Genomic DNA, 56,841 nt, shown 5'->3' with positions numbered 1-56,841 from the left:
GTGATGAACAAATTCATGTTGACTTATTCGTCCAAATTTTCAAGGAAGTACTGAAACAATATCCGGAGTACGATACAGAAGAGCTTGCTACATTTGTTAAAGATACATTTATTCAGGCAGCTGAACTTGAAATTGAATGGGGTCAATTCATCATTGGAAACAAAATGGATGGAATTAATATAAATGATGTTGAAGATTATATTAAGTTTTATGCGAATGTTCGCTCTAACCAATTAGGGTTTGAACGTCCGTTTGAAGGATATCGTACAAATCCGCTTAAATGGATAAAAGCATATGAAGAAGTTGATCTTGGAAAATCCGACTTCTTTGAGCAAAAGTCAAGACAATATACAAAGGTTAACCATGCAGATAATGGATTTGATGACCTCTAAACAGATCATATCTGCTTAAACAAACGTTTAATTAAGAGGGAAAGTGACTTAATTTACTGGTCTTCCTTCTTCAAATCCTGATCTCTCATTTTCCTTACCTGTTCAATATCTTTAAACATTCCTGCTACATTTTTTACTCTAAACCTGTTTAACATTAATTTGCTAGTGGTAAATGGTATATAACAAGTACGAAATGGCAGAGGATGATAAAAATGAGGTTTTCACCACTTTCAGACAAGACCTTATTACAAAGCTTTCATGAAGCAAAAAAAATAGAGGTTAACGCTGACTTTATTAAAATGCTTGAAGCAGAGATTAAGGAAAGAGGTCTTCATAAATCACATATGATAAAACAAAAACTAAAAAAAATTAATTGAAATATGTAAGGGGTTAACAGTCTTCGTTAACTTTTTAATTACCTAAAATGGACAGTCAACATGACTGTCCATTTGTTCAATCTTCATCTTGAGTTAAATCCTGGTTTGAAAACACATTAAAAGATTGGTTCAGTACTAATGCTGAATGATTCACTTCTTTAGGATGTTGTACCACTTCAGCCTGAGCAAAAACTTCATGATCATAAAATTCTTGATCCTTTTCTTTCATTTCCTTCACCACCCTATTATCAATAGTTTCATTAACATTCTTCCACTAAGTGTTGTCTTTATCCCATCTTAACGGCAGTAAAAAACTCTTAACGAAAGATTTGAGAGAAACACAGAAGGGTAAGTGGGAGAAACTGCCCGTAAAGATCCGACGAACGATTGACGTCCAAGTCAGGCGAAGCCACATGATGTGGCGTTTTGAGCGTGATAAGTCTCGCTAACCATCAATGGGGATGAAGAAAACCCCAATTGATGGAAGTCTCACTTTATGTAATTTTTAGTTTGATCTTGGTTGTTTGAATTTCTTAACTAAGTAATAAACCGTGGCAAGCATGAGCGCCGTACAGACTATTGGAATAAAATAAGGTTTTGCCGCTTCCTTGATATACATCCAATTGCTTCCTAGTTCAATACCTAAATACAAGAAAAAGATTGTCCATGGGATCATTGCTGCGATCGTATACAGAGTGAATTTCCAAAGTGACATCTTTGAAATTCCTGCTGGTATGCTAATCGCATGCCTTACTACCGGTATAAATCTTGCACCAAAAATAACACCGGAACCGTATTTTTCAAACCATAATTCGGATAGTTCGATATGATGTTTTTTAATGAACAAGTATTTTCCGTACTTTTCAAGAAATGGTCTTCCTCCTAAACTTCCGATCCAGTACAAAATAAGTTGTGCGATGGTTCCTCCAATAACACCCGCAAACAGTGCGCCCAAAAACCCAATTTTCCCAAGCACAATCATATAACCGCCATATCCTAATACAATTTCACTCGGAATCACCTCAAGCATTAATCCAATCGCTATTCCTGCATACCCGAGATTTGTTAACCAATCCAATACATCTAAAATGACGTTTTCCATCCCTTCACACCCTTTATTAAGAACTTGTACTTCCTGTCCATTAGTAATAGGTATGAAATGACAAATAAAAATATATGTGACAGCACTAAAAAAACCTGTGGAGTTACCACAAGTTTTTAGTGAATATCTTTTTTCTTAAACCTGCCGCCTCTTACTTCTGCTATGTTTGCTACTGCTAAAAAGGCTGATTCATCTAAGTCTTCAACAATTGATTTTAACTTCGCTTCTTCAAGACGTGTAATCACACAGAATATAACTTTTTTATCATCACCCGTATAGGCACCTTCACCATTAAGATATGTGACGCCGCGACCTAACCTGGCAATTATGGCATCTCCAATTTCCTGATATTGATCACTTATGATCCAAGCCGACTTCGATTCATCAAGTCCCTCAATCACAACATCTATTGTCTTGAATGCAACGAAATAGGCGATTAAAGAGTACATAGCTCTATTCCAGCCAAACACAAAACCTGCACTTCCTAAAATAAAAATATTAAAAAACATAATAATTTCACCAACAGAAAATGGAAGCTTTTTATTTGCCAGAATAGCTAAAATCTCTGTACCATCAAGTGACCCGCCATATCGAATGACAATTCCAACACCAACTCCTAATATAATCCCTCCAAATACTGTTGCAAGAAGAACATCCTCTGTAAATGCCGGTACAGGATGTAAGAGTGCTGTTGTAATGGATAATATTGCAATTCCAAATAAAGTCGAAAGAGCAAAGGTTTTTCCTATTTGTTTATAACCTATAAAGAAAAACGGAATATTTAATATAAAGATAAATAATCCCAGTTTCATTCCAAGTAAGTGAGAGAGAATAATTGAGATGCCAACAATACCACCATCAATAACTTGATTAGGTACTAGAAAGATCTCAAGTCCAACTCCCATTAATACGGCACCAATAAATATAAAGAGTGCACGTTTCAATATTTTGGTCTTAGATAAACCTTGGTGTTTCTTTATTTGTTTTTGTACTTCCATTGGTATTTCTGTCATACGATTCCCCCAATTTAGCTAAATAGCTTGTCTTTTATCTATATAACATAATATGCTTGTCTCTATTTTTTTATTATACAGCAGTAGTTCTGAAAATTGTAATAATTAGCTGTTTGTGAATTAGCACTTCGTTCTGATCTGTTGGTCCATTTCCACATAGTTTGATATATAACTTCAGTACTTTCCTACCAATGTGTTAGTTTTAAAACAGGACAAAGAAAGATATGTTAAAATAAGGATTAGTGATTATTTTTGCAAAGCTTCGCTTGCACAAAAATTCCTTTGTAGTGAGGTGAGAACATGACATGCACGGTTCATGAATTTGCCGATTCACTCCTGAAAGGGAACCAAGATGCTGCCTGGAACATCGTGATGAACGAAGTCGGCCATGATATAAATCGAAAAGATGTACTTGAAAACCTAATAACAAAAGCAATGCAATATATTGGCGAATTATGGGAAAATGATGAAATTACTGTTGCAGATGAACATCTTGCAACATCTACATGCGAATATATTCTCGTTCGATTTGATTTTTATATGAAAAATATCCATCGTTTCCACCAGATCCAACCAAGAAAAGTCATGTTGTTATGCCTTGAAAAGGAGCAGCATGATCTTGGTATCAAAATGGTCGCCCAGTTATTCGAAGAGCATGGATGGAATACTAGATTACTAGGACCAAATTTACCTTTAGAAGAAGCTGTCCGTTTTGCTGAAAAATGGGAACCAGATGTTATTGGACTCTCATTTTCAATTTGGTATCATGCGGAACTTTTAACTACTTATAGTAAAGCATTAGAAGAACTCCCCCATAAACCAGCTGTTATTGTCGGGGGCCGTCTTTTAGGAAACTATGATTTTTCTCCCTATGTTTCTAGTCGAACAACATTATTTACATCATTGTCTGATCTTCAAGAATGGATAAAGCAATACTCTATTTAAGGAGGTATTCAACATGTCAGCAATAAAGCATATTCCACTTCCATATTTTACGATTAATCAAGACTTTCACATTATTGATGCCTCTGATATTGCACTTGAAACATTCAATAAATCTGACAGTTTTTTAGATATAGTTGATCGTGAAAGTAAAAATAAGGCCAGACAAAAGCTTACATCAGCTGCTTTTGTTACCACAGAGCTTGTTATGAACACGAAGAATTCTCCATATGGCCTTTACCAAATACAAATCAATTGGCAAAACAAGCATGGACATATTGTGTGTATTGAACAGGATGAACGGATTCAAGAATTAATTGATGCTGTTGAGCTACATAGGAAACGGTTGTCAGATACCAATCTTGAATTATTACAAAAAAAGGAACAGCTTGAACAGTCTATTGAAAGAATCCTGGAATTATCTGTTCCAATGATTGACCTTGCTGAAGGGATGGTTCTTGTCCCACTTATCGGTGAGTTAAACATTGAGCTGGTTAATAAAAATCACAATCGTATTCTAGAAACCATTTGCACACAGCGAATCGAGCGGATTCTTATTGATTTTCATGGGATTGGTGACATTACAAATGAAGGAATTCGAGCTCTCCGTAACTTAGTTTTAGAACTTAAAGTGATGGGGGCAAAATCGTATATTATTGGCGTTTCTCCTCATCATGCGAAGGTGTTAAACAGCCTTCCTATCAATCCTAATACATATTATCTGAAAGATTTACACACTGCTATTAAAAGCTTTATTGTCTAATTTATATACCAACAAAAAAGACCTCAGATTTAATCTTGGGGTCTTTTTCTTAAAAAGATCATTAATTTGATCTTTTTTCATTTTGCTTTTTTTCAGCCAAGTCATTTCCAAAGTCTTTATCCGTATTTATCGCATCACTGGCTTTCTTCATTTTCTTCTGCTGATTTTTATGACTATCTCTTTCCGCCATATGTTAAACCCTCTTTCTCTGAACTGTTTTTCTCACCTTCTATTGTCTGCAGTGAAATGAAATTCATACAAAGAAATTAACTACAACCTTAACAATTTGTATAATTTTAGACTCCTTAGCAAATAAATGTAAATGTTCATTTATTTTCTATTAGGAGGCAAACCATTGAAAAAAGACCATAATGAAGAATTTGGAGAATTAAATGAAGGTAAAATAAAAAATAATGAATCTGGTGAAACGTTAACAACTCGACAAGGCCACCCTGTCTTTGATAATCAAAATATCCGAACAATCGGTGATCGTGGTCCAGCAACACTTGAAAATTATCATTTTATTGAAAAGATCTCCCACTTTGACCGGGAAGAAGTACCAGAGCGTGTCGTACATGCACGCGGATCTGGAGCATTCGGGTATTTTGAAACCTATGGAAAAGCAGGAGATGAACCGGTTGAAAAGTATACACGTGCAAAAGTTTTCTCCGGAGCAGGTAAAAAAACTCCATTAATGGTCCGTTTCTCTACAGTGGCAGGAGCAAAGGATTCACCTGAAACAGCACGCGATCCACGTGGCTTTGCTGTGAAAATGTATACGGAGGATGGAAACTGGGATCTTGTTGGGAACAATTTAAAAATCTTCTTTATTCGTGATGCGATGAAATTCCCTGATATGATTCACGCGTTCAAAGCTGATCCGGCTTCAAACGTTCCAAATCCTGAGCGGATGTTTGATTTTGTATCCAGGACTCCTGAAGCAACTCATATGATTACATTCTTGTTTTCTCCATGGGGTATTCCTGCTACATACCGTCATATGCAAGGTTCTGGTGTCAATACATATAAATGGGTTAATGCAGATGGCAAAACCGTGCTGGTCAAATATCACTGGGAGCCAAAGCAGGGAATCCGAAATTTAACTCAAGAAGAAGCTGATTCCATTCAAGCTAAAAACGTTGGTCATGCAACACAGGATTTATATGAAGCCATTGAGCGTGGTGATTATCCGGAATGGGAGCTTTTTGTTCAAATTATGGAGGATGATTACCATCCCGAGCTCGACTTTGATCCTCTTGATGATACAAAGCTATGGCCTGAAGATAAGTTCCCATGGTTGCCCGTCGGACGCATGGTACTTGATCGTAATCCAAAGGATTTTCATGCGGAGATTGAGCAAGCTGCTTTCGGTACAGGTGTCCTTGTCGATGGAATGGACTTTTCAGATGATAAGATGTTACAAGGTCGTACCTTTTCTTACTCTGATACGCAACGCTATCGTGTTGGAGCAAATTATCTGAAATTACCTGTGAATGCTCCAAAAACAACTGTTCACACAAATCAACAGCGAGGACAAATGGATGTACGTGACCCTGAAGAATCAGGCCCTAATCCTCATATTAATTATGAGCCATCAATGCTCGGCGGATTTAAGGAAGCAAGCACAGAAGGCCGTGCACCACATCGTCCAACGTATAATGCAGCGGCGATGACTGCACCAATTGACCGCCCTAACAACTACGGTCAAGCTGGTCATACCTACCGCAGCCTTGAAGAGTGGGAACGTGATGAATTAATTAAAAACTTATCAGATGCCCTAGCCATTTGTGATAAAAAAATTCAGGATGCAATGATCGAACACTTTACACAAGCGGATGAAGATTATGGTCGTCGTGTGAAGGAAGGCATCGAAATGAAAATGAGCAAAATGAAAGAAATGAAAGATGTAGAGCTTGATAAAGTGCCCGGCCGTGAATCAGGTCAATCTCGATATGGCCAAGGTACATTAGCTGCAAATGAAGCAACTGAAGATGCGGTCAAAAAAGGTCACGAGGCAGATCCTTATTAAAACTAGAGGACAGTTCCATATATGGAACTGTCCTCTTTTCTTTATTTTTGGTCTGCCGGATAAATTAGCCCAACTTGTTTACGAGCTGTTTCTAAAATTCTAGCAGTAATGATTGAATTTTGATGAGAGTTTAACTCAGATTGTTGAATATTTTCTGAGACTAATGAAATAAATTCCTTAGCTTCATAATACATACTCTCTGACACTTGTTCTCTTGTGATATCTTCAACTGTTCCGTCTTTGTACTGTATTTTCACACTTTCCGGAGTATTAATTTTATCAATGATAATGCTGCCGTTCTCTCCTTGTATCTCAGAAGGAACATAAGAATTCGTTATTTTTGAATACATGATAACAGCATCCATTTCGTCATACGAAAGAAGCAAACTTCCCTCGCCATCTACACCGGATTCAAGCATATAGCTTGATGCTTTTACTTCATTTGGCTCTCCGAATAATGCTACAGCAGGATACACACAATAGATACCAATATCCATTAATGATCCATTTGAGAACTCTGGTTTAAAAGCATTTAACACAGTACCTTCCTTGTATTTATCATAGCGGGAAGAATATTGGCAGTAGCTTGCAAAATATCGTCTAACCTTCCCGATCTTATGTAAATTTTCTTTTATAGCAAGGAAATTAGGTAATTGTGTGTTTTTTAATGCCTCCATTAAAACAACATTATTTTCATTAGCAGCTGCAATCATTTTGCTAACTTCATCTGCATTTGAAGCGATAGGTTTTTCACAGATTACGTGCTTTCCGTTTTGCATACAAAGAACAGCTTGTGATGCATGCAATGAATTCGGGCTTGCAATATAGACAGCATCGAATTCGGGACTTTTTACAAATTCGTTTAAGTCAGTATATGTATGTTCAGCACCATATTTATCAGCAAACTCTAAAGCTTTGTCACTTGTTCTCGAATAAACAGCTGTAAGGGAAAACTCTTCTACCTTACTAGCGGCTTGAATAAAGCTTTCTGTTATCCAATTTGTTCCGATAATACCGAATCGAACCATATTAATTACCTCCAAATGTAAGACCTTCTACGTGCAAGTATATCTTTTTTTTACAAAAAGAAAAAGCTTTTGTCATTTTTAGTCGTTTTTCAAACGTTTTTCTAATGGATTTGTGAAAAATATGTCATAATAGATAATTGAGTAAAGGGTTGAATTACATAGATACGCTTTTATAAAGGAGTAATGATAATGAAAAAACTTATTGCAATAGACCTCGACGGAACTTTGTTATCTTCCAACATTGATATTTCTCCTGAAAATATCAAAGCTATTCAAGCAGCTCAAGATGCTGGTCACATCGTGATGATTTGTTCCGGTCGTGCTCCGGAGGATATTAAAACTGTTATCAGCAAGACACCTCTTCAATGTCCGGTTGCAGGCAGTAACGGAACAATGGTTATTGCCGATGGTAAGCTTTTAAGCCAAATTTCCATCGGGAAGGATTTAGTTGAGAGTGTTACAGCCATTCTTAATAAAAAACAATACCCATTTAAAATTTATTCAAATAAAGGAATTTTTGTTGCCTCTACATGGTCTGAACGGATGCTTTCTTTCTTAGAGAAGAATAAAGATGTGCTGAATCATCTCACTGAAAAAGAGTACAAGCTAATGACAGAGCAGCCAAAAGAAACCGACAGTATTAAAATATTTGAAGATGTTAAGGAAGTACTTAGCATCGAAGACATTACCGTTCAAAAATTCTTTATTCCTACGATCTCTGGTAAAGATGATTTAATTGCTTCTCTACAAGATCTTGAGGGCATATCCATCACAACTTCCGGTCCATATAATATCGAAATCATGGACACGAACGGTCATAAAGGAAACGGCATTCGTGTGATGGCAGAATACTTTAATATTCCAATCGAAGACACTGTGGCGATCGGAGATAACTTTAATGATGTCCCAATGCTTGAAGCAGCCGGACTATCCGTTGCAATGGGCAATGGTGACCCTACGATTAAAAAAATGGCAGATGTTGTAACACTTACAAACAATGAACACGGTGTTGCACATGCTATTGAGAAATATGTTTTAGCGGAGAAATAATAGAAAGGAGCTAACAACAAATTTGTTGTTAGCTCCTTTTCTATTTCATTTAATTCGGCTCAACATGAACATGGACATCATAAACTCCGTAATCATTTCTCATTACTTTTTCCACTTGAGTAGCTATATCATGGGCCTCCGTGATATCGAGCCTGGAATTTACTAAGATCACAACATCAACCACTTCATTGTTGCCGTAACTTCTTCCTTTGATCTGCTTTATGCCTTTGACACCATCAACTTTTCTTATTTGTTCGTCATAAATCAGTAATTTCTTTTCATCAAATCCATCTGATAATTCGTGTGAAGCCTGCATAAAGATATCAAATGCTGTTTTACAGATTAATAATCCTACAATAATAGCTGTTACTGTATCAATCCACGGCATGTTAAGCTGGGATCCAAAGATTCCTATGGCAGTCCCTATACTTACCCATGCATCAGAAATATTATCCTTTGCAGCCGCCATAACAGCCTTACTATTAATTTTCTCGGCTAATTTTTTATTATATAAATAGACAAAATACATGACGAATGCCGAAAAAATACCTACATATGCTGCCATTACATCTGGAGATTCATCTCTTCCTTGAACCAATCCTATACATGCATCAATTAAAACCTGAAGTCCGACAGTTGCCATAATAAAGGATGCGACCATTGAGGCGATTGTTTCACTTTTCCAGTGGCCATATCGATGATTTTCATCAGGAGGTCTTTGTGAAAGCTTGAGTCCTATTAGCACTGCAATAGACGCAATGATATCTGTTGTATTATTTAAACCATCTGCTCTTAACGCAGCTGAATTACTCATATATCCAATAATCAATTTTAAGATAGAAAGACAAATATAGGCGACTATACTAATTATTGCTCCGCGTTCTCCTAATTTAAGATCACTATATTTTTGCTCTTCCACTCCACATGTCCTCCTACTCTCATTTGCCTTGACTATAATATCAAACTGAAAACGGGTGGGTCTAGAGCAATCTTTTTGTATGGATTTTACTTAATAAGCAGTGTACAACTAAGTTGAATTCGGGCAATTTATCGGCGGCTATGAAACTAATTTATCCTCAACACAAAGAAAACGCCAAAATCCCTTTATTCAAAGGGGTTTTGGCGTATCGTTAGTGTTTTGAATATTTATACATGTAACGTTTTAGATTTCCGGAGTTGGGGTAGGTTCGGCATATCCCTCTTTATACATGTTATCGATTTTAGTTCGTATTTCTTTTATCGTTTTGCCTTCCTGGTAGTCCACAATCGATTGTGCCGCGATTTCTAAACACACACCACACTTTGTTCCATGGTCGTCCCAAACAATAGCTCCGTTTTCTTTATTTTCATTAACAAAACAATCATAATTGCTTGTATGGTTTGCTGTTTCACCGCACCCACAATAACAAGGCATATTTTCCAACAACTCTTTATGTCCTGCAGCAGCTTGATAGATTGTTTGCATATCTTCTGTTTTCTCTTTTAAGAAAGTAGGCAATACCTCTATACCCGCTGTTTCCTCTCGTATATCATTCACCACTTCATGTCCCTCATGTTGATCATGAGAAGCATCATGTCCACCTGTACTGGAGCATCCTGATAACATACCACCCAGCAAGGCGAACACCAGAATGTTTCTTTTGCGCATGTTTTATCCCCCTTAATATATGGTACCTAGTTTATTTTAACACAGGAACTAAAGCGCAAGCGCCTTGATCAGCCTCGGGCAAATAAGACGCAAAGGAATAGAAGACGTACTTTGTCTTCAATTCCTTTGTGGCTAGACCCTAGAGGGGCTAGACGCTGGCAGTTTAAAAGCGCGACGTCCTGTCGCAAAAACTGCACTTGCACATCCTGTGCTTCGGAGCTGGATGTAGGGCACTTATCCACAGTTCAAAGAATTTTATAGTTTCCTAACGACAAAAAAGGACAGATTTTAAAAACTGTCCTTTACCTCTTTAATCATTTGTACAAGTAGTATCTTGACCAAAATGGCCTGATCTTGTTATCTTTGTTTGCAAGTACTTTTCGTTATACTCAGATCGATCTCCCCACAGCGGTTTTCGCTCTGAAACATATAGTCCTGATTCTTTCAATGCCTCTAGCTTTTTTGGATTATTTGTTATAAGAGTAACTGGTTTTGAACGCAATGCTTTTAGTACATTTATGGCATCCTCATAATTTCTTGAGTCATCAACAAACCCAAGGTTTTCGTTTGCTTCTACGGTATCATAACCATTCTCCTGTAGGATATAAGCCATTGCTTTACTAAACAAACCAATTCCTCTGCCTTCATGATTTGCCAGATAAAATAAAGCACCTGTACCATGATCAACAATCATTTTCATCGATTGCTTCAATTGAAATCCGCAATCACATCGCTTACTGCCAAAAATATCACCTGTATGACAAATAGAATGCATTCTAATAAGTGCTTCTTCTTCACCTTCAAAGTTCCCGTACACTAAAACACTTGATTGCTGAAGCTCTGCTAAATTGATGCTAGATAACTTTTCAATAATTTTCAAATAGTTTTCTGTGACTTCATCACAATTCAACCAGCAATACCAGTGAAAAACAGTTGTCTCTTCAAACAAGTTAACAGGAAGGCGAATTGGCCCTACTAAATAAATAGCACCCTTTTGCATTCTAATAAGTTGAATCTTATCCTGAAGCAAAGCTATTACATCTGATTTCAATTTCGTTTGTGTCAAATGCGTCTTCCTCCTTTATGTCCTATTTTATTTTGTGTTAAGAGGAGACTTTTTAATACGGTCAATTAATGGTGAGACGGATTTTATTCCCAGAAGGATCTGCTGTGATTAACACCTTATCATTTCTTGTTACATCAAAGCCTAATTGCTGTAATTTTTGAGTGACATGGTCCCTTTCATTCTCACTTGGATACACGATTGTATAATCCATTAGACCAACACTGTTCCCAGAAGGCTGTGGTGCACCGATGCCATTCCAAACATTTAATCCGATATGATGATGATATTTTCCTGTTGAAATAAATAATGCTTGATTACCATAGTTGCAAACCACTTCAAACCCGAGTCCTTCGCAGTAGAATTCCTTAGTTTTTTCAAGCTCTGACACATGTAGATGTATATGCCCCATCACTGTACCTTCAGGAAGCATACTCCATTCTTCCCCGCCACTCGCCAATAACCCCTCTACATCAATCGGGTCTGTTGACATTTCTACTTCACCATTATTCCAGTTCCACTGTGATGGAGAGCGGTCAACATATATTTCAATACCATTTCCATCAGGATCTGCTAAATAAAGTGCTTCACTAACAAGATGATCAGATCCTCCTTGTAATGGATACTTAACTTTCAGTAAATGTTTTAATACACTTCCTAAATCAGAGCGCGATGGAAGTAATAATGCGAAGTGATATAAACCTGTTGTTCGCGGTTGTTTTGGAATCACATCATCCGGTTGTTCAATTTCTAATAGTGCTGTTTTTCCGTCTGCTGTTAAAATGGCCCTTTTCTCTGATTGCTCAAGAATTTGGAATCCTATTATTTCCTGGTAAAATGCCAAAGATCGATCCAGATCTAACACTTTTAAGCTAAGCTTAGATACAAAAGTAGTTGGATATTTATGAAACGACATGATATTTCCTTCCTTTCAAAAAAGGACTACCCCGAACGTCAGGAAGTAATATCAATATATCCTGTATGCGGGATAGTCCCTTTCACTTTAATTCCCTTTTACTTAATTATGGCTTTTTTTCACCATTTCCGCTACTGAAACTGTGCGTTTCGCCTGATGCTTAACAGCAGCTTGAACATCCTCAACCATGTTGCCATCCTGATCAACGGTTACACTTGTTCCGTAAGGATTTCCACCTGCAGCAAATGTTACAGGGTCTGTATAGCCAGGAGCTGCTACAATTGCACCCCAATGATACATCGTTGTGTATAAAGATAAAATAGTTGCTTCTTGTCCACCGTGCGGATTTTGTGCAGAAGCCATCGCACTTACTGCTTTATTTACAAGCTTTCCGTTAAACCATAAACCGCCGGTTGTATCCAGGAATGCTTTCATTTGTGATGGCATGTTACCAAAACGAGTTGGAACACTAAAGATAATTGCATCTGCCCACTCAAGATCCTCCAATGTTACCTCAGGAACATTCTTTGTTTCTTCATGATGCTTTTTCCAAGCTGGATTAGATTCAATGGCTGATTGTGGCGCTGTTTCCGGTACTTTTAACACTTTAACTTCAGCACCAGCTTCTTTTGCTCCTTCTTCTGCCCACTGAGCTAATTGATAGTTCGTACCTGAAGAACTGTAATAAATAACGGCTAGTTTCACATTTGACATACTTTCCATCTCCTTTTTGGAATCATTTTTAAATAGCTTTGATAAAAAACCCATACTCACCCCACCTGTTCTCTCTTGTTGTTTACCTATAAAAGTCGGGTCATACTAAATTATACCCAGACCTTATAGTATTAAATCTTATATTTTTAATTCATTTATTATTAATTCGAGATTTATTGTATCAAGGTATTTCTCTGTTGTCAAGGAACGGGGGGACAGGTCCCTCGTCCCAAACGGGACAGTGGACCTGTCCCCCCGTTCCATTCTTGTGGTACATTAATAGAAGAAAGTCATTTGGAGTGATAGTGTTTATGACTATTTTAATATTTATACTTGCGGGCTTAGCTGAAATCGGTGGCGGGTATCTTATATGGTTATGGTTACGAGAAGGAAAGCCCTTCTATTTCGGTTTGAGTGGAGCAATAGCATTAGCCTTATACGGTGTAATTGCCACGTTTCAATCCTTCCCTTCTTTCGGAAGAGTGTACGCTGCTTATGGTGGCGTATTTATTATCCTATCTGTGCTATGGGGATGGGGAGTTGATAAACAAACACCAGATAAATACGATTGGATCGGTGCAGGTATTTGTCTTATAGGTGTCGCTGTTATGCTTCTGCCATCAAGACAATAGGGACGGAAGGACAGGTTCTCAGTCCCTTTGGGACGAGGAACCTGTCCCCCTGTTCCACCCTGTCCAAACAATGAAAGGAGACTTGTATGTCCAAGACTCAAAACATATATTTGTATTTATTTTTCTTTCTTATAAAATGGGCGGTTTTAGCAGGATTGGTCGGTTTGCTTGCAGGTTCCGCTTCTGCCTTTTTCTTGGTGAGTTTGGAGTGGGCTGCTAAAACCCGTGAGACTTATTCCTGGTTTCTTTTTCTCCTTCCGTTTGGTGGAATGCTTGTCAGCTTTTTGTATTGGAAATATGGGTTGAATTCTGCGAAAGGTAATAACCTCCTAATTGAGCAGGCACATGGCGCAAAGGAAAGCATTCCGTTTCGAATGGCTCCTTTAGTGTTATTCGGTACCATCGTCACTCACCTGTTTGGAGGTTCTGCCGGGCGTGAGGGTACGGCAGTGCAAATGGGTGGAGCTTTCTCTGAACTGATAGGAAAACTATTTAAATTAGATGAGGTTGATCGGAAAATAATCATTATATGTGGGATTAGCAGCGGATTTGGTTCTGTTTTTGGTACACCTTTAGCCGGTACTGTATTTGGCTTAGAAGTGCTGGCACTAGGTTTAATTAGACATGAAGCAATTTTCCCGGCTTTTATTGCTGCATTTGTAGGTGATATTGTCACGACCACTGTTTGGGGAGTTGGACATCATCATTATGAAATTGGCACAATCCCATCATTGTCTGCTATTTTATTGCTTAAAATTCTTTTTGCTGCTATTTTATTTGGTCTAACAAGCACACTTTTTTCTGAACTCACTCACTGGTTGAAGAAACAGTATACAAAGCTATTTCCCAATCCGATGTTAAAAAGCTTTGTTGGGGGACTTGTCATTATCGGGCTTGTGTATATTGTGGGCACGAGGAAATATCTAGGCTTAGGGATCCCACTTATTGATGATGCGTTTGAAGGAGAGGTCTCCCCTCTTACCTTTATCACAAAACTGCTTTTTACATCACTAACTTTAGGAGCTGGTTATCAAGGTGGTGAGGTTACACCATTATTTGCTATCGGCTCAACACTTGGTAGTTCATTAGGTGACATCTTGCAAGTATCCATTCCGTTCCTGGCCGCTTTAGGTTTTATCGGAGTTTTCTGCGGAGCAACAAATACACCAATCGCATGCTTTATCATGGGAATTGAACTTTTCGGATCAGAAGCCAGCTTGTATTTATTTCTAGTTTGTATTATTAGCTATTTATTCTCTGGCCACACAGGTATCTATACCTCCCAGCAAATTGGTGTGTCAAAAAGTAAACTGATACCGATTAATAATAATGATACACTTCAAACGTTCAAATTAATTAAAAAAGGGAAAAGAAATAAGACATAAAAAAACTCCACTGTTCCTCATAAACTGAGGGTGTGGAGTTTTTTAATTTCTAGATTTTATTTATTCTATCACTTCTAAATGATCTCCAACCATATTTTAATAGCCGTCGCAAAAATTAATAAGGCCAAAATAACTTGTAACACTTTTGTATTTACCTTCTTACCCGCCATCGCTCCTAGCGGTGATGCAATTAAACTCGCAATAACCATTATAGCTGCCGGACCGTAATCAACTTGCCCGGTCGTTATCTTCCCTACAGTTGCACCAATGGAAGAAATAAACGTAATAGCGAGAGATGAAGCGATCGTCATACGAGTCGGAATTTTAAGTACAACTAGCATAATTGGGACTAGTAAAAACGCTCCTGCAGCACCAACGATTCCTGCCCCTACACCAACGATTAAAGCTAATATAGCTGCAAGCCATTTATTAAATTTCACTTGATCGAGTGGAATGTCGTCGATTCCTTTTTTAGGAATAAACATCATCACAGCAGCAATTAAAGCTAAAATTCCATAGATTAAATTAATGCCTCCTTCAGACATTAACTTTGAACCATATCCTCCAATAAAGCTTCCTATGAGTATGCTGACTCCCATGTAGCCTATTAAGGTTTTATTTAAATAACCACCTTTTCGATATGCCCAAACACCACCGATAGTCGCAAAAAATACTTGTACCGCGCTAATTCCCGAAACTTCGTGAGCACTAAAGGCTGCTAAGCCAAATAGTGGCGGGATATATAATAGCATAGGATATTTGATAATAGAACCGCCAATACCTAACATTCCTGAAATATATGAACCTATAAAGCCTATTAGAAAAATTGTCATAATAAACCCTAATTCCATGTTTCCTACCTCCGATTTAGAAAAGGGAATCTAAACTCGGTTCCCTTTATATTTCAGCTTTTTATAAATTAACGCACCGCACAACGGTTTGGTCCAATTTCCATTTCACGCTGCTCTTCTTCATTCGGAGTGATTTTCCCCATATTTGTTTGACGAATTTCTTGATATGCATTCGGTTGTGGTGGTAAATTTTCTGTTACAAGCTTTCTAAATTCATTTTCGTCTTCGATATTTAAGCCATGATTTTCTGCAAATAACGTTCCCAACTTTTTAGCTACACTTCCATCTTCATTTAACTCTTCAATGATCATAAAGTGAGCAGGTAAAACAATTAGTTCCTCTGATAATTCTCTATAGCGTGTATATAAACTCTCTCTTAAATCTGCAACCCAATCTTCAGCCATCCCTGCTAAATCCGGTCTTCCAATTGAATCGATAAAGAGAATATCTCCTGATAAAAGGTAAGATGAATCAACAACAAATGATGTTGAACCAATTGTGTGACCTGGAGAATATAAAGCATGAATATCAATGGCTGTATTTCCGATTGTCACTGTATTGCCGCCTTCTAGTGGGCTATATTCGAATGTTACCTCTGTTGCATCTTTTGGCGGCAGCCAGTATGTTGCACCAGTAGTTTCAGCAATGATGCGACCTCCTGAAATATGATCAGCGTGAAGATGAGTATCAAATACATGAGTAATGGTTGCACCAATCTCTTTTGCAAAATCCAGATAGGTAGCAGTCATACGAGTTGAATCAATAATTGCCGCTTCTCCATTTGAAACAACCATGTATGATAAACAGCCTTTTCCGATACGAACAAACTGATAAATTTCCCCACCATCTCTTAGATCACCGATTTTCACAGGCTCTAAGTGTTCACTCCAAGCCTTCATACCACCTTGTAAATAGGAAACATCCACACCTTGTTCTGAAAGCATTTCTGCTACCATGATAGAAGAGCCTTCTTTCGCACACACAACTAGAACTTCTCTATCAGTAGGAATACTACCTGAAATTTCTTCAACACCATCAAGTAATTCAAAATATGGGATGTTTAAATAACCAAAGTTTTCTCCTTCTATCTTCCAATCCTGAAAATCAGCTTCATTACGAACATCAAGAATAAATAATGTTTCTTTATCAAAGACCTTTCTTGTTACTTCTTTTGAAGTCATTGCTTTTACAGACATTCTAAATTACCCCCTAAGGTATATTTTATTTTAAAAAAATTTTTACTTATTTATTCAATGTAGACGTTAGACCTGACCAAGCACTCATACCTGGTACAACATTATTTACTTTTGTAAAACCTTTTTCAGCCAGTTTCTGTGATGCGAGATCACTACGGCTACCAGTTCGACATACGACATAAATGTCATGTTCTTTATCCAATTCACTAATATGTTTATCCAATTCCCCTAAAGGAATCGAAATTGCGTTTGGAATATGATTAAATGCATATTCTGCAGATTCTCTTACATCTATTACAACAATGTTTTCTCCTGCATCTAGTTTTTTCTCAAGTTCTTCGTTAGTTGTTACATGTGGATGTTTTGTTTCAACCATTTCTTCATCTGAAGATTTACGCAGATAGTGCTTTAGAACGTCCCCTTCTTCAAGCGTACCAAGATATTGATGTCCAGAGCTTTTCGCCCATGCTTGGAGATCCGCCTTTGACCCTTTATCTGTTGCTTGAACTTCTAAGACCTGTCCTGCTTCGATTTCATTCATCGCTTTCTTTGTTCTAACAATCGGCATTGGACATGCTAACCCTTTTGCATCTACTAATAAATCTGTTTTAATTGAGTTCATCTATTAAGTTCCTCCTAATTACCCAATGGGGTATATTCGTATTTAAAAAAATTACTTTGTTTCGCCTTCCCAGTCAAGCATTCCACCAGTCATATTGATCACATTAAACCCATAACTATCAAGAAATTGACAAGCACGACCACTTCTTCCGCCAGAGCGGCATACCATTATATACTCTTTCGATTTATCTAACTCATTGATACGAAACTCCAATAATCCTAATGGAATATGAATGGCACCAGGTATTTTCCCAGCTTCCACCTCTTCTACTTCTCTCACATCAATGATGTTTACATTTTGACCTTGAGTTAGCATGTTTTCGACTTCTTTTGCAGTAAATTGTTTCATTTGAAAATCCTCCTTTTATCTCCAGGCGCTCATACCGCCCTTTACATTTGTAACATGTGTAAAACCTAACTTTTTAAGTATCTTACTAGCCTTTTGGCTTCTCATCCCACTTTGACAAATGACAATTACTTCTTTGTCTTTTGATAATTCTTTTTTAGCTTTTTGACTCAGTTCATGAAGCGGAATATTTTTAAATTCTTTAATGCGATGACCATTATATTCACCAGGTGTTCTCACATCCACAAACTGCTTATTTTTATCTTTCAATTCATTTTTCAATTCTGATGTCAAGATCTGTCTAACTCCTTTAGTAGGAATGATCCTGTTCAGGATAAAAAATATGAAAAAAGCAATGACGATATAGTTCAAGTATTCCATTGGTTTCCTCCCTGCATACTTAGGGGAGTATTCCCCTATTCGTGTTAGATAAATAAGTTCACATTTCCTTCTTCTGCATCCGCGAGGTATGCTGCAACACCTGCATAGTCAATGTTGTCTAATAGTTCTTCTTGTTGAAGACCAAGTAAGTCCATCGTCATCGTACATGCTACTAATTTGACTTCTTGTTCTTGTGCCATTTCTATTAAATTTGAAAGAGGCATGGCATTGTGCTTCTTCATTACGTCTTTGATCATTTTAGGACCAAATCCGGCAAAGTTCATTTTAGACAATCCCATTTTTTCTGCCCCTCTAGGCATCATTTTGCCAAACATCTTTTCCATAAAACCTTTCTTCACTTGAATATTTTCATCTTTACGTAAAGCATTTAATCCCCAAAATGTGTGAAAGATAGTTACTTCATGATCATAAGCAGCTGCACCGTTCGCAATAATATAAGCTGCCATCGCTTTGTCATAATCCCCACTGAATAATACAATCGTTGTTTTTTTCTTTTCTGTCAAAGTAATTCCTCCTCTTACCCCTAAGGGTATATAATTCGTCAAAAAATTTTTTTATCCCTTTTTAATCCAAAACTTTAACACTTGATCTTCTTCCTCATGCTTTAAAAACTCATGACCACCAGATTTAGCCCAAGCTGTTAAATCATTTTTTGCACCTTTATCTGTTACATGAATTTCTAAGATTTGACCTGATTCTAGTTCATTCATAGCCTTTTTCGTTTTCACGATAGGCATTGGACATGCTAAACCTTTTGCATCTAATACTTTATTTATATTCATTTATAAATCCTCCTAGTTTTTAATTTATACTATTACCCCTATGGGTATATAATAATGTAAATAAAAGTTGATGTCAACCCATTCATTATCGACTTTTAACAAGTAAATTTACAGCTTCATTCACTAATTCTTCTGTGTTGTGTTCTCCAGTTTCTTCTGCATGTCGAACACATTCTACTAAATTCGAACTAACAACAACACCAATTGTTCGATCAATTGCCGTTCTTGCTGCAGATAACTGTGTGATAACTTCTTTACAATCTTTTCCTTCTTCCATCAATCTTAAAATACCTCTAAGTTGTCCCTCAATACGCTTTACTCTATTTTTCATTTGATCAGTATACTCCATCTACAAGACCTCCTTTAACAAAAGATTCCTAATCTTAAATGTTTTTCCTTTCCTATTTCTTTGCGGGATGTCATCTTGTATCCCACTACCTTAAATCCCTTCTTCCGAAGAATTCGAACTCCAATATTTCTTTCCATACAATAAGAGGCTACAACAATTAATTCAAGATTGGGAATTTCATTGTAGTATCTTTTAAGGTAAGCTATTGGAATATTCATTCCTATATTCAAAGGATCTTTATATGATTCGTTATAATCCCTTAAATCTATTACATAAAAATTGTTTGACTCTATTTTTTTCTTTTCAATATCAACTAATCCAAAAACGGGAAAACTTCTTAAAAATAAGAAATAGCTGATAATTGTTAGCGCAAATAAACTGACGATCACCATGCTTAAAAGCTCCTCCTTTGTTTATAGCAAGGAACAACTTACAAGATTCATAATATACCACTAGGGGTATATTGTCAACACCTCATATTTATTTTTTCCATCTTGCTTTTGAAGTGGTTAAATACAACATGATTTCAACCTGCAGGTTCAAAAAGAAGAGTACAACTTGTACCCTTCTCCTTCATATATAAAATGATACTTTAACTTTGAATACTTTTATTAATAGGAATACACTCCACATTATCCTTCCCTGAGATATGAAACCCCTAATTTCTTGCTTGCCCTCTTTTAAATGCTTCTAGATGATTTAAAGAAGCATTGCGTAGCTGTGTAAAGACTGCTTTCACATCATTAGGAATATCTTGTGATATGAATTTCTCATACATAGCAATATTTTCAATTTCACCTTGAACACCAGCAGAATAGGCTGACTTTATGTTTGGAGGTGTTGTTACGTACGAGCTTGAATTATCTTTTGGAATAGACACTTTATAACGTTCAAAAAGTGGTAATAGTGCACTTATATGCCTCAATTCCGCTTCTTTTATTCGGGCAAATGTGCGGATATTTCCGAATGTTTCTAATATATTTTTATACCGTGCCTGTGCTAAATATTCATCTTGAAGAGCATAGGTTAGCATACTGGGTAAGGTCAGTGTTGATGCACTCAAAGCCCCTTTTGCACCGTAATTTTCACCTTGTCGATCTAATTTCTTATTTATTTTTTGTAAAAAAAATAAAAACCAAACAGCATGATTTTGCTCATCAGCTGCAGCTCGTCTGAACCTTTCTTTAATAAAAGGATCTTGAGCTTGATCAGCAATATCTAAATAAAAATCAACAGCTTCCTGCTCATCTTTAAATGCAAATTCAATTCCTTCTGTAAACTTTCCTGGACATTCTTCACTGATTTTATAGGTTGGCTGTTTACCTGTGACATTTGTGTAAATTCTACTGAACTCTTCAAGATGTCGTCTCTCATCTTTTTGTATCTCTAAAATCTGCTTTCTTACCTCCTGGTTAGGTGCCAATTCAGCTAATTTTTCATAACAAGAAATGGCACTGTATTCTGCATTGATTGCTTTCTGAATATCCTTTAAGAGCTTTGTATCATTTGTATTCCGATGATACCCATTATGAAATGGAGCAAATTGATAGGTGGAATTATATGTGTACATGATTGTCCTCCTCAAACATAAAATGTCAACTTATCATATGCTTCATGGAAAAGCTGTTGTGCAAGGACCATTCGTTTTTCTGATTTTTGATTGCCTAAATTGTGCAGATTCTAAGGAGTTGATAGAAATACGTTTCTTTAAAAATTTGGACGGGTACTATACATAATGTGAAAAAATAAGGAGGTATTGTCATATGTTAAATCAACAATATAAAGACTGTATTCAGGCATGCTTAGAGTGTATGGAGGCTTGTAATACCTGTTATCATGCCTGCCTTAAAGAAGATGATGTAGCTATGATGTCAAACTGTATTCGTCTGGACAGGGAATGTGCTGATATTTGCGGTTTTGCAGCAAAAGCAATGCAATCGAATAGTCCTTTTGCTGAACAAATTTGTAAGCTATGTGCCGATATTTGTGAGGCATGTGGTCAAGAGTGTCAGAAACATGAGCATGATCATTGCAAAAACTGTGCCGATTCTTGCTTTAAATGTGCAGAAGCATGTCGCCAAATGGTTTCATAAGCAGTACTAGAAATTGAACAATCAAAGGTTTATAGTCAAAGAGCAAAGCTAAATTAGCTTTGCTCTTTTATTTCTGCATATTTTCTCAACAATTTACCTTTACAATATTCATATAAAAACTAAGAAGGTGTATCCTATGAAAATTTCTATTAAACTCGGTCTATGGTTTTTTATCTGCATTTTTATCATTGAAGCATCTTCTATGTTCTTCTTACATCGTAATGTTGTCCATTCTCTTGTTAATGAAGAGTTAAACGCCTTAAAATTACGGGGAAACAGCCATCGTGATGTTATTGAAATTTCTTATGATGAGGCAACATTACATCACATTAAAATAATGGAGTCACAAACAGATACTGAGGTAGTTATAACAAATGACGTTGGAAAAGTCATTACTTCATCTAAAACAGTAGACAAAGAAATGGACAAAATCCTAAATACAAAACATGAAGAATCTAAAAATGGCCTTATCATTCAATCTGACTGGCAAGATGAACGATATATTTCGACGGTTTCTTCATTCCAGGCTCCTAATGGAGAGATCGGCTTTGTCTATATGTTCAAAAGTACCGACCAGATACAACATGTTATTTCAAGATTAAATGAACATTTTATCCTGGCTTCAGTTCTCATTATCTTTCTCATGCTGTTTACCATATTCTTCTTATCAAAAGCTCTAACTAAACCTTTAATTTTAATGAAGGAAGCAACAAGAAAAATAAGCAAAGGGGATTTTTCAGTTTCCCTGCCTAAAACTTCAAATGATGAAATTGGAGAGTTATCAACTTCTATTCAGATATTAGCTAACGACTTAAACTATTTAAAAAAAGAAAGAAATGAATTTTTAGGAAGTATTTCTCATGAACTGCGTACCCCTCTTACCTATATTAAGGGTTATGCAGATATCGCAAAAAGAAACAACATATCAGAAAAAGATCGACTTTATTACATACATATTATTTATGAAGAATCAAACCATGTGAGTAATCTTCTAACAGAACTATTTGATTTAGCCAAAATGGATCAAAATACTTTTTCTATTTCAAAAGGGAAAGTTAGCATTTGCTTATTCATGCAATCTATTTTTCAAAAAATGAAACCGGCTTTTGAAAGCAAAGGAGTAAAACTTGAGTTTATTTGTCAAAGTGAAACTTTTGCACATATTGATCCTATTCGATTAGAACAAGTCTTCTTAAATTTGTTGGATAACGCACTAAAATACTCTGATACCAATACATTGACTGCAATTGAAATTACAAAGAAAGAGAATATCATAGATATTAATGTCAGAGACCAAGGTCAAGGAATACCTGCTGAAGATTTGCCATATATCTTTGACCGCCTATATCGAGTAGATAAATCACGCTCAAGGTTAACAGGAGGTTATGGGTTAGGATTATCAATAGTGAAAGAAATAATTGATGCCCATGGAGGAACTATTTCGGTAGAAAGTCAATTAACTAAGGGAACATGCTTTAAAATTACTTTAAAGGGGCTGGATGATGAAAACCGTTTTGCTGATAGATGATGAGCAAAGAATGCTCGATTTATTATCTTTATATATAGAGCCTTATGGATATACCTGTATTAAAAAGAGATCTGGTAATGAAGGCTTAGAAATTCTGTATCATAAAAGCGTTGACCTTGTAATCCTGGATATTATGATGCCAGAGTTGGATGGATGGGAAACCTGTGAAAAAATAAGGAAAATATCTGATGTACCAATAATCATGTTAACAGCAAGAAGTGAAAAGGAAGATGTTGTAAAAGGCTTAAAAAAAGGTGCTGATGATTACCTGGTCAAACCATTTCATGAAGAAGAGTTAATCGCTCGTTTAGAAGCCATTATGAGAAGAACAAGCAGAACTTCTCACTCTGAAAACATAATTTATTTTGAAGGATTATTAATAAATCAGTCCACATATCAGGTCACATATCAAGAGAAAGAGCTTGTACTGACACCTAAGGAATATGGCTTACTCGGGTTGTTCTTAGAAAACCAAGACAAAGTATTTTCAAGAGAACATTTACTTTCAACTTTATGGGGCCTAAAGGCTGAGACAGAAGATCGAACCATTGACTCACATATACGTAATATGAGAGAAAAGCTGCGTAAAGCAAACTTCCCTGTAGAACAATATTTAAAAACAGTTTGGGGAATAGGCTATAAATGGGTTTCCGACAAATAAAATAAACGATATAGAAAAGAGAACTCGGTTTATCCCAAGTTCTCTTTTCCTTCATATTTACTCTCCTATTGGTGATAATTCACTTTCAGTTACCCATTTATGGTTTTTCACTTCTTCTCCACCCGTTGTAGGTGTGTAATCAACCATATACACAGTCGTCTCTTCAACAGAGTCAATTACAGCTTCTGCACCATTCATACCTTCCATATGATCAGCATTTAAAACAACTTCTTCACCTGTCTTAAATGGTGTATCCCCTGCACCTTCGATTTCCTCATGAATGACCCACTTATGATTTTCAACTATATCTCCGCCGGTTGTTGGTGTATAAGAAACAGCATAAACTTTTGTATCATAAGCTCCAGCAATTGTTGCTTCTGCTCCCTTCATACCTTGCATATGATCTGTTTCAAGGATAGCTTGGCTCCCCACTTTATATGTAGGATTTTCTGCTTCCTTTAAACCTTCCGGAACCTCACCAGAACTTGAATGGTTCATCTCAGAATGATCCATTTCCGAATGTTTTCCTGTATTTGTATTCTTATCCTCATTATTTTCTGATGTTTCCTCAGTATTACTAGTACATGCAGCTAATAAAATGGCTAACAAACTTGTCAAAATAATTAAGTTGATTTTTTTCATTTTACTACTCCTTTTTGGTATCTTAGTTGTTAAAGTATTACCCTATATTTTCTTATTTATAGGTCTCTTTATTTCTAAAATAACAAATGACTTTGCAGAAAGTATGCAAAAATCATATCAACTTTATTAATTTCTTTAGAAATGTAAAGGTTTTGTAAATATTGTAGTTATGAGTGGAAAAATTAAATGAAGATGTTACAATACATAATATCGAATCTCAATATTGAAGTACGATATCGATATAAGTTAATGAGGTGATTTATTGGAAGACAAAGTCCTGCGGAAATTGTTTCTCGGGTTTATTCACATTCACATCCTTCACCATGCAAAAGAACACCCAATTTTTGGTGTCTGGATGCTCGAAGAACTCAGAGAACACGGGTATAATATCAGTCCCGGCACCCTTTATCCTATCCTTCACACCATGGAGTCAGATGGTCTCTTAATAAGAGAAGACCGAAATGTAGAAGGAAAAATACGAAAATATTATACAACTACAGAAAAAGGAAACATGGTTCTTAAAGAAGCTCGGGCAAAAGCATATGAGTTATTTAAAGAAATTAAAGACTAGGAAAGGAAGGTAAATAATAATGGAACAAAAAAGTACACTAAAGACATTACTTGAAATTTTGATTGTTTCAACAAGGCTCGGTTTTACATCCTTTGGTGGACCAATTGCACACTTAGGCTATTTCCATGAAGAATATATTCGCCGAAGGAAATGGATGGATGAAAAAAGCTATGCGGATCTAGTAGCACTTTGCCAGTTTCTACCCGGGCCGGCCAGTAGCCAGGTAGGAATTGGAATTGGTGTCATGCGTGCGGGAGTATTGGGAGGAATCACTTCCTTTATAGGTTTTACCCTTCCCTCGGTTTTAGCACTTATTATCTTTGCTTTAATTCTACAGGGATTTGATGTCGCAGATGCCGGATGGATTCACGGCTTGAAAATAGTCGCCGTTGCCGTGGTTGCACATGCGATCCTAGGGATGGCACAAAAGTTAACTCCAGATTTAAAGAGAAAAACAATTGCTTTATTTGCCTTAGTAGGAACACTTTTATGGCAAACAGCCTTTACACAAGTCGGTGTGATTATCATCGCCGCATTCGTTGGGTTTCTCTTATATAAAGATCACACAGAATCTGAAGAATCAAGAGTTGAGTTCCCTATTTCAAAAGGATTTGCCATTGTTTGCTTATCATTATTTTTCGGGTTACTCATTTTACTACCAATCTTAAGAGAAATGACTTCGATAAGTTGGATTGCTATGTTTGATAGCTTTTACCGCTCAGGATCATTAGTATTTGGCGGAGGGCATGTTGTCTTGCCTTTATTGGAACGTGAATTTGTTCCAACCGGGTGGCTGTCAGAAGAGGCCTTTTTAGCCGGATATGGTGCAGCACAAGCAGTCCCGGGTCCACTTTTCACATTTGCAGCCTATTTAGGTGCCGTAATAAATGGTTGGCAAGGTGGATTAATAGCCACAGTTGCTATTTTCTTACCCGCATTTCTATTAATTTTAGGAACATTGCCATTTTGGGATACATTGCGCCGTAATCCTAAGATTAAGGGAGCGTTACTTGGAGTAAATGCAGCGGTTGTTGGAATCTTAATCTCTGCGTTTTATCATCCTATTTGGACCAGCAGCATTCTGGCACCAATTGACTTTGCCTTTGCTGCCGTATTATTCAGTATGTTAGTTTATTGGAAGCTTCCACCATGGATCATTGTGTTGACCGGAGCTGTTGGCGGATTACTTATTGGATTGATTTAATGACAAAAGAAGTTACCTAATCTGGTAGCTTCTTTTGTTACTTCACACTTTTGATCTAAAATAAAGGTTTCTATGCTGTAATTTAGATAGTTGAATATAAAAACAGATTTGTTCCATTGCGCTCCAGGCACAAGATTCGCCGGGGAGGAAGCTTAGCCTCCTCGGCTTCGCCTGTGGGGTCTCAGCCTTTCCTCACATCCCGCAGGAGTCAAGTGTCTTCCGCTCCATTCCACTATCGATCATAACATGATAATTTATAGCAACGATCTATGCAAAAACAGTTGTGATAAAAACTCAGATATCTTTTACAAAAAAATTCACATACATCAATTTTTTTTGATTAATCGTTGACAAAAGAAAAATTTGGATATATAGTTTAAATATCAAAAAAAATTGATGTAGAAAAGGTGTATTTCATGAAACAGGAAACCAACTTCCAAGATGTATCTTTAGAAAAAACCTTTGAAATGTATGAGAGCAAGTTTAAAGCCATTGCAGACAAAAAGAGATTGCAGATCATGAACCTTCTTACACAAAAAGGTGAAATTAATGTTAATGATCTGGCTCCAATGGTAAACATGACACAATCAAAGCTGTCATATCATTTAAAAATACTTTTAGATGCCAACCTTATTATACGAGAAACAAGAGGTACATGGAATTATTACAAACTTAACCTAGATGAAGTAAATCACCTATTATCAGCAGAGCTTTGTTGTCTATTTCGGCCAACTTGCTGATAATTTTTTTCTACAATATATCAATTTTTTTTGATAAATAGATCAAAATAATTTGTTTTAGGAGGAAGTTATGTTTAATGAGTATGAGGTTTATATACTTTCAAAAATAAAACAAAATGAAATGACTGAATTTAGTTCTTTTTCGATTCCTGTAACTAAAGAAGATAAGTGTACTGATGAAACTAAATCAATTGAAATGATTTGTTGCCAAACAGTTTGTTGCTAAAAACGGAGAATTAATGACGAAATAGACCCTCAGGAGGAATGAAAATATGAATATTCATATTGGTTTAAATGTAACAGATTTAGAGACTTCCCTTACCTTTTATTCTAAGTTATTTGGTGCAAAACCTGTAAAAGTAAAACCAGATTATGTGAAGTTTTTGTTAGAGAACCCTGGGTTAAACTTTACATTACGACCAGTAGATCGTGTAGAGGGTAATCATATCAATCATTTTGGTTTTCAAGTATTCCGTACAGATGAGTTGGTAAAACATAAAGAGAGGCTGGAAACGGAAGGTTTTTTCTCTCGTAATGAAAGTGATACTACATGCTGCTATGCTAAGCAAGATAAATTTTGGATCACAGATCCTGATGGCCACGAATGGGAATTTTTCTTAACAAAAGAAGACACTGAAGTAGATACCATTGATTCTTGTTGTGATGAATGAATAGGTATTGGTAAAGGAAAAGCCGCGGGATATGTGTCCCACGGCTTTTTTATTATTCTCCGGTTTTTGCGAAACGTTCAATTCTTTCTCCGATTTCATCACGTACACGTTGGAAGAACGCCCATTTTTCTTCATCTGTTCCTTCTGCTTTCGCCGGATCATCAAAACCCCAGTGTACTCGTTTAATATGTGGAGGAGTAACTGGGCAATTGTCTGCCGCATGACCACAAAGTGTTACAACTAAATCAGCATGATTTAAGATTTCCGGATCAATAACATCAGATGTTTGAGTTGAAATATCAATATCCGCTTCTTTCATTGCTTTCACTGCATTTGGATTTAAACCATGTGCTTCTAAGCCGGCACTTTTTACTTCCCACTCATCACCTAAATGCTTTTTTGCCCAGCCTTCTGCCATTTGGCTTCTGCAAGAATTTCCTGTACATAAGAAGTAGATTGTTTTTTTAGACATGTTTATTTCTCCTTTTCAGATAAGATTAATGGATGATAAGTAACCAAATATATAAACCAACAAGGGTAATAAATAATGTTGGGATGGTTAGGATAATTCCTGTTTTAAAATAGGTTCCCCAAGAGATTTTTACACCTTTTAAAGATAAGACATGAAGCCATAATAAAGTAGCTAATGAGCCTATTGGTGTAATTTTCGGTCCTAAATCAGAACCAATCACGTTTGCATAAATAAGAGCTTCTCTTATCACACCACTTGTATTCGTATCCGAAATGGCTAGTGCATCAATCATAACCGTTGGCATATTGTTCATGATTGATGATAAGATGGCAGCAATAAAGCCCATTCCAACTGTTGCTGCAAACAGCCCTTGGTCTGCTGTTACTTGAATTAAATCAGCTAATACATTTGTTAACCCAACATTTCGCAAGCTGTAAACAACGACATACATTCCGATTGAGAAAAAGACAATTGCCCAAGGGGCCCCTTTTATGACGGTTTTTGTGTTTACCACAGGACTTCTTTTTGCCATGGCTAAAAAGAAGATGGCAACAATGCCGGCAATGAACGATACAGGGATGCCGATGAACTCACTTGCAAAGTATCCAATAAGTAAGATTCCCAAAACAGCCCAGGACAATTTGAACATCTTTTCATCACGAATGGCTTCTACTGGTTTTTTCAATTGGGATATATCATAATTTCTCGGAATGCTTTTACGGAAAAAGAGAAATAAAACCAAAATACTTGCACCTAGTGAGAAAAAGTTAGGAATAATCATTCTTGATGCAAACTCGACAAAACCTATCCCGAAAAAGTCTGCTGATACGATATTCACTAAATTACTCACGACTAATGGAAGAGAGGTTGTATCTGCAATAAATCCACTAGCCATAATAAATGGAAACACCATCTTTTCACTAAAGTTTAAGTTTCTTACCATCGCAAGGACAATCGGTGTAAGGATTAGTGCTGCTCCATCATTTGCAAAGAGTGCAGCTACAATTGCACCTAATATACTGACATAAACAAACATTTTCATGCCGTTTCCTTTTGCAGCCCTTGCCATGTGTAAAGCTGACCACTCAAAGAAACCTATTTCATCCAATATTAAAGAAATAATAATAATCGCAATAAATGCTAAGGTTGCGTTCCAAACAATTGACGTTACATCCATTACATCTTTAAAATCAACAACACCTACCAGAAGGGCTAAAATCGCCCCGCCACATGCAGACCAGCCAATGGATAACCCTTTTGGTTGCCATATGACGAGCGTAAGTGTGAGTAAAAAGATAACGGATGCCAAAATTACTGATGTCATTTCATACCTCCATTATTCACACGAAATACGTAATCCTTGTTCCTCTAATTCTTTTATTCGATAATCCTGGTTCGGAAGGTGTTCAAGTATGTTTTGAACAAATGGGTAATAATCACTGCTTTTGTTTAATGAATAAATGATCCACTGCCCTCTTCTCGTTTCTTGAACAATTCCTGCATCCTTTAGTTTTCTGAGATGTTGACTAATGGCAGGTTGACTTGCTTTAAAAATTTCAACAAACTCACACACACAACAATCATTTGAATCCAACATTTTCACCATTGTTAAACGGGTTTTGTCACCTAAAAGTTTTAATACTGTCGCAGCTTTATCTATTTCAAGAGTTGTTTCTGACATTGTTTACACCTCCACTTGTATCCGTAAATTACTATATAATAATTTACTTATATATTCAATAGAAAAATATATTTTATTAGTATTGCGTAAATTATTACATTCATGCAAAAAAAATCACTGCCTAAGCAGCGATTTTTTACAAGTATCTTCTCGATACACTTTTTCCATCATAAGAAAACAACACATTTTTTCCTTCCAGCATACTTTCCATATGAACAGGTCTGCCCCATAATTGATAAATATATGGAAGCACCTTCTCTAAGTATTTTAGATCAAGCTCAATGTCTTCAAACCAGTGCTTTAAGTAAAGTTCATTGTTTTTTAGATAATCTCCGTCATTTACCGTAATATATGGGAATCCTCCATTGACCCTCATGCTGACAAGCTGATCGCGAACTGATTCCCAGCCTTTATCAACAATTTTATAATCCCGGCCTTGCTTCTGGAATAAGTACATATCCTCGCGCATCACAAGGTCTTTTGTTAAGTAATTGCGGATGAACGAAATATCGGATTCCACTTCACGGACTTCAAACATTTTTTCACGTCCGGAACCAGGCTTCGCACCGAACATTTTCATCTCTTCTGTCGGGTTATCGTATCTCTCTTCAATGTCTTCAAAAATTTTCAGACCTAAATAATACGGATTAATGCTTGTTTTTGATGGCTGTACAACACCTGCATTCAGCTTTGCAAATTCAACAGCTTCATCAGATGTTAAATCAAGCTCCCTGATAATGCGTTGGTGCCAATACGAAGCCCAACCTTCATTCATGATTTTCGTTTCAAGCTGTGGCCAGAAATAGAGCATTTCTTCTCTCATCATCGTTAAAATATCACGTTGCCAATCCTCTAATTCTCTACTGTATTCTTCAATAAACAATAGAATATCTTTCTCAGGTGAAGGTGGAAATTTCTTTTTCTTCTTTTTTATTGTAGATTTGGGTTCAGCTTTTTTATCAAGATTCCAAAGGTCATCATATGGAGTGACCTTTTGCTCTTCTGAGTCTTCCTCAAATTCAATATCATCAATCGTCCAAGAAAGTTTTGGACGAACAAGGGAAGGATCAATATGTTCCTGTATCGAAAGAACTGCATCTAAAAACGTTTCTACCTCTTGCCTTCCATGAATGAGTTCATATTTCTTAATTCGCTCTGCTGTGGCAGACATACTCTCAACCATTTCACGTTTTGTATTACTAAAACGTGAATTATTTTTGAAAAAGTCACAATGTGCCAATACGTGAGCGACGATTAATTTATTTTGGATTAAAGAGTTAGTATCTAGAAGAAATGCGTAGCAAGGATCTGAGTTAATGACAAGTTCGTAGATTTTACTCAAACCTAAATCATATTGAAGCTTCATTTTGTGAAATTGTTTCCCAAAGCTCCAGTGTGAAAACCTTGTAGGCATACCATATGCACCAAATGTATAAATAATATCAGCAGGACATATCTCATATCTCATTGGATAAAAATCAAGTCCGAAGCCTTTCGCAACCTCGGTTATTTCACTAATAGCATATTCCAAAGCTTTTTGATCAGCTGCTTTCATGGTCTCCCCCCTAAAGCAAATCTTACAATAATGTATGAGCCTTAGTTGAAAAACATGCTAACCTGTTCAAAGGGAGACTCTAGCATTTCTACATTAATACAAAGTAAATACCAAAAATAAACGCAATCACGATCACAAAGATCCCAAGTGTAATTACGGTTATTTTCGGGGTTCTAAATGTTTGAGCGTTAATCGCTTTGTATTTTCGTAAATAAGCAATGGTTGCCATAATGATCGTTATAATTCCTACTCCAACTGATGTTATCCCAATAATATTGGCTAAATAATCACTAGTCTGTGAAAGATTCGGCTCCATATTTTCATGTAAATTTGAAACAAGAAATCCCACACCAATTATCGCAATCGCCGTTCGGATCCAGGCTAAAAATGTGCGCTCATTTGCCAGGTGTTGTTGTATGTACTTAGAATCAATCGTTTTTTGCTTCTGTTCCAAGTCTTTCTCCATCTATCTCACCTAACTTTACAAATATATAAGTTTGATACTAGCTAATAGGTTTAACTATACCCTTTCCAGAAAAATATACTCTATAACGTTAGAACACAATAAATCCAAAAGAAAAACCACTAACTATAGGGAAACAAAATCCCTATAATTAATGGCTTCAATCCAATATTTACGCTTCCTGATACTGCTTCAAATCAATTGCAGGACCAAAAAATTCATAGTTAATATTCTCTGATTTCACACCAAGTCTTTGAAGGTTTTCAATTACACTTCCCATAAACGGTGCCGGACCACATACATAGAATGTTGCATCCTTTTCTTTCACAAGCTGTTCAAGCTTTTGTAAATCTAAGTATCCTTCAAAATCAAATTTATTTTCCTCACGATCAGATACAGTTGGCTGTTGGAGGACGACATATTTCTTTGCATTTGGCATCGATTGAACCGTTTCACTTACTTCATGTTCAAATGCTTGTACATATCCATCATTTGCTGCCTGGATAAATGTTACCATTCGATTCGGCTGGTTATCTCCAACTGTTTTTAGCATACTAAGCATCGGTGTAATTCCGACACCACCACTAATGAGATAAAGTGGAGAATTTGCTGATCCGTCTAAAACAAAGTCACCTGCAGGAGCCGTAATTTCTACTTCATCACCAACATTGACTGAATCATGAAGATAATTTGATACTTTACCATTTTGATCTATGTTTTCTCCTGTTTCTCTCTTAACGGAGATTCGTAATGTTTGTTTCCCTGGAGAGTCAGAAAGACTATATTGACGATTTAGTAAATACTCTTCACCTGGAATAGATAATCTTATTGTAATATACTGACCCGCTTGAAAATTTGGAACTGGCTTACCATCAGAAGCTTCAAGATAGAATGATGTAATAACAGAGCTTTCTTGTTCCTTTTTAACAACCTTAAATGCCTTGAACTCTTCCCAAGCCTCATTCTTGGCTTTGTTATACATTTCTTCCTCAACATCGATAAAGACTTGAGCAATCACTGCATATGCTTCTCCCCAAGCTTCAATGATATCAGGTGTCGCTGCATCTCCTAATACATCTTTGATCGCTTTTAATAAGAATTCTCCTACAATCGGATAATGTTCTTTTTTCACATTTAAACTTCGATGTTTATGGGCAATTTGTTTTACGGCTGGTAATAATACTTCCAATTGATCAATATATGTTGCTGCTGCATAAACCGTATTGGCTAAAGCTGTTTGCTGACGACCTTGTTTTTGATTTGCATGATTAAATATATTTAATAATTCAGGGTGTGCTTCAAACAGGCTTTTGTAAAAATAAGATGTTATTTCCACTCCACGCTCAGCTAAGATTGGTGCTGTTGATTTCACAATTTCAATTGTTTTATTAGATATCATCTATTCCAACTCCTAAAGAAGTATTTTGAATACATCTTTATCATAGATAAACCATGATTTAAAAGCAATATATAAAATACATCTTTAGAAAAGCTGTCACATTTTCCTACAATAATAACTAAAACGTACACACCATATGGTAAGATAGGTCTAAAGTTACTTTTAAACCTAGATTCTATTTAGAAAACTATTTCATTGATTGAAGCGAGCATCCTGGAGCTTCAATCAACCATACGCTATACTTATTATTAAGTAATTTCAATCACTTTCAGTTCAACTAAATCTTTCTAAAAATAAATGTGAGGTATGTTATATGCGACTAACCCTTTATACAGACTACTCGTTAAGAGTCTTAGTATATCTTGCTACAAAACCTAAAGAAGATCTTTCAAATATAAAAGAAATTGCAGAAGTCTATAATATTTCAAAAAACCATTTAATGAAGGTCACATATGAGCTCGGAAAAATGAATGTCATCGAAACAATCCGCGGGCGGAATGGCGGAATTCGGTTAGCAATGCCTCCAGAGGAAATTAATATCGGAGAAATTGTTCGAAAAACAGAGGAAGATTTCCATCTTGTCGAGTGTTTTGATCAAGACAATAATCAATGCATTATCTCTCCTGCATGTGGTTTAAAACATGTTTTAAACAAAGCATTACAAGCGTATTTGGAAGTCCTTGATCAATATACTTTAGCTGACGTATCAAAGAATCAATCTGCTCTACTCTCATATTTTTTATCTAAATGAAAAAAGGCGACCTCACAGGTTGCCTTCTCTCATTTCTGAAACATTTACGGTAATCAATTGTCCTGTTTTAGGGTTAAATACAACATCTACCTTTACAATAAACGGTTTATTGTTTTGCTTTCCCTTCACATGAAAAACATCTTTTGACTCTTCTTCATTTACAGCTTCTCTTCCATCATACTTATAATCAACAAATTCAGCGTCAGGATATTTTTCTTTTACAGAGGATATCGCAATACGGCTCCACTTTTTGTAATCCACTTCCTGCACATTTTGTTCCCCGTATGCTTTCAACCCAGCAGTAAAAATAATTGAGAGAGCGAGAAATGCGAAAAAAACTTTTGATAATGTTTTCATAAGACAGACCTCCATAACGGCTTTCTATCAATTAATCTGCCCCGACATTTGGTCCATATTCTCCAAAAAAATATTTTATTTTTCTACCAGCAACTCTTTTTTGGCATATTCACATAGAATGAATCCAATTTCTTTATTACGTTTCCACTCTTCATCAAACACTGACAATGGAGGGTTAGTATCCTCAATAAGATAACTAAGTTCTATCGTTACAGCCGGTCGTTCATATTCTTGAATAAACCAGTCTGTGTAACCCCCGCCAATGGCATCAAAGGGAGGATAGGAGATTTCATAACCTGTTTTCTTTGAGATTTTTTCAGTAAGCGAGTAGTCCCGTTGAAGGTGGTGAAAAGAATTAAAATAATACCAATACAGCTCACGGCCTGAAGTATGATAGGCGGCAGTTGTAAGCGGCTTTATTTGCTTTGTAAAATGTGTTAAAGCTTTCGTTTCTTTTGATTCCAGAGGCTTTTTCCCTTTAAAATGAGAGTAGGATGCATCTGCTGTATCTCCTTCAATATTGTCCCATCCAGCAGGATACTGTCTATTTAAATCAACTCCTAAACCATTCGCTTTCCAACGGGTAAAATCTGCATCTCCTTCATTCATATCGATATAGACCTCTTGTAACAGATAGGGAAATGAGCTGATCCCCTTTTGTTGAATCGTCACACCATCAGGATTCACCATCGGGATAAACCAAATCGCAACATCATCTAAGATTTCAGGAGAATGCCCTGAAAAAGGACGGGAATTTTTATAAGCCTCTGCGTATTGCTTGATCATTTCCATCACGATGTGTGTTGACAGCCATTCCCGTCCATGATGACTTCCTGTAATAAAAACGGTATTCTCTCCATGACCAATTTTCACTGCAAGAAGATCTCGTCCAAATTCAGATTGGCCAAATCTTCTTACCTCAAGGTCATACGCTTTAGCAATCGAGAGAAGATTCTTTTTCATGAGTTGATATGTATACATCTGTTGCTCGAATTCCTTCGCTTGTACACTTTGTCCCAATGCTATTATGAATATGAGAATTAAGATCGAACAATACTTCATTTTTTCATCCTTTTTGATTTTAGGTTACCATCTCTTAAGTGTTTTATGTGGGTAAAGACTACCATTCCTTATATAGCAACGACACCAAGTTTTTCACAGTAACAAAAAACATAAAACACATACAATAATCATATCTCCTTAAGGGAGGGAAGATCATGAACAATGTTGATTATGACAAAGCATTGTATTACACACATCGTTCACAATGGGATAACTTACTTATCTTAATGGTTCGAACAAAAGACGATTTTTTATCAAAGAAAATAGAACATTTCTTACATGCCTATAATTTCGAACATGACTATAAAGAAGTTGAAAAACAACTGTATTCACTTTTACGATATATCGACCACGCAGTAGAGGAAGAACCTTTTGCAATAGAGGCATTACACTAGGAAAGCGCAAGGCGCTAAGCATATCGGCGACAAGCATAAGGCGAATAGGAATAGAAGGCGTTCTATGCCTTCTATTTCTATTTGACTAGTCCTAGAGGCAGTCAAAATCGCGACGTCCTGTCGCATTGACTGCACTTGCACATCCTGTGCTTCGCCGATGGCGCCTGGAGCTAGACACCAAAACTTAGTACAGAATTCTATGCTTCCTTAACTTTTAAAAAAGACTGACTTAGGATAGTATACACACACCTACCCTTAGTCAGTCTTTATTGATCGATATTTTGAATCGCTTCTGTATAAACAGTTAATTCTTTTACTAATTGTTCAATGAGTAATGCAGATTCCGAATGTAATTCTTTAAGTTCATAGTCAAAACAATTTGGATCAAGTACAACTTGTTTCGGAATCGAGTGGGCATATAATCCCCGCATCACCGTTCTCATGTTATTTAACGCATTAATTCCGCCTTTTCCTCCACCCGCAACAGCTACAAGTGCAACAGGCTTATGAGAAAAATGCTCACTGCTTAAAAAGTCTAATGCATTTTTCAGTGCACCGCTCATTGCATTATGATATTCAGGAGATAATAATACAATAGCATCTGCCTCTACAACCAATTTTCTTAATTCTTGAACATGATGATGTTGTGAAGCTGCTTCTTCTCCATTAAAAAGTGGGAATTCCTTTTCACTTAAATCAAAGTGTTCCGCCTTATAGACCTTTGCCATGTATGTGGCGGCCATTTTTGTTCTCCCTGATTTTCTTGGGCCCCCATTGATAATCAATAATTTCATTTTCATTCTCCTTTATTTTTAAGATTCTACATATCCATTTTTCACCGCATATATAGCTGCTTGTGTGCGATCTGACAGCTGTAATTTGGACAGGATATTTGATATATGTGTCTTAACCGTTTTTTCTGTGATAAATAATGCACTTGCAATCTCTTTATTGCTTTTCCCTTTTGCCAGCTCGTTTAAAACTTCCTTTTCCCGCTTCGTTAAGTCGTCTAGTTTTGTTTGGGGCTGAATCACTGGTGTAGACAAATGAGCCATAACATGTGAGGTGACCTTCGGATGAAGTTTACTTTGTCCTTGTAACACATCTCTTATTGTTTGAACAAGATCATCTGGTTCTATGTCCTTCAATTGGTATCCGGAAGCACCTGCACGTAATGCAGGGATGACATGATCTTGATCACCATAGCTTGTTAAAATAATGATTTTAACTGTTGTGTTAGTTTCCCTAATAATCTTTGTAGCCATCACTCCATCCATTTCAGGCATGGATAAGTCCATTAAAACTACATCCGGATTTAGTTCTGAAACGAGCTTTACAGCTTCTTTCCCGTTTGTTGCCTCCCCGATAATGTCTATATCCTTCTGTGTTTTTAGAAAGAAAAGCAAGCCTCTCCGCACAACATGGTGATCATCTGCAATTAACACTTTAATTTTGGCCATCATTTATCCCCCTTTACTTAATGGAATCGCAACATCAATCTTTGTTCCTTTACCTGGCATGCTTACTAACTTAAAATTCCCGTTCAAACGTTCAACTCTTTCTTTCATTCCTTTTAACCCTAAAGAAGGAATAGCAACACTTTCATCATAATGAAAGCCTCTTCCACGATCCTCTATCATCATTTTTACATATACATCTTTTTTTGATAGGGCGACATTCATCTCAGTTGTTTCAGCATGCTTTTTGCAATTATTTAATGCCTCCTGACCAATACGCCATAGCTCTTCTTCAATATATTGAGGCAATGTACAAACACCTTCTATATCACAAGATATGTTTAATCCGAGCACATTTCCATAGTGAATAAGTGCTGTTGCAATACCATCTTCCAACCCTTGTGGTCGGAGCTGCCATATCAGATCCTTCATCTCATTCAATGCTTCCTGGGAAAGCTCCTGCATATATGTCAGCATCTCTTTCACATCTTCCTGATCTGTCATTTCCTTTGTTCCTCTTGCTGTTAACATAATCGAAAACAACAGCTGATTAACTGAATCATGCAAATCCTGTGCAAGTCTGTTTCTTTCTTTGACTAATGCATGAGCTCTTTCCTTCTCGACTAATTGTATTCGTTTTATAGCTGTTCCAATTTGAAAAGCAACAGACTCTAATAAGGCAAGTTCCTCTTCTGAAAAATGCTTTTTATTTGGTGACGCAACATTAAGCAGTCCGAAGTTTTCCTTTCCAGCTCTCAGTGGGACTGTTGCATGATGGGTAATTCCGTTCGTCTCTCCCCAATTATGTTCAATCGCCTCTTCAATTCGCTTACATGAAATGATGTTAATCGCCTTTTTTAAGCGTCCAGCCTGATATCTATCCACACACCAACAGCCGCCTTCACACATTGGCTTCTTTTGTTTCCACGTTAACCCTGTTGGCAAATCATGATCAGCCGCTAACTTATAATGACCTTTTTCATCGATTAAAAAAATCCACCCTGTTGAAAGATCTGTTACATGCAGGAGTTCCTTTAACACATCATTTAACATAACTTTAATATTCGTCGCTTCATTTAACTTTTCTGCAATGATTTTGAGCGTATTTAGGTCTTGTATCCGTTTATCAGTTCCAGTCATTTGCTTTTCTCCCTAGTCTTCTTATCTTTATTATATCAACAACTCTCTTTTAACGACCTTCTCTTTCTGACTTAATTTTGCTACGACTTTTGGAGTATTTTTAGGAACGCAAAAAGCGGACAAGTATGAGTTTGTCCGCTTTTTGTTATTACTTCGATAATGCTGCGATTAATTCATTTACGATTTCCATGACGCCTGCTTCAAGAGTTGATAAGTCTTGTTCACTTTGTTCAAGTGTGTCACTTTTCACTCCAAAATAGAACTTAGCTTTTGGTTCAGTTCCGGATGGTCTTACACAGAACCATGAATTATCCTCTAAGATGTATTTCAACACGTTTGAACCAGGTAAATCGATCTTCGCCTTTGTACCTGCCGCAACGTCTTGGCGTTCACTGCTTTTATAATCCTCAATTGCTACAATTTTCTTACCTGCAACATCAGTAGGAGGATTTGATCTAAATGACTGCAGAATGCTTTGAATTTGCTCTGCCCCTTCTTTTCCTTTTAACGTAAGAGACTGAAGTCCTTCTTTGTAGTAGCCGTACTCTTTGAAGATTTCAAGTAAGCCTTGATACAAAGTAAGACCTTTCTTTTTATAATAAGCCGCTACTTCAGCTGATATTAATGCTGCTTGTACAGCATCTTTATCACGAGCAAAATCACCGATGAGGTAGCCATAGCTTTCTTCATACCCAAACTGGAATTGATATTGTCCTGTGCGTTCATATTCATTGATTTTTTCACCAATAAATTTGAAGCCTGTTAATGTATCAATTGTTTCAAGACCATATGATTTTGCGATCTCTCTGCCAATTTCTGATGTAACAATTGTTTTTAGAACGACTCCATTTTCAGGAAGTGTTCCTTTTTCCTTTTTCTCTGATAATAGATAATTCAGAAGTAATGCACCTGTTTGGTTTCCTGTTAAAACAACATATTCACCATCATTGTTTTTAACCGCCACACCAAGCCTGTCTGCATCTGGGTCTGTTCCAATTAAAACATCCGCATCAATCTCTTTTCCATCACGGATTGCTAGAGTGAATGCATCATGTTCCTCAGGGTTAGGAGATTTTACAGTTGAGAAGTTTGGATCAGGCAGTTCTTGTTCTTTTACAACTGTTACATTTTTATAACCTAATGCTTCTAAACCGCTACGAACCGGTTTATTTGCAGTACCATGTAATGGTGTGAATACAACCTTTAGATCGACTTCTTGTGATAATGAAGGATTCACTGAAATGGTTGTTAGCTTTTCTGTATAAGCCTGGTCAATTTCTTCACCGATCATGTTGATTAAACCTTGAGATTTTAATTCACTCTCGTCTTTAACCTCAATTTGCAGCTCATCTTCAACCTGATTCACATAAGAGATCACAGTGTCTGCTGCAGCTGGGGGTAATTGTCCGCCATCTTCGCCGTATACTTTATATCCATTATATTCAGGTGGATTGTGGCTGGCTGTTATCACAATACCTGAGAATGCATGTAAGTGTCTTACAGCAAATGATAACTCAGGAGTTGGACGTAATTCTTCAAATACATATGTTTGAATGCCATGTGAAGCTAATGTTTTTGCTGCTTCCATCGCAAATTCAGGTGATTTATGACGGGAATCATACGCAATCGCGACTCCGCGTTTTTTGGCTTCATCACCAAAGGAATTTATGTAAGTTGCTAAACCTTCAGAAGCTTTACGAATTGTATATATGTTCATACGGTTGGTACCCGGCCCGATTTCACCACGCATCCCGCCTGTTCCAAACTCTAGTTCTTTATAGAAGCAATCTTCTAAAGCCTTTTCATTTCCTTCTAAGTTCGTTAAAAGAGTTCGCAGTTCTTGATCTAAATCTTGTTTTTGATTCCAACGTTGATAGCTTTGTTCCCAGCTCATTTTTACCTCCTAGGAGTTTTACTAAAATTTCATCTTAATTTTAGCATATTATAGAACTTTCCACATAATTGAATTTCTACAAATTCCGCGCATTTGCTTTAGAAGATAGTATGACGTTATTTTAGAACAATTATCGGGTTAGAGTGATGTGAATTTAGCTGGTCGATTTGTTTTATTACTATATTTGTTTTTCGACAAAATTTTTGAGGTCCTCTTTTTTTACTTTTACCTTGTTGCTATGTAACAAGTGTATAGAAGGTTGATTGAAGCTCCAGGATGCTCGCTTCAATCAACCAAATTAGTTTTTATCTAATAGAAATTCTTAAAACCCACCTTATAAAAAAAGCCAACTCTATATCATAATCTTTGAGTTGGCTTCACACATTATTTTTTATATTGTATAGAATATATATCCTTCCGGCGGTCTTTCAATTGATTGACAGTACCTGATTGGCGTTGGCGTCTTAGGATTTCGAGGTCGACATCGCCGATGATGACCATTTCAATATTTGGATCACATTCTCCCACGACTCCGTCTCTGGCAAATTCAAAATCTGATGGTGCAAAGATGGCTGATTGTGCATATTGAATGTCCATATTTTTCGTTTGCGGAAGGTTTCCGACAGTTCCAGCGATAACTGTATAAATTTGATTTTCCACAGCACGTGCCTGGGCACAGTAGCGAACACGTAGATATCCTTGACGGTCTTCTGTACAGAAAGGAGTAAAGATAATTTTTGCTCCTTTGTCTGTGGCAATTCGCGCCAGCTCAGGAAATTCAATATCATAGCATATTTGGATGGCGATTTTTCCACAGTCTGTATTAAACACCTTCACCTGGTCACCGCGGCTGATCCCCCACCATTTTCTTTCATTCGGTGTTATGTGGAGCTTATATTGCTTCTCAATTGTTCCGTCACGTCTAAAAAGGTAAGCAATATTATAAATCCGCCCTTCTTCCTCTACTACATGTGATCCACCAATAATGTTCACATTATACTTAACTGCCAGCTCAGTAAATAATTCAATATATTCTTCTGTAAATTCAGTTAAACGTTGAATAGCCAAGCTTGGAACTTTTTCATCTAAAAATGACATGAGCTGTGTTGTAAAGATTTCAGGAAAAACGGCAAAGTCTGAGCCTGCATCTGAAGCTACATTTGTATAATATTCTACTTGTTTTGCGAATTCTTCAAATGAACGAATTTGCTTCATCATATACTGAACAACACAAATGCGAACAGGATTGGATGTTTTGTAAAACCGTTTTGTGTTCGGCTGATAATCAACATTATTCCATTCCATCAATGTTGCGTATTTATTTGAAGCTACATCATCAGATAAATAGTTTGGATTAATCCTCATAAGGGTAAATTCATTTAAAAGCTGAAACGATAAAACAGGGTCATAAATTTTATGTAATGTAACCTGTTGCACATATTCTCTTGCCGTCAGTTCATCAGCATATTTATAATAATTCGGGATTCTTCCTCCGATAATAATACTTTTTAAATTTAGCCTTCTGGCTAAGTCCTTTCTTGCTTCATATAGACGGTGACCAATTTTCATTCGGCGATAATCAGGGTGAACCATGACTTCGATTCCATACATATTATAACCATCGGGATCATGATTCGTAATATATCCATTATCGGTAATATCATCCCATGTATGACGATCATCATACTCGTCAAAATTCACTAAAAGACTTGAGCATGAACCGATGATAATCCCTTCAAACTCAGCACAAAATTGACCTTCCGGAAAATGATCAAGATGACTTTCCAAATGCTCTCTTTTCCATGGTTCCATCCCTGGAAAACATTTTGCTTGAAGTTCAATAATCGCATCAATATCAGTTTCCAGGATATTGCGTATGATCATCTTTTTTTCAAATTTCGTTAAATCAAGTTTCTCAGACATAGTGGTTCTCCTTTGAACAATAATTAATACGTTTATATACCCTTTATCCCTTATCCAGAAACATCAGTAATTCCTTAAGCTCCATTTGTGCCATTGATTCGACGCGATGATCGACTTCACTAAAATCAAGTCCTTTCGTCACTGTATTAGGCACTGTTACACATTTCATCCCTGCTCTTTTCGCAGCTAGGGCACCATTTGCCGAATCTTCAAAAGCAATACACTCCTCAGGCTTCACACCTAAGCATTTAGCAGCCTCCAAATATAAGGCAGGATCCGGTTTCACATGTTCAACATAATCGGAAGTTCGAATGCATTCAAAACGATCTAATAAGTTTAGTCTACTTAAATGAGAGGAAACCCATTCATAATTGGAACTTGAGGCTAACCCTACTTTTAAACCGAGTTCTTTTGCAGCATCTAAATATTCAATCACTCCAGGTCTTGCCTTTTCTACCTGTATTCTTTTGTTAAAACGATCCTTCTCAACTAGCTTTAGTTCAGCATGGTCTATTTTCCTTTTAGCTTGTTCCTCCAAGTATGTATAAGGATTAAAATCTGACTTAGTTCCAATCAATTTTCCCCAAACTTCTAATGGCAATTCACATTCATGCTCACGAAATATTTCACATAAAACCTCATATTCATGTGTTTCTGTATCAAGGATTAATCCGTCAAAATCAAAAATAATCGCTTTTATCATGTAAAATACAACTCCCCTAAAAAAGTGTCCTTCTATGTATAATATATAAAGGAACTTTGTTTATATTTCAAATTTATGTACAAAAGCGCAAGTGCCTTGATCAGCCTCAGGCAAATAAGACGCAAATGAATAGAAGACGTTCTTTGTCTTCAATTCATTTGTGGCTAGACCCTAGAGGGGCTAGGCGCTGGCAGTTTAAGAACGCGACGTCCTGTCGCAAAAACTGCACTTGCACATCCTGTGCTTCGGAGCTGGATGTCAACGCTCTTCTTCTCAGTATATGAACAATAAGAAAAGAAGTTTGACATAAGAGTCAAACCTCTAAGGAAGATTAATGTGTTTTTGTTTGTTCTGAAATATTTGTTAACGCATGTCCAGCTGCTTCGTCAGACATTTGGTTTACAGCTAAGTCCCCTAGTGCCACAATTCCTACCAATTGGTTGTTTTCAACAATTGGCAATCGACGAATTTGATGCTGTGCCATTACTTTGGCAGCTTCAGCAGCTGACATATTCGTATGTCCTGAAACAAGGTTTGTGGTCATCACTTGTGAGACAGGGATGTTGCTATCAAGTCCTTCTGCTGTTGAACGAAGTGTGATATCACGGTCCGTAATAATACCTCTTAATTGACCATTATCAACAACTGGAATAGACCCAACATTATTTTGACTCATCATCTCTGCTGCCTCTTTAATCGATTGTGAAGAAGAAACAGTTGCTACACTTGTTGTCATACATTCTTGAATCGTATTCAAGATCATCCTCCCCTTTCAAATATAGTATGAGAAAGGGAACGTCCCTTTATAATTAGAAAAATTTTTTGGGGATAGATGAACGTTGTCGTTACAAAAATAAATTAAAGTTTAAAACCATAAATACTCGTAAGAGTTGTGATGGTTAATTAAGTACTTTATTTATGATTTTATTAAGAACCCTTATACTTTTTCCAAAATAATTATTGGGCTTAAAACTAGTTTAAAATGAGAGAGTGTAATGGAGCGGAGGACACTTGACTCCTGCGGGAAGTAAAGGAAAGGCTGAGACCCCGAAGGCGAATCTTGTGTCTGGAGCGAATGGAACGGACATTTCTCAAACAGTTTGAGAAAACAGTCATTCTCAAAATAGCCACCAATAAATTTCCAATTTTCAAAAAATGTTCAAAAACATTTGAATTTTAATATGTATTCTTTTACAAGTAAAAACGCTTGCGATTATAATTTAGAAGTATCTACAAAGATAAATGAGGGATGTTATGTCAAGTTCAAATGAAAAAAAACTGGAGAATTTACTTTCAATCGGTTGGGTTGCGGCATTTATCTCCACACTAGGAAGCCTTTATTTTTCGGAAGTTCTTCAATATACACCTTGTGACCTCTGCTGGTATCAACGGATCTTCATGTATCCTCTTGTCATCATCCTGGGAATTGGTGTCTTTAAAAAGGACTATAAAATCGCCTTTTATACACTAGTTTTATCTGCGATTGGTGGATGTATTTCAATTTATCATTATGGTGTGCAAAAGATAGATTTCTTAGGAGAAAATTCCGTCTCCTGTGGAATTGTGCCATGTACAGGGGAATACATAAATTGGTTAGGATTTATTACTATTCCATTTTTAGCGTTAGTCGGATTTTCAATTGTTTTTATCACAAGTCTTTTAATTTTAAAGAAAGCAGGTAAGTAAGATGAAAAAACTACTCATTTTCGGAGCCATTATTCTTATCCTTTTTGGTGGACTAGCCTTTGTAACATCTTACCAAAACAAACAGCAAGCTGAAGGAAATGTATATGGTAAAAGTGATCTTAAACCAGCTACAATTGATCAGCTTGACGATCCTAATTACCAAAACATCATTCTTCCTGATGAACTCGAATCAAAGCTTGATAACAAAGAAGATGCAATTGTTTATTTCTTCAGCCCGGAATGTTCTCATTGTAAAGCAACAACACCTGTATTAATGCCTGTTGCTGATGATTTAGGTGTCGAAATTGATCAATTCAATTTATTGGAATATGAAGATGCTTGGAACCAATATGGCATTACAGGTACACCAACCCTTGTTCATTTCCAAGACGGAAAAGAAGTTGCACGTGCAGAAGGCGGCAATACTGATGAAGAAGCTCTCCGTACTTTATTAAATGAGTGGACAGCTGAATAAGAATAGCGCAAGCGCCTTGGTCAGCCCCGACAAGCATAAGGCGATTTGGAATAGAAGGCGTTCTTTGCCTTCAATTCCAAATTGCCTTATGACCTCGAGGGGCTAGGCGCTGGAGCTGGATGTCGCGCACTTATCCACAGTTCAAGAATTTTATAATTTCCTAGACGAAAACAAAGAGGACAGTTCATAATGAACTGTCCGTTTTAGTTAGATCATATATTGATTAGCCGGTCTGATAAACTGACTAAATTGCCCTTTTTGACAATCAGCTTCTTTAAACTCGGAAAATGTTAAAGGAAAGAAATAACCGTAATCATTTAAGTTTTGCGTATTACGCTCGAACATTTCTTTATACTCATTTTCATGTTTGTTCTCATGTAGTAAATCGAGTACAGCTATTAAAGCTTGGAGACTAGAGATTATTTGAAATGCATCCTTTAATGTTGCATTATAGATTTGGTCAGAAGCCTGTGGCTGAAGCACGTTAAGTTTCTTTAATTCTACAATTTTTTCATCCGGGAAAAATTTCGGGAATATCTCTGTGTACAATTGATCAACTAACTCAGAAATATGATGTTCCTGTTCGTTTGTCGATGCCACAACAACCTTCATTTTATCACCTTTCTCTTTCATCTGTTTCACTGCATTAAGCATAACACAGGACATTTCAAGATTGCAGAGGAAAGTGTTACCGGAACTAGATTGTACATCCATTCGATGTTTTGTATACTGTTTTAATATAGCTGTTTCCGAAAGGTTTGCTATTACAGCGTAACAAAATATAAATTCAGCAAGGAATGATATACCATTGAAACGTGTTGGTGAATGGCTTGAGATTACGATTCCAAAGGATTGGGCAAATGCCACTGTTTTTTCCATATTATCCAACAAACTCGGCGCCTCTAAAGCGCTTATCCAAAGATGGAATCAATCAGCAGCTATCAAAAAAAATCAAAACAATGCAGATGTTAACCATAAACTGGAACAAAATGATCGGCTATATCTTCATTTATTTAAAAAAGAAGAATACGGAGTATTACCTGAAAATGTCTCAATAAATATCCTTTACGAAGATGATCATTTAATCATTGTCAATAAACCGGCAGGTATGGATACACATCCGAACGAACTAAACCAAACAGGAACACTGGCAAATGCGATTGCTTTTTATTACCAGCTTAACGGTTGGCAAATTCGTGTACGACATATTCACCGCCTTGATCGTGATACTTCCGGTGCCATCATATTTGCAAAGCACGATCTGGCCCAAACCATTTTAGATCAGGATTTACAAGTGAAAAAAATCAAAAGAACATACCTTGCGATTGTAAAAGGTAACCTCTCCAAAACAAATGGAAGTATTGATAAGCCAATCGGTCGGGATCGACATCATGCAACACGTAGAAGAGTTTCGCCAAATGGTCAAAAAGCCATTACTCATTACAAGGTTGAAACATTTAATCCCAAAACAAATCTGTCGCTTTTGTCAGTACAATTAGAAACAGGACGAACACACCAAATTCGTGTTCACTTAAGTTCCATGAACCACCCTATTATCGGTGATACTTTATACGGCGGAAGTAAGGACCTTATCAAAAGACAGGCATTACACGCAAAGAAGATTACTCTTTCACACCCTCTAACACATGAAAAAATTGAAGTCGAAGCCAGCATACCGGCAGATATCCTCTCGATTATACAAAGCAGACAATCCAGCTTTTAAAGGAGCTGGATTGTTTGTTATATTTAAACATCTTTCTTTTTCGCATAAATAATATACCTTTGTGGAGCATTTCCCACATAGCTAAAAGGATAGCAGGTTGTTAATATAAGCTCTTCCTTCTCATTTTGGAGGGTAATAATACTACGATCGTCAGCTTCTACGATCTTTGTATCAATGATTTCATATTCAAAATCTCCATAAGGCAGTTTGACTTCTAATGAATCACCGAGTTCCAGCTCCCCTGCTTTCCGAAACACCGTATCTCTGTGACCGGATAAGACGATTTGTCCATTTTCGTCAGGGTAATAGCTGCCTTTATAGTGACCAACACCTTTTTCAAGATCATCAGGATCGGTTCCTTCCACAATTGGGAGGTCTGCCTCTAATCTTGGTATATGTAAAATACCAACAGCTTCACCTATTGGCGGTTTAAATGTACCGTCCTCTTCCTTATAGACTTCTTTATCCGGCGGCGATGTAACAATGGCTTGGGCTTCTGCTAAGGAATTGGATGTTTGCATTTTTGTATCAACAATTTCCCAAACGGCATAGCCTACAATACAAAGTCCTACAATAATGAATAAATAGGAAAGCTTCTTCATGAACCATCCACGCTTTCTGTTAATTTCATACACATATTATAGCACAGAAGAATTTTTCTTTATGGAATAAGTTGCTAGATTCATACCTGTTTTTTGTTAATTTTTTGTAAATACACTCAAAATATAGTTAAACAAACGTTTAATTAATAGATTTTTAGGGAATAGAAGAATGGGATAGCGTCATCATATTAATAGATGCAGTTATTTTCATAGATAAGTATAATAAATGGAGATGAAACAAGAAGGGGACTAGCTTTTATGAATGATCTATCCAGAAAGCTTGCTCAACTGTTTTACTTGGCGATACATTACAAATGAAGCTGCTCACTCATTACGATAATCTTTTTAAACTATGGAGGACAATATGTTTGCTCTAGAGAATATTCCCGTTCCTGTTTTTATTCTTGATACCGAACTTAACATACTAGATCGTTCATCTATTTCTATAACACTTTTTTCTAAAAGAAAAAACTTCCTGGATATAGTAGATGATGATAGTAAAAACAAAGTACATTATTTTTTATCAACGAAAGAAAAGCAAAAATTTGAAGCAAATATCATGACAGCAGAAAATGAGTTGGAGCTTTTTGAAATATATGTAACCCAGAATCGTGAAGGTTATTTATATGTTGTTTGTATCCCTCTTAAAGAGAAACTAAAAAAAGTCAGCCACCAAGTTCATTTGCTTCGAGAGCAATTGATTGTGACTGACAAGGACAGGATGGAGCAGCATCAAAGGAAAGAAATTATTTCATTGTTTCAACCATTTTTAACAGATTCAGATCTATATAATTTAATTAGTTCTTCCGACCACATGAAGCAACTTCCAGGAAAATTAGAAAAAATTCAAGATTTATTAAGCCTTCTTCGACCTGATATTATCGAGAGTGGGAAAAGTGCCCACTATGAGGTTATTGTTGATGAGCTTAATGAACTTCGCTCTTCCATTGATTTTTATATTACACTACTGCCTCTTCTCGACCGCTTTGACTAATGAGATAAAGGTAACGTAATTTCAACTGTCGTTCCTTTATCCGGTTCACTTGTAAAAATGAGCTTACCATTATGACTTTCAATAATTTTAAAGCTTACCATTAACCCTAAACCTGTTCCTTTTTCTTTTGTTGTAAAAAATGGTTCACCCATTTTTTCAAGCTGCTCCTTAGGTATGCCTTTTCCTTGATCCTCAAATCGCAGAAGTACTCGATCATCTTCGAGTTTCTTTGCTTCTATTTTGAGCTGGCCTGTACGTCCTTCCATTGCCTCTATTCCATTTTTTACAATATTGATAAACACCTGCTTTAGTTCATTTTCAATCCCTTTAACAGTAAAACTCATTGGGTCAATGGAGGTTTCAATCGTCACATTATTAAGGATCGCCTGTGTTTCCCAGATCTTTGATATATCTTGAATAATTTTATTTATATTGACATCTTTAAATTCAGCTGTTTTCTTTCTCGAAAGTACAAGGAATTCATTGATGATTTCTTCAAGCCTGATAAATTCCGTCATCATCACTTCCGCATATTCCTTACTATATGTATTCGTTTGGATCATTAATTGAAGAAATCCTCGTAAAGAAGTTAACGGATTTCGAATTTCATGTGCAATTCCTGCTGCCAGCTGACCAATTCCAGAAAGCATTTCAGATTTAATCAGCATTTGTTCTGAACTTTTTCTGCTTGTAATATCCTCACCAACAAGTAAGATTTGGACAACATCATTTTCTACATTTTCAACAGGAATTAGAGATAAATGTTCCCATTTCTCCTTCCCGTCTTTCCCTTTATAAGACAGCTCGCCCGTCCATGTCTCACCGGCACGAACTTTTTTCCAATACTGTTCAAATTCACTTTCTTGATAGTATTTAGAATAAATATCTTTTATTTTACGGCCAATGATTTGGTGCACATCTATGCCCAGTTGTTCCGCAAACTTACTGTTTGCATATTCAATTTTACCTTGAAAATCGGTAAATGCCGTATATGCAGGTCCAAGCTCAATTGCTTGCATACTCAATTGCAACTCGCGATTAACCTTTTTAATATTTGAAATATCAATAAATGTAATCACAATACCATCGATTAAGTTTTCACCTGTTCGATATGGCATGATTTTAACGCTGTACCACTTTCCGTCCTTTGATGGCAATTCCTTGATAATCGATTTTGTTGTTAATAACACTTCCTCGATATCCTGTAGAATCAGATCATAATCAAGACGATGTGAAATGTGATAAATCGGCCTTCCTATATCACGCTCTATGAGATGAAATATTTTCATAGCTTCAGGTGTATAGAGCTTAATATCAAGGTTTTTATTTAAGAAAATCGTGGCGATATTCGTATTAATGAGGAGGTTGTCCATATCATTATTTAAGTTAGTTAACTCTTTGATTTTCTTTTCATACTCGGTATTTACGGTTATTAACTCTTCATTTACAGACTGCATTTCTTCATTCGTGCTTTGCAATTCTTCATTTGCAGCAATTAATTCTTCATTTGTAGACTGCAGCTCCTCATTCGATGTTTCAAGCTCTTCTATCGTTGTTTGCAGACTTTGTTTTGTATAAAAAAGTTCCTGCTCCAGGTCAAAGATTCTTTGATTATAGGCTGAGTCATGATCAAATATTATAGAATCCGCCTTAAATTCAGTTGAAGAATCCGGCTTATGCGCTTCTAAAAACAGCGATACATATCCTTTTCCTGCTCTCTCTAAAGGCTTTACGATAAGCTTTACCTGTTTATTCTCATTTTGATTAATAAGAAGGTTTTTATACTTAATTTCTTTAAGTTCCTCTCTTGCCTTTTTAATCGCTGTTCCAATTGCCACTGATAAATTCGTAGGAACCATATTAAAAATATTATAATTCACTTTCCCTTTTGGCAGATTCAAATACTCTCCTGCATTCCCGGAGACTAATAAAACCTCATTATGCTCATTAACAACAATACACGGAGGCAATATTTCATCCATTAATGAAACATATAACTCATCCGGGTGTTGAAATCGATTCAATTCACGAAGATGCTCCAAATTTCTTCTGTCCTTCCCTTGTTCTTTAAGTGATTCTTTAGGAGTAAGAAATGCTTGAGAGACATGCTGGCTATCTGATACCTCATTGCTGAAAATCTTCCATTTATGATGCACTGCAGTAAACAAAGTTGATAGCTTGCCGATTGTTTCACTTGGTCCTAAAAATAAATATCCTTTCTCTTTTAATGCAAAATGAAAAAGAGACAATACTTTTTGCTGAAGCTCGGTTTGAAAGTAAATCATGACATTTCGACAGCTCACCATATCTAAATTGACAAACGGTGAATCCTTTGTCATGTTATGAGGAGCAAAGACAATTTTATGCCTGATTTCCCTTTTTACTTGATAATCACTTCCATCTTTATCAAAGTATTTCACTAACAGATGTTTTGGAATCATTGAAACAATTTGCTCTGAATAGCAGCCTTGACTAGCAAATTTCACTGAATCACGGTCAATATCTGTGGCGAAAATCTGAAGATCCATATCACATCCTCGTTTTTCAATTTCGTCATGAAAGAGAATCGCCAGAGAATACGCTTCCTGACCTAATGAGCAGCCTGCTACCCATATTCTTATTTTATTTCTTCCTCTATGTATATTCTCATCTATCATTTTAGGAATAAGAGATTGCTGCAAATAGTTGAATGCCTCGGTATCTCTGAAAAAGTGAGTGACCCCAATGAGTAAATCTTCTTGTAAATAACGGATTTCCAAAGGGTTTTCTAATAAATAGTTTTTATAAGCCTCTAGAGTCGGTAATTCCACCTCAATCAGACTCATACGACGTTCAATTCTTCTTAACACCGTATTCTTTTTATACATGGAAAAATCAATTCCACTTTTTTTATGTATCATCATTAACACTTGTTTTAACGCATTATCTGTATAATCAATTGGCTTTGTTGCGATATAATCACTAATTCGTTTCGGCATTGCTTTTGGAGCCAATATGTAATCCCCTGCCCCTGACTTCATTGCACTTTCAGGCATGTCCATAAATTTTGCTGTTCCATCTTGAATTAGACAAAGTCCACTTTTTGCCCGTATATCGTTAAGCCCTTTTGTCCCATCTGTTCCTTTTCCTGATAAAATAACACCAATTGCTTTTGTGTCAGCATAAGTTGCGAGTGAAGATAAAAAGATATCGATGGGATAGTGAACAGGTTGTTTGTCATCATATTTTTCCAAATGAATAAACCCTTGTTCATTGATCGTTATGTAATGGTTTGGTGGACATAAAAAGACAGTCTTTTCTGTAAGCCGAAGGCCTTCTTCAGCTGTAATAATTTTCATGCTGGTAGATTTCGCAAGTAATTCCGGCATATAGCTTTTGTATTTCGATGATAAGTGTTGGACAACAACGAATGCTGCTTCAATAAAAGGATTCATATTTTGGAAAAATTGTTCGATTGCTTCAAGTCCTCCAGCTGAGGCGCCGATTCCAACCACATAGGGAACTTCAGTTGCGGATTTCGTATGATTCATTTCCATTCGTCCGCCTTGTGCATGTAACATCTAATATCCTCCCTTAAACATTGCCAATAAAAACATTCGACAAATGCTAGTAATTTCCTGTTAGCAAAATAGGAAAAAAATTCATTTAGATTCATTTAGTAGATGATCTATTTCACCTGAATAATTTTATAGCGAACACAATAATGGGATAATTTTATGATATCAGTTATCATTTGGAGTTAAAACTAATAACTAGTTCTTATTTCTTAAATAAAACCATTATTTTCAATATTGCTATTCCAAGAGTAGACAAAAAGGAGCGACTTACTCGCTCCTTTCAGATGATTATTATGCTTGGTGTTCAATCGGAAGGATGATTTTCACTGTTGTTCCTTTTTCAAGTTCACTAGTGAAAAGGATTTTCCCTTTATGATTTTCAATAATTTTATAACTAATCATTAGGCCCAATCCGCTTCCTTTTTCTTTATTGGAGTAATAGGGTTCACCTAGCTTAGCAATCCTTTCCTGTGCTATTCCAATACCGTGATCTTTTACATGAATATAAATATATTCTTCATTTTCCATTCCAATCCCGATATGAATGGTACCGCCATTTGACATTGATTCAATTGCATTACTAAGGATATTCTGGAAGACCAGTTTTAATTGATTCTCGTCACAGATAATTTCCACATTCGCTCTAGGATCATATTCAAATGTAATATGAAATAGTTGACTCACTTCCTTATTGGCATGTAAAACTTCAGACATAATGTCAATCACATTATGGTGATTCAGTTGGATACCGAGATGAGAATTAGCTAGAATCAATATTTCATTGATAAAATCCTCTATTTGCCCGAGCTCTGATAAAATAAGCTCTTTAAATGAACAACTTTCATTATGCTTTAACTGTATAAAGCCCTTAACACTTGTCAATGGATTCCGTATTTCATGGGCGATACTAGCAGCAAGCTGGCTAACAGCGGCGAGTTTATCCGATTTTCTTATTAAGTCTTGATTTAATTTGGCATCAGTTATATCAGCGGCTACCCCAACCACTCGATATAAGTCACCATCTTTATTGAAGACAGGTACGATTCGATTCCGGACCCAGCGAATTGTACCATCCGTATGTGTGAGTCTATATTCAAATTCTTTATTCTTCCCAACGTTTTGGAATTGCTCCATTGTTTCATCGCGATCTTCAGGAAGCATAATATTATCCCATAAGGTATTGTCTTCTATAAATTGCTCACATGGTCTTCCGGTAATCCCTTCCCAAGCTGAACTCATATACACTAGCCGGTTTTCCTCAACATCAAATATCCAAAATGCATCCTTTATATTGTTTGCGATTTGCTGAAACCGTTCCTGGCTCTCACTCAATTCTGTATGAACCAGTATTCGTTCGATTTCATAGCCAACCCACTGTGTCATTAGTTGTAAAAACTCAAGATCAGAGTTGGTAATCGTTCGATATATTTGATCTGTAGAGAAAAAGCAAAATGTTCCATAAAATGCGTTATTTACAAATATAGGTGCACCAACATATTCATTTATCATAGTTGATTCTGTTTCTAAAGCTGATTGTTTTATATGAACAGGCTCAAGCCTCTCGATAACTTTTCCCGCACAAGTTTGATGAAGTGGAAGTATATCACCGGTTTTTCTAAAATTTGATGACATACTCCATGTTTGGATAATTTCATAAACGTCTCCGGTGATCTTCGAAATATTTCCGTCCGCCAAACGAAAGCGTTCACATCCAATTTTGAGCAGTCTCTTTAATTTCTCATGAAAAGTTAAACAATTATTGCTCGTTACTTCATATAGAGTACGAATCGATTGTTCATTCATCGTTCTTTCAAGTAAATCTGCCCTGAGTTCTATTTCGGTGTTGACCCACTTGCTTAAGTCAACTAATGTTTGTAATTCATCCTGAGTAAAAGTGCGCGGCTTCACATCAATAATACAAAGAGTACCTATGATATGATGATTTTTTGTTATGATCGGCGCTCCTGCGTAAAAGCGAATATGATGTTGTATAACTAAAGGATTATGTTTAAATCTCTCATCGAGATGTGTATCTTCAATGACTAGTGGATCTCCATCAAGTAATACATGCTGACAGATTGACTCATCCCGGTTTGTTGATCTTTCGGATAATAGCTCTCCGGTCAGACCTACACATGATTTAAACCATTGTTTATCCTCTGTAAGTAATGAGATAAGAGAGATTGGCGCTTGGAAAATGCGACTGGCCAATTCTGTAATACGATCAAAAGATTGTTCATTTGGAGTATGGATCAAATTAAGGCTATATAATTCTATTAATCTTCGCTCTTCTTTTTCTAAAAAAGAGGAGCTTTTACCTTTGAATATTTCCTCTAGCTTAAAAATAGAAACCACTCCAAGCGTTTTTTCATATTATACCATATGGGATAATATGGTGGAACAAAAGTTCGGCTTGTTTGTGGAAAGTAGTCCGATCCACTATCGTTTTTTATAGAGTTGCTAGCAACCAACATTACTAATCAGGTAAAAAAATATAATTTGAATTGCTAGGAAGAAAAAAGACTGCCTTAAGTAAGTTTTCACTAACTTTTAAGGCAGTCTTTTAACATATTAAAGTTTATTTTAATTCAGCTAATACTTCTTCAATTTTTGCAAGTTCAGCTTGTAAACCGCCACCACCTAGGTACCAAAGTGGACCATCTAAGTATACGATTTTTTCATTTTTATAAGCTTCTGTTTTCTTAATGATGTCATTTTCCATATCAGTGTCAATTTTAGAATCCCCTCCAACAGCTGCTGTACGGTCAATAACAAATAGCACTTGTGGATTGAATTCTAAGATTGCTTCGAAACCGAAATTAGAACCGTGGGAAGAAGATTCGATATCTTCTGTGACTGGCTTGAATCCATAAACGTCATAAATGTAACCATAGCGAGAGTTTGTTGAGAAACCTGACAAATTACCTTCATTGTACATTGTTACTAAAGATGTTTCATAGTTTCCGGCTAAAGCTTTGATTTCTTCTTGTGCTGAATTAATTTTTCCAACGTATTCTTCAGCTTCTGCTTCTTTACCAAACATCTTTGCTGCTAAATCTACTGAGGATAAGAATGTGTTCCAGTAGTCAGTCTCAGAAGTACCTATAAACACAACAGGAGCGATTTCTTTTAATTCTTCATAGAATGCTGACTGACGGCCTGAGATGAAGATTACATCAGGAGCCATCTCAGCAAGATCTTCTAGTAAAGGTTCTTTTAAACCACCCACATTTGTATACTCATCAGAAGCATATTTTTCAAGATGTGCTGGTAGGCTTGTATCTTGCGCTACACCTTCAATTCCTTCAACACCTAATGCATCTAATGTATCTAAGAAACCATAATCGAATACCGCAATTTTTTCTGGCATTTTATCAAATTCAACATCTTCAAAATTAATTGCTGCTTCTTCACCTTCAACTGAAGCAACTGTTGGAGATACAGTCATTGGGTATGCAGGACCTTCAGATTCTGCTCCAGTTGTTTCTTCTGCTTGACCTTCAGCTGCAGTTGTTTCTTTTTCTGTTGATTCATCTGTTGAAGCCTCTTCATTAGATCCACATGCAGCAAGCAATAACATCATAGCTGCTAACAACGCGATAAATAAATTTCTTTTATTCATTTTTCTTTCTCTCCCTCTAGTGTATTTATTTATTGTTAATGATAATCATTATCAATGATAACGATTATCATTATGCTTCATTAAAGTTTTAAAGTCAATAGCTTTTTGTCATCTTTTTAAAATTAATGTAAACATGTTGTGGAGTTTTTAATATGTTTGAAATACAGCCTGGAGTAAGTTCAGTCTCCAGGCAAACTTTTACGTGTGTGAGTTAAAATACACACATATTCTACATCCATTTTGTTCTTGAATCGGAATATCCATATCATATATCTCACGTAATGCATCAGAATTAATGATTTCATGAGTTGGTCCGTTTTTCATCAGCTTGCCATTTTTTAACGCAACGATACGATCTGAATAAACAGACGCAAAGTTAATGTCATGCAAAACAATGATAACGGTTTTGCCAAGTTCATCTACTAGCTTACGAAGAATTTTCATAATTTGCACAGAATGCTTCATATCCAAGTTATTTAAAGGCTCATCCAGCAGGACATAATCTGTATCCTGAGCAATAACCATCGCAATAAATGCACGCTGTTTTTGACCGCCTGACAGTTCATCTAAAAATTTGTCCTGCATCTCAGCTAGATTCATATATTCGATTGCTTGATCAACAAATTTTTCATCTTCAGATGTTAGACGTCCCTTTGAATACGGATACCGGCCAAATGCTACAAGCTCACGTACCGTTAAACGTACATTAAGATAGTTTGCTTGTTTCAAAATGGATACACGTTTTGCAAATTCAGAAGACTTCCACTTTTTCACATTATTTTGATCGAGTAATACTTCACCTGTATCTGCCTCTAATAAACGGCTCACCATAGAAAGAAGTGTTGACTTACCAGCACCATTCGGCCCAATAAACGATGTAATAGTCCCCGGCTCGATCGTGACAGTAACATCTTCTACAACAGGTTTTTTACCAAATTGCTTTGTTAATCCTTTGATTTCAATCATCCTGCTGCCCTACTTTCTTTAAGTAATAGATAAATAAAGTAAATACCGCCGATAAAGTTAATAATGACACTTAATGTTGTACGCAACTCAAAAATATGTTCCACAAGAAAATTACCGCCGACCAATGCAATGATACTAATCAAACTAGCTCCTAATATGTGGATAGAGTGTTTATATGTCGACAAATATTGATAAGAAAGATTAGCAACGATTAAACCAAAAAATGTAATAGGTCCAACAAGCGCTGTCGATG

The 56,841-nt window shown here is 36.3% G+C and carries 65 protein-coding genes (2 of these 65 cut by a window edge); 22 read left to right on the top strand and 43 right to left on the bottom strand.

Annotated elements, in window-relative coordinates:
• A protein-coding gene (locus BK577_RS25140) for a ribonucleotide-diphosphate reductase subunit beta (RefSeq protein WP_078435542.1) crosses the window boundary here: on the top strand, window positions 1-392 show its 3' end. It extends 646 nt beyond the left edge of the window; only the last 392 of its 1,038 coding nucleotides appear in the window; its start codon lies beyond the left edge, outside the window; its stop codon occupies window positions 390-392.
• Between the two features lie 212 nt (window positions 393-604).
• A complete protein-coding gene (gene sda, locus BK577_RS25135; RefSeq protein WP_169908498.1) occupies window positions 605-769 on the top strand; it encodes a sporulation histidine kinase inhibitor Sda in 165 nt (54 codons plus the stop codon).
• A 76-nt stretch (window positions 770-845) separates the two neighbouring features.
• On the opposite strand, the gene BK577_RS26240 is transcribed toward sda, so the two are convergent.
• The 3 genes from BK577_RS26240 to BK577_RS25125 all read right to left on the bottom strand — a co-directional run bounded on the left by BK577_RS26240 (window position 846) and on the right by BK577_RS25125 (window position 2,884).
• Window positions 846-998 carry a hypothetical protein gene (locus tag BK577_RS26240; protein ID WP_169908496.1) on the bottom strand — a complete coding sequence of 51 codons (153 nt, stop codon included), beginning with the start codon at window positions 996-998 and terminating at the stop codon, window positions 846-848.
• A gap of 276 nt (window positions 999-1,274) precedes the next feature.
• A complete protein-coding gene (uptA, locus tag BK577_RS25130; RefSeq protein WP_078435539.1) occupies window positions 1,275-1,871 on the bottom strand; it encodes an undecaprenyl phosphate transporter UptA in 597 nt (198 codons plus the stop codon).
• Window positions 1,872-1,987: 116 nt separating this feature from the next.
• Entirely contained in the window at window positions 1,988-2,884 is an 897-nt protein-coding gene (locus BK577_RS25125) for a YitT family protein (protein WP_180321246.1), read from the bottom strand.
• 300 nt (window positions 2,885-3,184) lie between these two features.
• On the opposite strand from BK577_RS25125, the gene BK577_RS25120 reads away from it, so the two are divergent.
• Entirely contained in the window at window positions 3,185-3,829 is a 645-nt protein-coding gene (locus tag BK577_RS25120; protein WP_078435537.1) for a cobalamin B12-binding domain-containing protein, read from the top strand.
• A gap of 13 nt (window positions 3,830-3,842) precedes the next feature.
• Window positions 3,843-4,589: an STAS domain-containing protein gene (locus tag BK577_RS25115; protein ID WP_078435536.1), complete on the top strand. Its 747-nt coding sequence runs from the start codon at window positions 3,843-3,845 to the stop codon at window positions 4,587-4,589.
• Window positions 4,590-4,650: 61 nt separating this feature from the next.
• Here BK577_RS25115 and BK577_RS26705 read toward each other — a convergent pair whose 3' ends face one another.
• Window positions 4,651-4,779 (bottom strand): hypothetical protein, encoded by a 129-nt coding sequence (locus BK577_RS26705; protein WP_281252652.1) that lies wholly within the window; start codon window positions 4,777-4,779, stop codon window positions 4,651-4,653.
• Window positions 4,780-4,911: 132 nt separating this feature from the next.
• Here BK577_RS26705 and BK577_RS25110 point away from each other — a divergent pair, with 132 nt between their 5' ends.
• Window positions 4,912-6,618: a catalase gene (locus tag BK577_RS25110; RefSeq protein ID WP_078435535.1), complete on the top strand. Its 1,707-nt coding sequence runs from the start codon at window positions 4,912-4,914 to the stop codon at window positions 6,616-6,618.
• A 41-nt stretch (window positions 6,619-6,659) separates the two neighbouring features.
• Here the strand turns inward: BK577_RS25110 and BK577_RS25105 are convergent, their stop codons facing one another.
• Window positions 6,660-7,646 carry a Gfo/Idh/MocA family protein gene (locus BK577_RS25105; RefSeq protein WP_078435534.1) on the bottom strand — a complete coding sequence of 329 codons (987 nt, stop codon included), beginning with the start codon at window positions 7,644-7,646 and terminating at the stop codon, window positions 6,660-6,662.
• Window positions 7,647-7,829: 183 nt separating this feature from the next.
• Between BK577_RS25105 and BK577_RS25100 the strand changes: the two genes are divergently transcribed.
• Window positions 7,830-8,696 (top strand): Cof-type HAD-IIB family hydrolase, encoded by an 867-nt coding sequence (locus tag BK577_RS25100; RefSeq protein WP_078435532.1) that lies wholly within the window; start codon window positions 7,830-7,832, stop codon window positions 8,694-8,696.
• Between the two features lie 49 nt (window positions 8,697-8,745).
• Here BK577_RS25100 and BK577_RS25095 read toward each other — a convergent pair whose 3' ends face one another.
• The 5 genes from BK577_RS25095 to wrbA all read right to left on the bottom strand — a co-directional run bounded on the left by BK577_RS25095 (window position 8,746) and on the right by wrbA (window position 13,091).
• Entirely contained in the window at window positions 8,746-9,615 is an 870-nt protein-coding gene (locus tag BK577_RS25095; protein ID WP_078435530.1) for a cation diffusion facilitator family transporter, read from the bottom strand.
• Between the two features lie 243 nt (window positions 9,616-9,858).
• Window positions 9,859-10,344, bottom strand: coding sequence for a PCYCGC motif-containing (lipo)protein (locus tag BK577_RS25090; RefSeq protein WP_078435528.1), 486 nt, complete (start codon window positions 10,342-10,344; stop codon window positions 9,859-9,861).
• A 310-nt stretch (window positions 10,345-10,654) separates the two neighbouring features.
• Window positions 10,655-11,344, bottom strand: a complete 690-nt coding sequence (locus BK577_RS25085) for a GTP cyclohydrolase II (RefSeq protein ID WP_078435648.1) — start codon at window positions 11,342-11,344, stop codon at window positions 10,655-10,657.
• A 127-nt stretch (window positions 11,345-11,471) separates the two neighbouring features.
• Window positions 11,472-12,323: a VOC family protein gene (locus BK577_RS25080; RefSeq protein ID WP_078435527.1), complete on the bottom strand. Its 852-nt coding sequence runs from the start codon at window positions 12,321-12,323 to the stop codon at window positions 11,472-11,474.
• A gap of 102 nt (window positions 12,324-12,425) precedes the next feature.
• Window positions 12,426-13,091, bottom strand: a complete 666-nt coding sequence (gene wrbA / locus BK577_RS25075; protein WP_078435526.1) for an NAD(P)H:quinone oxidoreductase — start codon at window positions 13,089-13,091, stop codon at window positions 12,426-12,428.
• Between the two features lie 257 nt (window positions 13,092-13,348).
• Between wrbA and BK577_RS25070 the strand changes: the two genes are divergently transcribed.
• Together BK577_RS25070 and BK577_RS25065 are read left to right on the top strand one after the other, a co-directional pair.
• Window positions 13,349-13,669 (top strand): YnfA family protein, encoded by a 321-nt coding sequence (locus tag BK577_RS25070; protein WP_180321245.1) that lies wholly within the window; start codon window positions 13,349-13,351, stop codon window positions 13,667-13,669.
• Between the two features lie 86 nt (window positions 13,670-13,755).
• Window positions 13,756-15,054, top strand: coding sequence for a voltage-gated chloride channel family protein (locus BK577_RS25065; RefSeq protein WP_078435524.1), 1,299 nt, complete (start codon window positions 13,756-13,758; stop codon window positions 15,052-15,054).
• A 74-nt stretch (window positions 15,055-15,128) separates the two neighbouring features.
• Here the strand turns inward: BK577_RS25065 and BK577_RS25060 are convergent, their stop codons facing one another.
• The 10 genes from BK577_RS25060 to BK577_RS25015 form a co-directional block, all read right to left on the bottom strand.
• Window positions 15,129-15,905 carry a sulfite exporter TauE/SafE family protein gene (locus BK577_RS25060; RefSeq protein WP_078435522.1) on the bottom strand — a complete coding sequence of 259 codons (777 nt, stop codon included), beginning with the start codon at window positions 15,903-15,905 and terminating at the stop codon, window positions 15,129-15,131.
• A 68-nt stretch (window positions 15,906-15,973) separates the two neighbouring features.
• The gene (locus BK577_RS25055) at window positions 15,974-17,101 is read right to left on the bottom strand and encodes an MBL fold metallo-hydrolase (protein WP_078435521.1); all 1,128 of its coding nucleotides are present in this window, start codon (window positions 17,099-17,101) and stop codon (window positions 15,974-15,976) included.
• Between the two features lie 46 nt (window positions 17,102-17,147).
• The gene (locus tag BK577_RS25050; protein ID WP_078435520.1) at window positions 17,148-17,723 is read right to left on the bottom strand and encodes a sulfurtransferase TusA family protein; all 576 of its coding nucleotides are present in this window, start codon (window positions 17,721-17,723) and stop codon (window positions 17,148-17,150) included.
• 51 nt (window positions 17,724-17,774) lie between these two features.
• Window positions 17,775-18,071 (bottom strand): rhodanese-like domain-containing protein, encoded by a 297-nt coding sequence (locus tag BK577_RS25045; protein ID WP_078435519.1) that lies wholly within the window; start codon window positions 18,069-18,071, stop codon window positions 17,775-17,777.
• A gap of 15 nt (window positions 18,072-18,086) precedes the next feature.
• Window positions 18,087-18,449 (bottom strand): rhodanese-like domain-containing protein, encoded by a 363-nt coding sequence (locus BK577_RS25040; protein ID WP_078435517.1) that lies wholly within the window; start codon window positions 18,447-18,449, stop codon window positions 18,087-18,089.
• Between the two features lie 44 nt (window positions 18,450-18,493).
• Entirely contained in the window at window positions 18,494-18,973 is a 480-nt protein-coding gene (locus BK577_RS25035; protein WP_078435516.1) for a DsrE/DsrF/DrsH-like family protein, read from the bottom strand.
• A gap of 51 nt (window positions 18,974-19,024) precedes the next feature.
• Window positions 19,025-19,252, bottom strand: a complete 228-nt coding sequence (locus BK577_RS25030; RefSeq protein ID WP_078435514.1) for a sulfurtransferase TusA family protein — start codon at window positions 19,250-19,252, stop codon at window positions 19,025-19,027.
• An 85-nt stretch (window positions 19,253-19,337) separates the two neighbouring features.
• A complete protein-coding gene (locus BK577_RS25025; protein WP_078435513.1) occupies window positions 19,338-19,601 on the bottom strand; it encodes a metal-sensitive transcriptional regulator in 264 nt (87 codons plus the stop codon).
• A 14-nt stretch (window positions 19,602-19,615) separates the two neighbouring features.
• The gene (locus tag BK577_RS25020) at window positions 19,616-19,993 is read right to left on the bottom strand and encodes a rhodanese-like domain-containing protein (protein WP_078435512.1); all 378 of its coding nucleotides are present in this window, start codon (window positions 19,991-19,993) and stop codon (window positions 19,616-19,618) included.
• 266 nt (window positions 19,994-20,259) lie between these two features.
• Window positions 20,260-21,171, bottom strand: coding sequence for a ferritin family protein (locus BK577_RS25015; protein WP_078435511.1), 912 nt, complete (start codon window positions 21,169-21,171; stop codon window positions 20,260-20,262).
• A gap of 193 nt (window positions 21,172-21,364) precedes the next feature.
• On the opposite strand from BK577_RS25015, the gene BK577_RS25010 reads away from it, so the two are divergent.
• The 3 genes from BK577_RS25010 to BK577_RS25000 all read left to right on the top strand — a co-directional run bounded on the left by BK577_RS25010 (window position 21,365) and on the right by BK577_RS25000 (window position 23,883).
• Entirely contained in the window at window positions 21,365-21,694 is a 330-nt protein-coding gene (locus BK577_RS25010; RefSeq protein ID WP_078435510.1) for a four-helix bundle copper-binding protein, read from the top strand.
• Window positions 21,695-21,830: 136 nt separating this feature from the next.
• On the top strand, window positions 21,831-23,222 hold the full coding sequence (locus tag BK577_RS25005; RefSeq protein WP_078435509.1) for a HAMP domain-containing sensor histidine kinase: 1,392 nt from the start codon (window positions 21,831-21,833) through the stop codon (window positions 23,220-23,222).
• Window positions 23,197-23,883: a response regulator transcription factor gene (locus BK577_RS25000; protein ID WP_078435508.1), complete on the top strand. Its 687-nt coding sequence runs from the start codon at window positions 23,197-23,199 to the stop codon at window positions 23,881-23,883. The genes BK577_RS25005 and BK577_RS25000 overlap by 26 nt, the downstream gene beginning before the upstream one ends.
• Before the next feature lie 57 nt (window positions 23,884-23,940).
• Here BK577_RS25000 and BK577_RS24995 read toward each other — a convergent pair whose 3' ends face one another.
• A complete protein-coding gene (locus BK577_RS24995) occupies window positions 23,941-24,525 on the bottom strand; it encodes a YdhK family protein (protein ID WP_078435507.1) in 585 nt (194 codons plus the stop codon).
• A 262-nt stretch (window positions 24,526-24,787) separates the two neighbouring features.
• On the opposite strand from BK577_RS24995, the gene BK577_RS24990 reads away from it, so the two are divergent.
• From BK577_RS24990 to BK577_RS24975, 5 genes are all read left to right on the top strand, one after another.
• The gene (locus BK577_RS24990; RefSeq protein WP_078435506.1) at window positions 24,788-25,096 is read left to right on the top strand and encodes a PadR family transcriptional regulator; all 309 of its coding nucleotides are present in this window, start codon (window positions 24,788-24,790) and stop codon (window positions 25,094-25,096) included.
• 19 nt (window positions 25,097-25,115) lie between these two features.
• A complete protein-coding gene (locus BK577_RS24985) occupies window positions 25,116-26,300 on the top strand; it encodes a chromate transporter (RefSeq protein WP_078435505.1) in 1,185 nt (394 codons plus the stop codon).
• Between the two features lie 416 nt (window positions 26,301-26,716).
• Window positions 26,717-27,040 (top strand): ArsR/SmtB family transcription factor, encoded by a 324-nt coding sequence (locus tag BK577_RS24980; RefSeq protein ID WP_078435503.1) that lies wholly within the window; start codon window positions 26,717-26,719, stop codon window positions 27,038-27,040.
• Window positions 27,041-27,110: 70 nt separating this feature from the next.
• A complete protein-coding gene (locus BK577_RS26235; protein WP_169908494.1) occupies window positions 27,111-27,266 on the top strand; it encodes a hypothetical protein in 156 nt (51 codons plus the stop codon).
• A gap of 46 nt (window positions 27,267-27,312) precedes the next feature.
• Window positions 27,313-27,711: an ArsI/CadI family heavy metal resistance metalloenzyme gene (locus BK577_RS24975; protein WP_078435502.1), complete on the top strand. Its 399-nt coding sequence runs from the start codon at window positions 27,313-27,315 to the stop codon at window positions 27,709-27,711.
• A gap of 52 nt (window positions 27,712-27,763) precedes the next feature.
• Here BK577_RS24975 and arsC read toward each other — a convergent pair whose 3' ends face one another.
• From arsC to hmpA, 6 genes are all read right to left on the bottom strand, one after another.
• Complete coding sequence (arsC, locus tag BK577_RS24970) at window positions 27,764-28,183, bottom strand: arsenate reductase (thioredoxin) (protein ID WP_078435501.1); 420 nt, start codon at window positions 28,181-28,183, stop codon at window positions 27,764-27,766.
• Between the two features lie 25 nt (window positions 28,184-28,208).
• Entirely contained in the window at window positions 28,209-29,507 is a 1,299-nt protein-coding gene (locus BK577_RS24965; protein ID WP_078435499.1) for an arsenic transporter, read from the bottom strand.
• 12 nt (window positions 29,508-29,519) lie between these two features.
• Entirely contained in the window at window positions 29,520-29,864 is a 345-nt protein-coding gene (locus tag BK577_RS24960) for an ArsR/SmtB family transcription factor (RefSeq protein ID WP_078435497.1), read from the bottom strand.
• Window positions 29,865-30,000: 136 nt separating this feature from the next.
• Window positions 30,001-31,419, bottom strand: a complete 1,419-nt coding sequence (locus tag BK577_RS24955) for a SpoVR family protein (RefSeq protein WP_078435496.1) — start codon at window positions 31,417-31,419, stop codon at window positions 30,001-30,003.
• An 88-nt stretch (window positions 31,420-31,507) separates the two neighbouring features.
• The gene (locus tag BK577_RS24950) at window positions 31,508-31,873 is read right to left on the bottom strand and encodes a YidH family protein (protein ID WP_245823610.1); all 366 of its coding nucleotides are present in this window, start codon (window positions 31,871-31,873) and stop codon (window positions 31,508-31,510) included.
• Window positions 31,874-32,054: 181 nt separating this feature from the next.
• Window positions 32,055-33,281 carry an NO-inducible flavohemoprotein gene (hmpA, locus tag BK577_RS24945; protein WP_078435494.1) on the bottom strand — a complete coding sequence of 409 codons (1,227 nt, stop codon included), beginning with the start codon at window positions 33,279-33,281 and terminating at the stop codon, window positions 32,055-32,057.
• A 313-nt stretch (window positions 33,282-33,594) separates the two neighbouring features.
• Between hmpA and BK577_RS24940 the strand changes: the two genes are divergently transcribed.
• Window positions 33,595-34,032: an RrF2 family transcriptional regulator gene (locus BK577_RS24940; protein ID WP_078435492.1), complete on the top strand. Its 438-nt coding sequence runs from the start codon at window positions 33,595-33,597 to the stop codon at window positions 34,030-34,032.
• A gap of 12 nt (window positions 34,033-34,044) precedes the next feature.
• Here the strand turns inward: BK577_RS24940 and BK577_RS24935 are convergent, their stop codons facing one another.
• On the bottom strand, window positions 34,045-34,389 hold the full coding sequence (locus BK577_RS24935) for a DUF3889 domain-containing protein (RefSeq protein ID WP_169908492.1): 345 nt from the start codon (window positions 34,387-34,389) through the stop codon (window positions 34,045-34,047).
• 75 nt (window positions 34,390-34,464) lie between these two features.
• Complete coding sequence (locus BK577_RS24930; protein WP_078435490.1) at window positions 34,465-35,451, bottom strand: M14 family metallopeptidase; 987 nt, start codon at window positions 35,449-35,451, stop codon at window positions 34,465-34,467.
• Window positions 35,452-35,606: 155 nt separating this feature from the next.
• Between BK577_RS24930 and BK577_RS24925 the strand changes: the two genes are divergently transcribed.
• Window positions 35,607-35,846 carry a YhdB family protein gene (locus BK577_RS24925; RefSeq protein ID WP_078435489.1) on the top strand — a complete coding sequence of 80 codons (240 nt, stop codon included), beginning with the start codon at window positions 35,607-35,609 and terminating at the stop codon, window positions 35,844-35,846.
• Window positions 35,847-36,112: 266 nt separating this feature from the next.
• Here BK577_RS24925 and BK577_RS24920 read toward each other — a convergent pair whose 3' ends face one another.
• From BK577_RS24920 to BK577_RS24890, 7 genes are all read right to left on the bottom strand, one after another.
• Window positions 36,113-36,640: an NADPH-dependent FMN reductase gene (locus BK577_RS24920; protein ID WP_078435488.1), complete on the bottom strand. Its 528-nt coding sequence runs from the start codon at window positions 36,638-36,640 to the stop codon at window positions 36,113-36,115.
• An 18-nt stretch (window positions 36,641-36,658) separates the two neighbouring features.
• On the bottom strand, window positions 36,659-37,306 hold the full coding sequence (locus tag BK577_RS24915) for a response regulator (protein WP_078435487.1): 648 nt from the start codon (window positions 37,304-37,306) through the stop codon (window positions 36,659-36,661).
• 3 nt (window positions 37,307-37,309) lie between these two features.
• A complete protein-coding gene (locus tag BK577_RS24910; protein WP_078435486.1) occupies window positions 37,310-38,443 on the bottom strand; it encodes a GAF domain-containing sensor histidine kinase in 1,134 nt (377 codons plus the stop codon).
• A gap of 148 nt (window positions 38,444-38,591) precedes the next feature.
• Window positions 38,592-40,337, bottom strand: a complete 1,746-nt coding sequence (locus BK577_RS24905) for a phospho-sugar mutase (protein ID WP_078435485.1) — start codon at window positions 40,335-40,337, stop codon at window positions 38,592-38,594.
• 384 nt (window positions 40,338-40,721) lie between these two features.
• Complete coding sequence (locus BK577_RS24900; protein ID WP_026561151.1) at window positions 40,722-42,260, bottom strand: bifunctional GNAT family N-acetyltransferase/carbon-nitrogen hydrolase family protein; 1,539 nt, start codon at window positions 42,258-42,260, stop codon at window positions 40,722-40,724.
• Between the two features lie 43 nt (window positions 42,261-42,303).
• Window positions 42,304-42,963, bottom strand: a complete 660-nt coding sequence (locus BK577_RS24895) for an HAD family hydrolase (protein WP_078435484.1) — start codon at window positions 42,961-42,963, stop codon at window positions 42,304-42,306.
• Between the two features lie 331 nt (window positions 42,964-43,294).
• On the bottom strand, window positions 43,295-43,726 hold the full coding sequence (locus BK577_RS24890; protein WP_078435483.1) for a CBS domain-containing protein: 432 nt from the start codon (window positions 43,724-43,726) through the stop codon (window positions 43,295-43,297).
• 491 nt (window positions 43,727-44,217) lie between these two features.
• Between BK577_RS24890 and BK577_RS24885 the strand changes: the two genes are divergently transcribed.
• Together BK577_RS24885 and BK577_RS24880 are read left to right on the top strand one after the other, a co-directional pair.
• A complete protein-coding gene (locus BK577_RS24885) occupies window positions 44,218-44,649 on the top strand; it encodes a disulfide oxidoreductase (protein WP_078435482.1) in 432 nt (143 codons plus the stop codon).
• 1 nt (window position 44,650) lies between these two features.
• On the top strand, window positions 44,651-45,124 hold the full coding sequence (locus BK577_RS24880; RefSeq protein WP_078435481.1) for a thioredoxin family protein: 474 nt from the start codon (window positions 44,651-44,653) through the stop codon (window positions 45,122-45,124).
• Between the two features lie 207 nt (window positions 45,125-45,331).
• Here the strand turns inward: BK577_RS24880 and BK577_RS24875 are convergent, their stop codons facing one another.
• Window positions 45,332-45,757, bottom strand: a complete 426-nt coding sequence (locus BK577_RS24875) for a DUF5365 family protein (protein ID WP_139367460.1) — start codon at window positions 45,755-45,757, stop codon at window positions 45,332-45,334.
• A gap of 175 nt (window positions 45,758-45,932) precedes the next feature.
• On the opposite strand from BK577_RS24875, the gene BK577_RS24870 reads away from it, so the two are divergent.
• Window positions 45,933-46,847, top strand: coding sequence for an RluA family pseudouridine synthase (locus BK577_RS24870; protein ID WP_078435479.1), 915 nt, complete (start codon window positions 45,933-45,935; stop codon window positions 46,845-46,847).
• Between the two features lie 23 nt (window positions 46,848-46,870).
• Here the strand turns inward: BK577_RS24870 and BK577_RS24865 are convergent, their stop codons facing one another.
• Window positions 46,871-47,449 (bottom strand): class D sortase, encoded by a 579-nt coding sequence (locus tag BK577_RS24865; RefSeq protein ID WP_078435478.1) that lies wholly within the window; start codon window positions 47,447-47,449, stop codon window positions 46,871-46,873.
• A gap of 364 nt (window positions 47,450-47,813) precedes the next feature.
• Between BK577_RS24865 and BK577_RS24860 the strand changes: the two genes are divergently transcribed.
• The gene (locus tag BK577_RS24860) at window positions 47,814-48,443 is read left to right on the top strand and encodes a hypothetical protein (RefSeq protein ID WP_078435477.1); all 630 of its coding nucleotides are present in this window, start codon (window positions 47,814-47,816) and stop codon (window positions 48,441-48,443) included.
• Here BK577_RS24860 and BK577_RS24855 read toward each other — a convergent pair.
• The 5 genes from BK577_RS24855 to BK577_RS24835 all read right to left on the bottom strand — a co-directional run.
• Entirely contained in the window at window positions 48,440-52,003 is a 3,564-nt protein-coding gene (locus tag BK577_RS24855) for a CheR family methyltransferase (protein WP_245823609.1), read from the bottom strand. The genes BK577_RS24860 and BK577_RS24855 overlap by 4 nt on opposite strands.
• Before the next feature lie 288 nt (window positions 52,004-52,291).
• Window positions 52,292-54,355: a GAF domain-containing protein gene (locus BK577_RS24850; protein WP_078435476.1), complete on the bottom strand. Its 2,064-nt coding sequence runs from the start codon at window positions 54,353-54,355 to the stop codon at window positions 52,292-52,294.
• A gap of 223 nt (window positions 54,356-54,578) precedes the next feature.
• Complete coding sequence (locus BK577_RS24845; protein WP_078435475.1) at window positions 54,579-55,622, bottom strand: siderophore ABC transporter substrate-binding protein; 1,044 nt, start codon at window positions 55,620-55,622, stop codon at window positions 54,579-54,581.
• A gap of 198 nt (window positions 55,623-55,820) precedes the next feature.
• The gene (locus BK577_RS24840; protein ID WP_078435474.1) at window positions 55,821-56,588 is read right to left on the bottom strand and encodes an iron ABC transporter ATP-binding protein; all 768 of its coding nucleotides are present in this window, start codon (window positions 56,586-56,588) and stop codon (window positions 55,821-55,823) included.
• Window positions 56,585-56,841 carry the 3' end of an iron chelate uptake ABC transporter family permease subunit gene (locus BK577_RS24835; protein WP_078435473.1) on the bottom strand. Its footprint extends 697 nt past the window's final position, so the window shows 257 of its 954 coding nt (coding positions 698-954); the start codon falls outside the window, past its right edge; the stop codon is at window positions 56,585-56,587. Before BK577_RS24835 ends, BK577_RS24840 begins: the two co-directional genes overlap by 4 nt.

Source organism: Metabacillus halosaccharovorans (genome assembly GCF_002019635.1).
GTDB lineage: Bacteria > Bacillota > Bacilli > Bacillales > Bacillaceae > Metabacillus > Metabacillus halosaccharovorans.
The sequence above is the reverse complement of the archived record's forward strand: the minus strand, read 5'-3'. Positions and strand labels throughout refer to the sequence as shown.

What these genes read in the sequence shown, in the direction of transcription:
- sda (WP_169908498.1), top strand. Translation starts at nt 605, where the DNA reads ATGAGGTTTTCACCACTTTCAGACAAGACCTTATTACAAAGCTTTCAT.
- BK577_RS26240 (WP_169908496.1), bottom strand. Translation starts at nt 998, where the DNA reads ATGAAAGAAAAGGATCAAGAATTTTATGATCATGAAGTTTTTGCTCAG.
- uptA (WP_078435539.1), bottom strand. Translation starts at nt 1,871, where the DNA reads ATGGAAAACGTCATTTTAGATGTATTGGATTGGTTAACAAATCTCGGG.
- BK577_RS25125 (WP_180321246.1), bottom strand. Translation starts at nt 2,884, where the DNA reads ATGACAGAAATACCAATGGAAGTACAAAAACAAATAAAGAAACACCAA.
- BK577_RS25120 (WP_078435537.1), top strand. Translation starts at nt 3,185, where the DNA reads ATGACATGCACGGTTCATGAATTTGCCGATTCACTCCTGAAAGGGAAC.
- BK577_RS25115 (WP_078435536.1), top strand. Translation starts at nt 3,843, where the DNA reads ATGTCAGCAATAAAGCATATTCCACTTCCATATTTTACGATTAATCAA.
- BK577_RS26705 (WP_281252652.1), bottom strand. Translation starts at nt 4,779, where the DNA reads ATGGCGGAAAGAGATAGTCATAAAAATCAGCAGAAGAAAATGAAGAAA.
- BK577_RS25110 (WP_078435535.1), top strand. Translation starts at nt 4,912, where the DNA reads ATGTTCATTTATTTTCTATTAGGAGGCAAACCATTGAAAAAAGACCAT.
- BK577_RS25105 (WP_078435534.1), bottom strand. Translation starts at nt 7,646, where the DNA reads ATGGTTCGATTCGGTATTATCGGAACAAATTGGATAACAGAAAGCTTT.
- BK577_RS25100 (WP_078435532.1), top strand. Translation starts at nt 7,830, where the DNA reads ATGATAATGAAAAAACTTATTGCAATAGACCTCGACGGAACTTTGTTA.
- BK577_RS25090 (WP_078435528.1), bottom strand. Translation starts at nt 10,344, where the DNA reads ATGCGCAAAAGAAACATTCTGGTGTTCGCCTTGCTGGGTGGTATGTTA.
- BK577_RS25085 (WP_078435648.1), bottom strand. Translation starts at nt 11,344, where the DNA reads ATGCAAAAGGGTGCTATTTATTTAGTAGGGCCAATTCGCCTTCCTGTT.
- BK577_RS25080 (WP_078435527.1), bottom strand. Translation starts at nt 12,323, where the DNA reads ATGTCGTTTCATAAATATCCAACTACTTTTGTATCTAAGCTTAGCTTA.
- wrbA (WP_078435526.1), bottom strand. Translation starts at nt 13,091, where the DNA reads ATGGGTTTTTTATCAAAGCTATTTAAAAATGATTCCAAAAAGGAGATG.
- BK577_RS25070 (WP_180321245.1), top strand. Translation starts at nt 13,349, where the DNA reads ATGACTATTTTAATATTTATACTTGCGGGCTTAGCTGAAATCGGTGGC.
- BK577_RS25065 (WP_078435524.1), top strand. Translation starts at nt 13,756, where the DNA reads ATGTCCAAGACTCAAAACATATATTTGTATTTATTTTTCTTTCTTATA.
- BK577_RS25060 (WP_078435522.1), bottom strand. Translation starts at nt 15,905, where the DNA reads ATGGAATTAGGGTTTATTATGACAATTTTTCTAATAGGCTTTATAGGT.
- BK577_RS25055 (WP_078435521.1), bottom strand. Translation starts at nt 17,101, where the DNA reads ATGTCTGTAAAAGCAATGACTTCAAAAGAAGTAACAAGAAAGGTCTTT.
- BK577_RS25050 (WP_078435520.1), bottom strand. Translation starts at nt 17,723, where the DNA reads ATGAACTCAATTAAAACAGATTTATTAGTAGATGCAAAAGGGTTAGCA.
- BK577_RS25045 (WP_078435519.1), bottom strand. Translation starts at nt 18,071, where the DNA reads ATGAAACAATTTACTGCAAAAGAAGTCGAAAACATGCTAACTCAAGGT.
- BK577_RS25040 (WP_078435517.1), bottom strand. Translation starts at nt 18,449, where the DNA reads ATGGAATACTTGAACTATATCGTCATTGCTTTTTTCATATTTTTTATC.
- BK577_RS25030 (WP_078435514.1), bottom strand. Translation starts at nt 19,252, where the DNA reads ATGAATATAAATAAAGTATTAGATGCAAAAGGTTTAGCATGTCCAATG.
- BK577_RS25025 (WP_078435513.1), bottom strand. Translation starts at nt 19,601, where the DNA reads ATGGAGTATACTGATCAAATGAAAAATAGAGTAAAGCGTATTGAGGGA.
- BK577_RS25020 (WP_078435512.1), bottom strand. Translation starts at nt 19,993, where the DNA reads ATGGTGATCGTCAGTTTATTTGCGCTAACAATTATCAGCTATTTCTTA.
- BK577_RS25015 (WP_078435511.1), bottom strand. Translation starts at nt 21,171, where the DNA reads ATGTACACATATAATTCCACCTATCAATTTGCTCCATTTCATAATGGG.
- BK577_RS25010 (WP_078435510.1), top strand. Translation starts at nt 21,365, where the DNA reads ATGTTAAATCAACAATATAAAGACTGTATTCAGGCATGCTTAGAGTGT.
- BK577_RS25005 (WP_078435509.1), top strand. Translation starts at nt 21,831, where the DNA reads ATGAAAATTTCTATTAAACTCGGTCTATGGTTTTTTATCTGCATTTTT.
- BK577_RS25000 (WP_078435508.1), top strand. Translation starts at nt 23,197, where the DNA reads ATGAAAACCGTTTTGCTGATAGATGATGAGCAAAGAATGCTCGATTTA.
- BK577_RS24995 (WP_078435507.1), bottom strand. Translation starts at nt 24,525, where the DNA reads ATGAAAAAAATCAACTTAATTATTTTGACAAGTTTGTTAGCCATTTTA.
- BK577_RS24985 (WP_078435505.1), top strand. Translation starts at nt 25,116, where the DNA reads ATGGAACAAAAAAGTACACTAAAGACATTACTTGAAATTTTGATTGTT.
- BK577_RS24980 (WP_078435503.1), top strand. Translation starts at nt 26,717, where the DNA reads ATGAAACAGGAAACCAACTTCCAAGATGTATCTTTAGAAAAAACCTTT.
- BK577_RS26235 (WP_169908494.1), top strand. Translation starts at nt 27,111, where the DNA reads ATGTTTAATGAGTATGAGGTTTATATACTTTCAAAAATAAAACAAAAT.
- BK577_RS24975 (WP_078435502.1), top strand. Translation starts at nt 27,313, where the DNA reads ATGAATATTCATATTGGTTTAAATGTAACAGATTTAGAGACTTCCCTT.
- arsC (WP_078435501.1), bottom strand. Translation starts at nt 28,183, where the DNA reads ATGTCTAAAAAAACAATCTACTTCTTATGTACAGGAAATTCTTGCAGA.
- BK577_RS24965 (WP_078435499.1), bottom strand. Translation starts at nt 29,507, where the DNA reads ATGACATCAGTAATTTTGGCATCCGTTATCTTTTTACTCACACTTACG.
- BK577_RS24960 (WP_078435497.1), bottom strand. Translation starts at nt 29,864, where the DNA reads ATGTCAGAAACAACTCTTGAAATAGATAAAGCTGCGACAGTATTAAAA.
- BK577_RS24955 (WP_078435496.1), bottom strand. Translation starts at nt 31,419, where the DNA reads ATGAAAGCAGCTGATCAAAAAGCTTTGGAATATGCTATTAGTGAAATA.
- hmpA (WP_078435494.1), bottom strand. Translation starts at nt 33,281, where the DNA reads ATGATATCTAATAAAACAATTGAAATTGTGAAATCAACAGCACCAATC.
- BK577_RS24940 (WP_078435492.1), top strand. Translation starts at nt 33,595, where the DNA reads ATGCGACTAACCCTTTATACAGACTACTCGTTAAGAGTCTTAGTATAT.
- BK577_RS24935 (WP_169908492.1), bottom strand. Translation starts at nt 34,389, where the DNA reads ATGAAAACATTATCAAAAGTTTTTTTCGCATTTCTCGCTCTCTCAATT.
- BK577_RS24930 (WP_078435490.1), bottom strand. Translation starts at nt 35,451, where the DNA reads ATGAAGTATTGTTCGATCTTAATTCTCATATTCATAATAGCATTGGGA.
- BK577_RS24925 (WP_078435489.1), top strand. Translation starts at nt 35,607, where the DNA reads ATGAACAATGTTGATTATGACAAAGCATTGTATTACACACATCGTTCA.
- BK577_RS24920 (WP_078435488.1), bottom strand. Translation starts at nt 36,640, where the DNA reads ATGAAATTATTGATTATCAATGGGGGCCCAAGAAAATCAGGGAGAACA.
- BK577_RS24915 (WP_078435487.1), bottom strand. Translation starts at nt 37,306, where the DNA reads ATGGCCAAAATTAAAGTGTTAATTGCAGATGATCACCATGTTGTGCGG.
- BK577_RS24910 (WP_078435486.1), bottom strand. Translation starts at nt 38,443, where the DNA reads ATGACTGGAACTGATAAACGGATACAAGACCTAAATACGCTCAAAATC.
- BK577_RS24905 (WP_078435485.1), bottom strand. Translation starts at nt 40,337, where the DNA reads ATGAGCTGGGAACAAAGCTATCAACGTTGGAATCAAAAACAAGATTTA.
- BK577_RS24900 (WP_026561151.1), bottom strand. Translation starts at nt 42,260, where the DNA reads ATGTCTGAGAAACTTGATTTAACGAAATTTGAAAAAAAGATGATCATA.
- BK577_RS24895 (WP_078435484.1), bottom strand. Translation starts at nt 42,963, where the DNA reads ATGATAAAAGCGATTATTTTTGATTTTGACGGATTAATCCTTGATACA.
- BK577_RS24890 (WP_078435483.1), bottom strand. Translation starts at nt 43,726, where the DNA reads ATGATCTTGAATACGATTCAAGAATGTATGACAACAAGTGTAGCAACT.
- BK577_RS24885 (WP_078435482.1), top strand. Translation starts at nt 44,218, where the DNA reads ATGTCAAGTTCAAATGAAAAAAAACTGGAGAATTTACTTTCAATCGGT.
- BK577_RS24880 (WP_078435481.1), top strand. Translation starts at nt 44,651, where the DNA reads ATGAAAAAACTACTCATTTTCGGAGCCATTATTCTTATCCTTTTTGGT.
- BK577_RS24875 (WP_139367460.1), bottom strand. Translation starts at nt 45,757, where the DNA reads ATGAAAGAGAAAGGTGATAAAATGAAGGTTGTTGTGGCATCGACAAAC.
- BK577_RS24865 (WP_078435478.1), bottom strand. Translation starts at nt 47,449, where the DNA reads ATGAAGAAGCTTTCCTATTTATTCATTATTGTAGGACTTTGTATTGTA.
- BK577_RS24860 (WP_078435477.1), top strand. Translation starts at nt 47,814, where the DNA reads ATGTTTGCTCTAGAGAATATTCCCGTTCCTGTTTTTATTCTTGATACC.
- BK577_RS24855 (WP_245823609.1), bottom strand. Translation starts at nt 52,003, where the DNA reads ATGTTACATGCACAAGGCGGACGAATGGAAATGAATCATACGAAATCC.
- BK577_RS24845 (WP_078435475.1), bottom strand. Translation starts at nt 55,622, where the DNA reads ATGAATAAAAGAAATTTATTTATCGCGTTGTTAGCAGCTATGATGTTA.
- BK577_RS24840 (WP_078435474.1), bottom strand. Translation starts at nt 56,588, where the DNA reads ATGATTGAAATCAAAGGATTAACAAAGCAATTTGGTAAAAAACCTGTT.